Raw genomic sequence first — 56,674 nt, 5'->3', positions numbered from 1 at the left:
GCCCCGGCGGGCATCATCTTCATGACCGTCGCCTATGACGACGCCGGCCACGTGTGGGCCCTACGGGCCTTCCGGCGGCGGGCGCACGAGGACCACCCCAGCGTGGACGAGTGGTGCGTCCTCGACGCGGCGACGGGCGCCGTCCTGGCGCGTGCTCCGGTGGAGGTCGTCGGCGCCGGGCGCACACTGGCGCATCCGGACGGGAGTGTGCTGCAGACCGCCGGGGAGGTGCATCGCGGTACTTCCGGGCATCACGGACGGATGGCCGCCGGTCGGCTGACCGTCGAGGAACTCGACGGTCCCTGGGAAGGCCGCACCCTATGCGATTTGTCGCCCAGCGGCGCGGCCATGGTCAGCACGGGGGAGGCGAACGGCCACCAGGACGTCCGGGTGCATCGATACCCGGACGGTGAGGTCCTCTCGGTCTTCACCGTCGAAGACCTCGTCCGGGACGTCGGCGAGCCGGACGAACCCTACATCTCGACGGACGGGGACCCCGGCGGTGCCGGATTCATCGACGATGACCGCCTGGTGGTCACGATCGAAAGGGGCGATGACGACGTCGAGCACCCCCATGAGGTGGACTGGGAGGTCCACGTCGTCGTCGACCTGCGGACCGGCGGATCCGCGGTGCTCCCGCCGGAACTCGGCGGCGACAGCACGTCGATAGAACCGTTCGGCGACGGCACCTACCTCACGCACGGCGTGTTCGAGGAAGCCCGCCACCGATTGCCGGACGGATTCGCCGCAGGACGCACCTGACGGACCGGGGCCGACGACGGCGGGAGCCCCGGCCCGCCGGGCCTGACGACGCCCGACCGGTGGGGCGTCAGCCGGTCGGATGCACCGTCGCGCGGAGTTCGGTGTACGAGTCGAGGGCGTAGGCGCCGCCGCTGCGCCCGATGCCGCTGGCCTTGGTGCCGCCGAAGGGGAGGTCCGCCCGCCGGGCGCAGGTGTTGATGCCGACCTGCGCGGAGGCCAGCCGGGCCGCGACGCCGCGCGCCGCGTCGAGGTCGCGCGAGTAGACCTGGTCGGTCAGGCCGTAGCGCGTCGCGTTGGCGATGGCGACCGCCTCGTCGTCCGAGGACGCCGGAGTTACGCAGACGACCGGGCCGAACGCCTCCTCCTGCATGACCGTCGCCTCCGGGCCGACGTCCGTCACCAGGGTGGCGGGGTGGAAGTAGCCGTGATGCGGGACGTCCGCCGCGGTGTGGACCGTCCCCCCTTCGGCGCGGGCGCCGTCCACCAGCGCGGCGACGCGGTCCCGCTGGACCTCGCTGATCAGCGGGACGGTGGTCGTCGCGGGGTCCCGCGGGTCGCCGTGCACGAGGCCGTCCAGGGCGGTGCGAAGCCGCACGACGAGCTCGTCGTGCACCGAGGCGTCGGCGATGACGCGGGCGGGCGTCACGCAGATCTGCCCGGAGTGGACCGTCCACGCGCGGGTCGCACCGGCCACGACGGCGTCGAGGTCCGCGTCCGCCCGGACGACGAGCGCGCCCTTGCCGCCGAGTTCGAGGAGGAGCCGCTTCATGCCGGGCGCCGCCGACCGGTAGATCTCGGTGCCGACCAGCGTGCTGCCGGTGAAGCTGATCGCGCCGACCTCGGGGTGGTCGACCAGCGCGGCGCCGGGCGCGGCGCCCGCGCCCGTCACCAGGTTCACCGCCCCCGCCGGTGCGCCTTCCGCCCGCAGGGCCTCGTTGAGCGCCTCGGCGAGCGCGATGACGAGCAGCGGGTCCTGCGGGGCCGGCTTCATCACCACGGTGTTGCCGGCGAACAGGGCGGGCGCGACCTTCGCGACCATGGCGAGCAGCGGGAAGTTGTAGGGGCTGATGCAGCCGACCACGCCGACCGGCGCGCGGGTGACCGTTCCCGCGAGGCCGGCCGCCACGGGCTCCGCCGGGACGGTGAGCAGACCGGCGGACAGGGTGGACCAGTGCCGGAGCCGGGCCAGCGCCGCGCCGACCTGGGTCGCCTCGGCGACGGCCCGGCGGGCGCCCGTGTCGGCGATGGCCAGGTCGACCAGCTCGTCGCGCCGGTCTTCGAGCAGCTCCCCGGCGTGGCCGATCACCCGGCGGCGTGTCTCGACCGGGGTCGCCGCCCAGGCGTCGCGCGCCTCGGCGGCGGCGGCCGCGGCCGCGTCGGCCGCGGAGCGGCCGCCGTCGGCGACCGCGGCGATGACCCGCTCGGTGTAGGGGTCGGTGACGTCGTACGTCGTCGAACCGCTCAGCGGGTCACCGGCGATCAGGTGATGGGTGGTCGCGGTCACGAGGTGCTCCCGAATCGGAGGAAGCCGCGGTCGATGCGGCCGTTGCGGAGGTCGTCGACGAGCCGTGCGGCGCCCTCCATGGGCACGACCGCAGACACGAGCGGGGTCAGGTCGAGTTCGCCGCGGAGGACGCGTTCGGCGAGGTCGGGAAGCTTGCGGTGCGGGTCGACCGAGCCCATGCGGCAGCCGAGCAGGGACTTGTCGTGGAACAGGTCGCGCACTTCGAGGTCGAGGGTGCCGCCGGTCGGCGGCAGCCCGACCACGACGACCCGTCCGCCGCCGGCCAGTGACTTGACGGCCGCGTTGAGGACGCCGGTGTGGCCGGTGCACTCGAACGCGGCGTCCACGCCGCCGGGCGCCAGGTCGCGCACGGCCGGGGCGATCTCGGACGGGTCGCCCGAGACGATGAAGTCGGACGCCCCGCACGTACGGGCGATCCGTTCCTTCGCCGGGTTGCGGTCGACGACCACGATGCGCTCCGCGCCCGCCGACCGGGCGGCGAGGACCGCGTTCAGGCCGATCCCGCCGGCCCCGGTCACGAGCACGGACTCGCCGGGCCGGAGCCGGGCGCGGTCCTCCACGGCGCCGAACGCGGTGACCGTGGCGCACCCGAGCATGGCGGCGACCGGGTCGGAGATCTCCGCGGGCATCGCGATGACCTGCTCCCGGGCCACCACGACCCGCTCGGCGAAGGCGCCGAGCTTGACGAACTGGTGCACGACGGCGCCGCCGCGGGAGAACGGACTGGCGACGGGACGGGCGGAGGCGGGGCACAGGGTCGGCCGGCCCTCGCGGCAGTGCCGGCACTCGCCGCACCGGCGCAGAACGGTGAGCACGACCCGCTGCCCCACGGGCACGCCCGCGCCGGGGCCCGCCGCGGCGACCGTGCCGACGGCCTCGTGGCCGAGGATGGCGGGCGTGGGCTGGGGGATGCGGCCCTCCATCGGGCTGAGGTCGCTGTGGCACAGGCCGGCCATGGCGATGTCGACGGCGACCTCGCCCGGACCGGGCGGGCGGACCTCGACGGTCGGGTCGACCTGGAGACCGTCCCCGTCCCAGACCAGTGCGCGCACGTGCACCTTCCTCATCGTCGTTCTATTCAGTCGAATCGGCATCTACTGAATGAAATCTATCGTCGCGTGACCGCTGCCCACAAGGCGGCGTCGGATGCGGTCGGGCGCCAGGGCGCGCCGTCCGGGGCCGTCACGGCATCCGGGACGCGGCGCTCTCCCGTACCTCGCGGCGCAGCAGCTTCCCCGCCGCCGACCGCGGCAGCGCCGCCGTGAACGCCCAACTGCGCGGGACCTTGTAGCCGGCGATGCGGACGCGGAGCTCGGCGTCCAGCGACGCCGCGACCTCGTCGTGGGTCCCCGGGCGGTCGGCGACGACGACCGCGTGCACGCTCTCGCCCCACTTCTCGTCCGGCCGGCCGACGACGCACGCGTCCGCCACTCCCGGGAGCTCCAGCAGCGCGTGCTCGATCTCCGCGGGATAGATGTTCACGCCCCCGCTGATGATCATGTCGGCCGACCGGTCCGAGAGGTAGAGGTAGCCGTCCTCGTCGAGCCGGCCGAGGTCGCCGAGCGTGACGTGCCCGTCCAGGCGCGACGCGGCCGTCTTCTCTGGATCACCGAGGTAGACGAAGGCGAGCTGCTCGTTCCTGAAGTACACGGTGCCGACCTGGCCGACCGGCACCTCCCGGTGGTCCTCGTCCAGGATACGCAGGCTCACGTGGGGCAACGGGCGCCCGACGCTGCCGACGTGGGTGAGCCACTCCTGCGACGTGATCACGGTGGCCGCGCCCTCGGTGCCGCCGTACAGCTCGACCAGGACCGGACCGAGCCAGTCGATCATGGCCTGCTTGACGTGCGGGGGGCACGGCGCGGCGGTGTGGACGACGGACCGGATGCTCCCGACCTGGAGCGCGGCGCGCTCCTCCTCGGGCAGGGCGACGAGCTCCTGCATCATCAGCGGGACGAGGTAGAGCCACGTCACGCCGTGCTCGGCGATCGCTTCGAGGGCCCGCTCGCGGTTCCACCGTTCGAGCAGCACGACCCGGTGGCCGACGTCGAGCGCCTGGTCGGCGTAGGCGAGCGGCGAGGCGTGGTACATCGGGGCCAGCCCGAGGAACACGCCGTCCTCGTGGTCCGCGCCGTAGCGGCGGGCCCGGGCCAGGGCCGCGCCGGCGGCCTCGGCCGGGCTGATCCCGCGCAGCGGGCGCCGCACGCCCTTGGGGCGGCCGGTCGTGCCGGAGGTGTAGAGCATGCGGTTGCCGGCCGCCCGGTCGCGCGGGGGCGCCGCGGACGCCGCGGCGACGGGGCCGGCCAGCCGGGACGGGCCGCCCCGCGGCGCGACCGCGAGGACGAAGACCGCCTCGTCCGGCAGCCCGGCTTCCGCGGCGGCCTCCTCGGCGAGTCCGACGAACGGTTCGGCGGTGAAGAGGATCTTCGCCCCGGAGTCGCCCAGGATGTAGGCGATCTCCGAGGCCGTGAGATGCCAGTTGACGGGGGTGAGGTACAGCGGGAGCTGCGCCGCGCCGCGGACCAGCGCCATGAGCTGGTAGGAGTTCGGCAGCAGGCAGGCGACGGTGTCCTCGGGAGCGAGCCCGCGGCCCCAGAGGAAGTTGCCGATGCGGTGGGCGTCGTCCCGCGTCTCACCGTAGGTGATCTGCTGGCCGTCGGTGTGGACGACGGCGACCCGCGCCGGGTCGTTGTCGGCGTACTCGAAGAAGTTGCGCACCATGGGTCTCCCGCAGTGGTCTCAGTCTCGCACGAGGAGGAGGACGGAGGAGGCCGTGAACATCCCGCCGTACCCGAGGACGGCGCTCGTGCTCACCCCTGGCACCTGGGCCGCGGCCTCGTGGCGCAGCTGGCGGACGGCCTCCTGGATGGCGAACATGCCGTACATCCCGGTGTGGGTGTAGGCGAGGCCGCCTCCGTTGGTGTTGAGCGGGAGGGAGCCGCCCGGCGAGGTCTCTCCGGCGGCGACCAGCTCGGCCGCCTCGCCCGCCGCCGCCAGCCCGAGGCACTCCAGCCCGATCAGCGGCAGGTGCGCGAAGGCGTCGTACACCATGACGTGGCCGATCTCGGACCGCCCGATCCGCGCCTCCGCGAAGGCGTCGTCGGCGGCGCGCCGGGCCGCGGAGTCCCCGGCCGGGTCGGGCGCCTGGGCCACCAGGAGGGGATCGGAGCCCTCGCCCGTCCCGAGCACCCTCACGGACCGCCGGAGCTGCTCCGCCGTGGCGTGCCGGGACGCGGTGACCACCAGTCCGCCGCCGCCGTCGGTCAGCATGCAGACCATGGGGACGGTGAACGGCCACGCGAGGGCCGGCGCCGCCAGTACGTCGCCGACGGTCACCAAATCCCGCCGCCCGGCCCGCGGGACCCGGGAGGACCAGCGGCGCTGCGCGACGACGACCTGCGCCAGAGCGGTCTCGTCGAGACCGTTGTCGTGGAGGTGGCGCAAGGCGGGGAGGGTGAAACGGGTGTACGGCGGCCGGGCGCCGTACGGCTCCTCGAACTGGCCGGTCCACGACCGGGGGTCCCGCGGCCGCGGCACGGTGCCGGTGCGCGACCGGCCGGACTCGCCGTGGGTGACCAGCACCCGGGTGGCGTGCCCCGCGGCGATCGCCGCGGCGGCGTGGCGCACGTGCATGAGGAAGGAGCAGCCGCCCACGTTGGTGGAGTCGACCCAGCGAGGCGTGATCCCGAGCGCGTGGGCGACGCCGTGGGGCGAGTAGGCGCCGGCGACGCCGTCGATCTGGGCCGGTTCCAGGCCGGCGTCGGCGAGCGCCCGCAGCCCGCCTTCGACGTTCAGCCCCAGCACGGACTGGCCGGGGTTGCGGCCGAGCACGTCGGTCTCGGCGGCGCCGACGATGATCGCGTCCATCACGCTCCCTCCGGCCGGGCCGGCGCGAACACCGGAAGGTTCACGTCCTCGCGCTCGATCCAGCGGAGCTCGACGTCCATGTCGAGGGGGAGGGCCGACGGGTCGGCGGGCACGTCCACGATGCGGGTGGTCATCCGGACGCCTTCCTCAAGCTCCACGATGGCCAGGACGAAGGGGGCCTCGTCGGCGAAGGGCGGCTCGGGCCGGTGCACGATGACGTAGGAGTACAGCCGCCCGCGCCCGCTGCACGGGGTCCAGGTCAGGTCCGTCGAACCGCAGGCGCAGATCGCCCGCGGGTGCTGCGAACCGGTACCGCAGCCGTCGCAGCGGTGGTGCACCAGCTCGCGGCGCCGCGCCGCCTCCCAGTAGGGCAGCGTCTCGGGCGTCGGCCGCGGGACCGGCCTGGGCTCGCCGCTCATCCGGCCGCCCGCGGGTGCAGCGCCAGCTCGCCGCGGTCGACGACGGTACGCGCGCCGACCGAGGTCGTGTGCGCCCAGGTGTCCGGCCCGGTCCGCCAGGCGCGGACCGTGAGCCTGTCTCCCGGGACGACCGGCGCCCGGAACCGCCCGGAGTACGACGCCACCCGGCCCAGCGGGTCGGCATGACCGGCCGCGCCCAGCTCGCGGAGCAGGATCCGGGCGGCGACGCCCCAGGTGCACAGCCCGTGCAGGATCGGCCGCTCGAACCCGGCGCGCCGCGCGAACGCGGGGTCGCTGTGCAGGGGGTTGCGGTCGCCGCACAGGCGGTAGAGGAGCGCCTGGCCCGGGTCCGTCGGCGCCTCGGCGACGAGGTCGGGTTCGCGGTCGGGCACCGGGTCGCCCTCCGTGCCGCGCTCCGGCTCGCCCCAACCCTGGCCGCGCAGGAAGAGCGACGTCAGCGCGGAGAACACCGCGGAGCCCGTGGCGCGGTCCGTGCCGGCGGCCTCGATCTCCACCAGGGCGCCGGAGCCCTTGTCGGCGATGCGCGCCACGGTCGAGACGACCTCGACCTCGCCGGCGACGGGCAGCGGGCCGGGGAGCGCGACCCGCTGCGCGCCGTGGACGGTGGCGTGGGAGGGCCAGTCGCCGAGCCGGTCGCGCAGCGGCCGGCTGCCGCCGGCGAGCAGGGCGGCGTACGTCGGCAGCATCCGCTGGGCCACGCCCTCGGAGTTCTCGGTGACCAGATCGAGCTGGTCGGGGCCGGCGCCCAGCGCGAGCGAGTAGAGGAGCGCGTCGTCCGACGTCCACGCGCGGGTGTACGGCGCCGAGCGGGCGCCCACGGAGGTGCGGTCGAGCATCGGCTCAGCCCCGCATGCCGGCGTTGGGGCGGGCCGTCGCGAGGAGTCCGCGCAGCGTCGCGTCGAGTTCGGTGAGGTCCTCGCTCGGCGCGGCGGGGGTGCCGTGCTCCCAGCCCGCGGCCACCGACAGGCGCCTGCCGGAGGTCAGGAACACCCGGCCGGTCACGCCGTCGGAGCGCCGCGACGCGAGCCACTCGACCACCGCGGCGGGGAAGCCGGGGGAGCGGGACGGGTCGCCGGGGTCGCGGTCGCCGCCGAGCGCGGCGGTCATCCGCGTCGCGGCGCCCGGCGAGACGCAGTTCGCGGTGACGCCGTAGCGGCCCAGTTCGAGGGAGGCGACGATCGTCATGGCGGCGATGCCGGCCTTGGCCGCCGCGTAGTTGGCCTGGCCGGCGTTGCCGAAGAGGCCGGAGACGGAGGTCGTGTTGATCAGGCGTCCGACGCGCCCGGGACGCTCGCCGTGGCGCTCGCGCCAGTGCTTCGCGGCGTGGTGGGTGGTGGCGAAGGTGCCCTTGAGGTGCACCTGGATCACCGAGTCCCACTCGGCCTCCGTCATGCGGGCGATCGTCCGGTCGCGCAGAACTCCGGCGTTGTTGACCAGGATGTCGAGGTCGCCGAAGGTGTCGGCGGCCAGCCCGACGAGCTGCGCCGCCCCTTCCCAGGCCGAGACGTCGTGGGCGCTGGCGACGGCCCGACCGCCGGCCGCGCGGATCTCGGCGGCCACCGCGTCCGCGGGCGCCGTGCCGTCGGCCTCACCGTCGAGGGCGACCCCCAGGTCGTTCACGACGACGGCGGCGCCCGCGCGGGCGAGGCGGCGGGCGTACTCGGCGCCGAGGCCGCGACCGGCGCCGGTCACGATGGCGACCCGGCCGGAGCAGGATCCGTCGGTGGAGAGCGCAGTGGTCATCAGGGAGTGGTCCTCTCGCCGCCGTGCCGGGACGCGGCGGCAACGGAGTCGCGGGTCATGGCCGCACTCTTCCGGCCGGTCGCGACCGGTGACAAAGACCTGATCCCGGTGGCCGCGATTGCCGGAGCCTATGGGTCGGCCGCGGGTCGGCCGGGGGGACGCGGCTACCGTGGGAGCGTGGACCTGCGGCTGCTCCGGTTCTTCGTGGCGATCATCGACCACGGCGGCGTCACCCGTGCCGCGGAGGCGCTGTACGTCGCGCAGCCGTCGGTCTCGCAGGCGCTGCGGACCCTGGAGCAGCGCCTCGGGGTCAGCCTGTTCGAGCGTGTCGGGCGGGGCCTGCGGCTCACCGACGCCGGCCGTGAACTCGAGGTTCGGGCCCGGTCCGTCCTCGCCGAGGTCGAGGAGGCGCGGGTCCGGGTCGACCGGGTGGCGCGGCTCGACGCCGGACGCCTCACCGTCGCGGCGGCCTCGACCCTGGCGATCCACCCGCTCGGCCCCTGGGTGAAGCGCCTGCTGGACGCCCGGCCGGGCCTGCGGGTGCATGTCGGCGAGCCCGGTTCCGTCCCGGCGGTGCTGGCCGAGATCACGGACGGCGCGGCCGAGATCGGCCTGGTCGAGCTGCCCGTCCACAGGGCCTCGCTCCAGACGGTCGAGCTGGCGCGGGAGGAGCTGGTCATCGCGGCCGGCCCCGGCCTGGCCGAGGGACTCCCGGACCCGCTGCCGCGCTCGCTGGTCCGGGACCTGCCGTCGGGGGCGCTCGCGCGGGCGTCCGGCGGCCGGACGGCCAGCGAGCGGACCATGGCCGAGGTCCTGGGGGAGCCGCGGCTGCGCAGTGCGCAGCGCCGCCTGCTGTGGGAGCTCGTGGCCCAGGACGTCCTGGTCACCTTCGTCTCGCGCGCCGTCGCCGAGCGGCTCCTCCCGGACGCGGAGCTCAGATCCCTGGATCCGCCGGTGTTCCGCCGGGTCGGGCTGGCCCATCGTCCGGAGCGGCTGACGCCGGCGGCCCGGGCGCTGCTGGAGATCGCGTTGTCGCCGCGTACGCGGAGGCCACGAAGAGGCGGGCCACCGGCGATGTCGTCCGGGGATCCCAGGCCAGGCCGACCGTGAGGTCGGTGGCTCCGCGCAACGGGGCCAGGCGTGCTCCGGACCGCGCCGCCTCCGCAGCCCGGCGCGAACCGAGCAGCGTCGCCGCGATGCCCTCCAGCATCCAGGCGGTACGGGTCTCCTGCTGCCCGACGACCGCCCGCCGGACGAGGTGCGGGGCGCTCTCCTCGACCATCGCCGCCATGCCGGCGGACAGGACCGGACGCGGCGGCATCAGGACGAGCGGTACGTCGTGCAGCTCGGCGAGGCCGATCGGCGGCTCCCGGCCGGCGGCGGCCGGTTCCTCCCCGGAGCCCGGGGGATGGACGACGTAGACGTCGTACGCGCCGAGCGGCAACGTCGCGAGCCGGTCGCCGGCGCGCCCGGCGTCGAGCGGGAGGCGGGTCGCGACGATCTCCGCCGTGCCGGAGGCGAGGACCTCCGCGGCCTCCTGCTCCGAGCCGAGTTCCCGGACGTGCGCGACCGTCTCCGGGTTCGCCCGCAGGAACGCCGCGAGGACCTCGGCCAGCGGGCCGTTGAGCGCCGGCGGCAGGACCGCGATGTCGAGCCTCGGCGCGCTGCGGCGCGGTTCGGCGGAGACCGCGGCCTCGGCCTGCCGGGTCTCCCGCAGGATCCTGCGCGCGGGACCGAGGAGGCCGTGACCGGCCGAGGTCAGCGTCATGCCCCGGCCGGTCCGGTGGAACAGGAGCGCGCCGAGCTCCTTCTCCAGTGCGTGCACCGACTGGGAGACGGTCGACTGGGTCACGTCGAGCGCCGTCCCCGCGCCGCTGATGCTCCGCGCCTCGGCGACCGCGACGAAGTAGCGGAGCTGCTGCAGCTCGATGACCGACCTCCCTGCCCGCCTGCGCTTACCCGGCCGAAACTACAGTCCCAGCGACTTGGCGATGATGACGCGTTGGACCTCGTTGGTGCCGCCGTAGATCCGGGAGATGCGCGCGTCGGTGAACATCCGGGCGATCTCGTACTCCCGCATGAACCCGTACCCGCCGTGCAGCTGCAGGCACCGGTCGATCACCCGGTTCTGCGTCTCGGTGCAGTAGACCTTGACCGCGGACGCCTCGGCGGCGGTGAGCCGGCCCGCCTCGTGCGCGCGCATGGCCCGGTCCAGCAGGGCGCGCCCGGCGGTCACCTCCACATGGCAGGAGGCGAGCTTGAACTTCGTGTTCTGGAAGGACGACACCGGCTGACCGAACGCCGTGCGGTCCTTGACGTAGGAGAGCGTGATCCGCAGTGCCTTCTCGGCCGAGACCTGGGAGCCGAGGGCGATGCCGAGCCGCTCCTGGACCAGGTTGTGCGCGAGGTAGCGGAACGCCTGGCCCTCCTCGCCGAGGAGGTGGTCCGCGGGGACGGCGACGTCGTCGAAGAAGAGCTCGGCCGTGTCGGTGGCCTTGAGCCCGATCTTCTCCAGGTTGCGGCCCCGGCCGAAGCCCTCGCTGTCGGCGTCGACGACGAGGAGGGACAGGCCGGCCCGGCGGTCGGCGTGCTCGCTGGTGCGCGCCACGACGACCACCAGGTCGGCGTTGATGCCGCCGGTGATGAACGTCTTGCCGCCGGACAGCACCCAGTGGCCGCCTTCGAGCCGTGCCGTCGTGCGGATGCCGGCCAGGTCCGAGCCGGTGCCGGGCTCGGTCATCGCGATGGCGCCCATCCTCCGTCCCGCGGCCATGTCGGGCAGCCAGCGCCGCTTCTGCTCCTCGGTCCCCTCGCGCAGGATGTAGGGGATGACGAGGTTCATGTGCGTCGCCGCGCCGCCGAGCGAGACGCCCGCCCTGGCGCACTCCTCCGACCACACCGACGAGTAGAGGAAGCCGCCCTCCCCGCCGCCGCCGTACTCCGCCGGCACGCGGAGGCCGAGCATCCCGAGGTCCCCGAGCCTCTGGTAGAGCTCGTGCGGAACGCACCCTGCGGCCTCCCATTCGGGGAAGTGCGGGACGACCTCCTTCGCGAGGAAGGCCCGCACCGACCGCCGGAAGGCCTCGTGCTCCTCGTGGTAGATCGACTCGTGGTAGATCGACTCGTGGTGGGTCGACTCTTGCTGGGCCGACGTCGGCATCGCGTGTCTCCTTGGTTGCTCGGGCGGGGTCAGCCGCGCCAGCGGCCGGTGAAGGCGGGGCGTTCGCCCTGGGCGAGCGCCTCCCGGGCGGTCGGGGAGTCGGTCCCGATGTTGACCACCTGGGCGGTGTTCTCGGCCGCGACGGCCTCCCGGAACGACCGCTCGTGGGAGTGGTTGAGCAGTTCCTTGTCGAGCCGTACGGCGACGGGCGGGGCCGCGGCGAGGCGCAGCGCCAGGTCGTCGGTGAGCGGGCCGGCCTCGTTCGGCGGGACGAGCCAGGTCACCAGGCCGAGCCGGTGGGCCTCCCGCGCGTCGAGCGTCTCGGCCAGGTAGGCGAGCCGCTTGGCCGTCTGCAGGCCGACCACCCGGGGAAGCAGCCACGACGATCCGGTGTCGAGCGAGAGCCCGCGGCGGGAGAACGCGGTCCCGAAGTGCCCGCCCGCTCCGGTCAGCACCAGCACGCGCGCCTCCGACCGGGTCACCGCCTCCAGGTGCCCGGCCAGGACGGTCCACGCGTCCCGGTCCATCGCGTTGCGGACGGCCGGGCGGTCGATCGTGATGGTGGCCACGGAGCCCTCGAAGGCCAGCCGGACCTCGTCGCCGGGACTGCTCTCCTGCTTCACGCCGCCATTCAAGGGGGCCGTGGCGCTCGCCGGCCAAGACCTGCCGCCGAACCCGGGGGAGCGCCCTGCCTATGCGAGCACGCCTATGCGAGCACGCCTATGCGAGCATCCCGCCGATCAGGTCGATCTGGGGCAGTGCGTCCTCGAAGAGCAGGGACAGGTAGATGCCGTCGACGTGCGCCGAGAGGTCCTCCAGCCGGGCCCGGCAGTCGTCCGCGCGTCCCACGACGGCGAAGCGGTCGAGCAGGTAGTCCTCGATGTCGGGCCGGTCCGCGAACATCGTCGCGTTCGAGGTGGCTCCGGAACGGCCGTGCGAGCCGTAGTCGTAGCCCGAGTAGCGCTCGGCCAGCACGCCGGCGTACTCCTCGGGCACGTTCTTCCCCTCGAAGGTCGACGCGAAGGCGAAGTGCGAGGCGCTCACCGCGCGCGGGACGAGGCGCCGCCGAAGCCCGCGCACCTCGTCGTCGTCGCGTCCGATGGCGATCCGCACCGACGCCCAGACCTCCGGCGGAGCGGCACCGGCGCCGCGGGCGGCGTGCGCGCGGTCGCGGATCGTGCGGAGGGCGACCGGGTCGGCGCCGACGCCGGCGATGACGCCGTCGGCCACGCGCCCCGCGGTGCGCGCGGTCGCGGGACCGCTGGCCGCGACGAGCAGGAAGGGGGCGACGCCGGACGCCCGCGCGGAATCGGCCACCGAGCGCCCGAACTCCTCCAGGCCGGCCAGGGAGGCGGGCCGGAGGCCGAAGGTGCGCACGGCCGAGTCGCCTCGGCCGAACCCGAGGCGGAACCGGCCGGGGTGGGCGGAGGTCAGGGCCCGCACGGCGCTGGCGTGCACCGACCAGTGCCGGGTCACGGGGTTGGTCACACTGGTGCTCACGACCAGCGAGGACGTCGCGCCGAGCGCGTCGGTGCAGGCGGAGTAGAGCTCACCGTAGTTGGGGGAGTCGCCGATCCCGATGCCCCACAGGCCGGCCGACTCGCACCGGGCGGCCACCTCCCGGGTCAGGCCGGGGGAGAGCGGGAGCCAGTTGGCGCACAGGCGCATGGGCGTTCCTTTCCGTCGGGCCTCTCCGTCGGCCCTTCCGGTGGGTGGTCGCCCTTGACACGGCCGCGGATCGCACACATGATTCATATCAGAGGAATTAGATTCCACTGAATAGAATCAAGTGTGGTCGTGACGACGCCGGCCGTTCGTGACGATGCTGAGAGGGGCCCAATGACTGAGGCCGTGCGCTCCGAGTCGCCCCCGACGGGGGACGTTGCGCCGATCGCTGACAAGATCCGCGTCGAGGGGGTGTCCTACCGGTACCGCCGTCGCGGACGGGAGGACGTCGTCGCCCTCGACGACGTCGACCTGACCGTCGCGCGCGGCGAGTTCCTCTCGGTCGCCGGGCCGTCCGGCTGCGGGAAGTCGACGCTGCTGCGGGTGCTCGCCGGGTTGCAGAAGCCCACGGACGGAGTCGTCCGGATCCACCACGAGCACCGGGACCGGCCGCTCGTCGCCCCGGTGTTCCAGGAGTACTCGATCTTTCCCTGGCGCACGGTCGAGGCGAACGTGCGCCTGGGGCTCGACGCCGCCGGGGTGGACCGCGCCGAGGCGCGCCGCCGCTCGCAGGAGTGGATCGAGCGGGTCGGCCTCGCCGGGTTCGAGAAGGTTCTTCCGGGCAACCTGTCCGGGGGCATGAAGCAGCGCGTCGCGCTGGCGCGCGCGTTCGTCGTCGAGCCCGAGATCCTGCTGATGGACGAGCCCTTCGCGGCGCTCGACGCGCAGCTGCGCAAGGTGCTCCAGGAGGAGCTCCTCGCCATCGTCCGCGAGCACAACCACACGGTCTTCTTCGTCACCCACAACCTCGACGAGGCGATCCTCCTCTCCGACCGGATCGCCCTGATGTCGGCCCGGCCGGGACGCGTGCGCCGCATCGTCGACGTCCCGTTCGCGCGCCCGCGGACGGCGCGGCTGAGGAAGGACCCGGAGTTCGGCCGGCTGGAGGAGGACCTCTGGGCCGACCTCAAAGACGACGTCGAGACGATGGAGGAGGCCGTCCGATGACCGTGCAGATGGACCGGGGCGTCTCCCGGAACGAGGGCGGCTGGGTCGAGCGCCGGCCCGACTCCAAGCAGCGGTCGACGGCGTCCCAGGCGAGGCGCGACGGCGTCCTGCGGCTGCTGCTCGGCCTCGTGCTCCCGGTCGGCGTGCTCGCCGCCTGGGAGATCTCGGCCCGCTCGGGCTGGATCGACGCGCGCTTCTTCAGCCAGCCGAGCGCGGTGGCGGCGAAGGCGCAGGAGGACCTGGCGAGCGGACTGCTCTGGTCCGAGCTCAAGATCACCATCTTCCGGCTGCTGACCGGCTACGTCGTCGGGTCGCTGGCCGGAATCCTCATCGGCCTCCTGATGAGCCAGGTGAAGGTGCTGCGCTGGATGCTCGAACCCCTGATCCGCGCGCTCTACGTCATCCCGAAGCTGGCGCTGCTGCCGCTGTTCCTGCTCCTCTTCGGGCTCGGCGAGGTGCCGAAGCTGGTCTTCATCTCGCTCGGCACGTTCTACATCGTCGCGTTCACGACGCTGTCCGCGGCGATGATGATCCCCACCGCGTTCCACGAGGTCGCGCGGTCCTACGGCCTGTCGCCCGGCCGGCGGTTCCGCTGGGTGATCGTCCCGGCGATCACGCCGCAGATCGTCTCCAGCCTCAAACTCGCCTCGGGCATCTCCATGCTGCTGGTCATCGCCGTCGAGTTCGTCAACGCCCACGAGGGACTCGGCTACTACACCTGGCACGCCTGGCAGGTCTTCGTCCCCGACCGGATGTACGTCGGCATCGTGACCATCTCGATCGTCGGCGTCCTGTTCAGCGGACTGGTCGGGGCGCTCGGCTCCCGGATGACGCGCTGGGCGGACAGCGAGTACGCCCAGAGCCGCTGACCCGGACGGCCACCGCAAACGCACATCTCATCCACCATGCAGGCCCCGCGGGCGCTCGGCGACGAGCGCCGGCGAGGTCCTGCGCTCCCCGCAGACGGGAAAGCAGCACAGCGCATGACCACACCACGTGAGCCGAAGCCCGCCGACCCGGCCCCCGCCGCGCAGCCGACCGACGTGTCCGAGCTGCGGGAGGTCGCCCGCCAGGTCGCGGAGAAGCGATACGCCCCCCACGCCGAGCAGTGGGACCGGGACCGGACCGCCCTCACCCATGACGAGCGGCGCTACCTGGGGTCCCTCGGATGGCTGGGCATCGCCCTCCCCGAGGAGTACGGGGGCGCCGGAGGGACGTTCGCCGAAGCCCTGGCCGTGGTGGAGGAGCTGGCCAAGGTATGGCCCCCGGCGGCCTTCCAGGTCTTCGAGGCCAACGTCGGGCCGGCGCAGCACCTGGTGCGGCTCGGCACCGAGGAGCAGAAGCGGCGGTTCCTGCCCGGCGTGGTCAGCGGGGACAACGCGATGGCCATCGGCATCTCCGAGCCGGACGCCGGATCGGCCGCCACCGACATGGTCACCCGCGCGGAGATCAGAGGCGACACCGTCGTGGTGCGCGGCCTGAAGCGCTGGATCTCCAACGGCGGGGACGCCGACCGCTACCTCGTCTACTGCCGGATGGACGACACGCCGGGCGCCAAGGGCATCGGAGCCGTGATCGTCGAGGCCGACCGCGAGGGCGTCTCGTTCGGGGCCCGCGAGCGGCTGATGGGCTTCCGGGGCCTGCCGTCCGCGGACGTGATCCTCGACGACGTGCAGGTCCCGGTCGAGAACATCGTCGCCCGGCCCCCCGACGGCTTCCGCGACCTCTTCTCGATGTTCTCCATCGAACGGCTGGGCAACACCACGATGAGCCTCGCCCTGGGGCAGGCCGCGCTGGACAAGACCATCGCCTACGTCCAGGAGCGCGAGCAGTTCGGCCGGCCCATCGCGGAGTTCCAGTCGGTCCAGGTCGGCCTCGCGGACATGCTCCTGGAGGTCGAGTCGGTGCGCATGCTCCGCGACCGCGCGGTGGCCGGGCTCGACGCCGGCGCCCCGAGCACCCTGCACGTCTCGCTCGCCAAGTGCGCCGCCAACGAGATGGCCAAGCGCGTCACCGACATGGCGATGATGCTGCACGGCGCGAACGGCTACACCGAGGAGTACGGCCTGGAGCGGCTGCACAGGGACGCGCACGGCTGGGCGCTCGCCGGCGGCACCCCCAACATCCAGCGCACCCGCATCGCCTCCGAGCTGCTCGGGCGCTCCTTCGACCAGCGCCCGGCGCGCAGGGCCGCCGTCGGCGGACGGGGGGCCTGAGCCGTGGCCGAGCTTCGCGACGTCGTCATCGTCGACGGGTGCCGCACCCCGATGGGCAAGGGCAAGCCGGGGGGTGCGCTGAGCGGCCTCCACCCCGTCGAGCTCCTCGCCCAGACCCTCACCCACCTCCTCTCGCGGACGTCCATCGACCCGGGCATCGTCGGCGACGTCATCGTGGGCTGCGTCAGCCAGGCGGGAGAGCAGTCCGCGACGCCCGGCCGGATGGCCTGGCTGTCCGCGGGCCTTCCCGTCCACGTCCCGTCCACCACGGTCGAGCGCAAGTGCGGCTCGGGGCAGCAGGCGATCGAGTTCGCCGCGCAGGGCATCGCCACGGGCCTGCACGACGTCGTCATCGCCGCGGGGGTCGAGTCGATGAGCCGCGTCCCGATGGGGAGCGCCCGCATCGGGCAGGACCCCTGGGGGCCCGGGGTCGCCGAGCGCTTCCGCCTCGTCCCGCAGGGCGTCGCCGCCGAAAGGGTCGCCGAGACCTGGGGCATCACCCGCGAGGAGCAGGACCGGCTCTCCGAAGCCTCCCACCGGCGGGCGCAGGCCACGGCCGAGTCCGGCGGCTTCGACGACGAGATCGTCCCGGTCACCCTCCCCGGCGGCGCGACGGTGACCGGCGACGAGACCATCCGCCCGTCCACGACGGCCGAGGCGCTCGCCGGGCTCAAGGCCGTCTTCGAGTCCGAGGAGTACGCCGACCTCCTGCCGGGCCGCACCTGGTCGGTCACCGCGGGGAACAGCTCCCAGCTCACCGACGGCGCGGCGGCCGTGCTGCTGATGAGCGCGGAGAGGGCCGGGCGGCTCGGCCTCACCCCGCGCGCTCGGATCACCGGCTCGTCGGTCGTCGGCGACGACCCCGCGATGATGCTGACCGGCCCCATCCCGGCGACCCGGCGGATCCTGGAGCGCACCGGCCTCGGGCTCGGCGACTTCGACGCGTTCGAGGTCAACGAGGCGTTCGCCTCCGTCCCGCTCGCCTGGGCCAGGGAGTTCGGAGCCGACCTCGCCCGCCTGAACCCGCGCGGCGGCGCGATCGCGCTCGGCCACCCGCTCGGCGCGAGCGGATGCCGCATCTTCGTCACGCTCCTGAACCACCTGGAGCAGACCGGCGGCACCCGCGGCCTCCAGACCATGTGCGAGGCCGGCGGCCTCGCGAACGCGACCGTCCTCGAACGGATCATCTGACGGCGCACCGCCGCCGACGACACGAAGGGCACAACGAATGGACATCCGGGGCAAGGCGGCACTCGTCACCGGAGCGGCGTCCGGCCTGGGCCGGGCGACCGCGCGGCAGCTGGCCGCCGCCGGGGCGCACGTCGTCCTCCTCGACCTGGAGGGCGGCGACGGCGAGCGCGTCGCCGCGGACCTCGGCGGGACCGCCGAAGGGCAGGTGCGGTTCGCCGCGGCCGACGTCACCGACTCCGACCAGGTCGCCGCGGCCGTGGCGGCCGCGGCCGAACTCGGCGAGCTCCGCGCGCTCGTGCACTGCGCCGGCCACGGCGGGCCCGTCCGGGTGGTCGAGAAGGACGGCGCGCCGGGCTCCATGGAGCGGTTCCAGAGCGTGATCGAGACCAACCTGGTCGGGTCCTTCAACGTGCTGCGGCACGCGGCGGCGGCGATGGTCGCCCTCGACGACCTGCCCGACGGCGAGCGCGGCGCGTGCGTGCTCACCGCCTCGGTCGCGGCCTGGGAGGGGCAGATCGGGCAGCTGCCGTACGCCGCCTCCAAGGCCGGCGTGGTCGGCATGACCCTCGTCGCAGCCCGGGATCTGGCCCGCAACCACGTCCGCGTCAACACGATCGCACCGGGCCTGTTCGACACCCCGATCCTGTCCCGCGTGCCGGAGGAGGTCCGAGGCCGCCTGGCCGCATCGATCCCGCACCCCGCGCGCCTGGGCGACCCCGCGGACTTCGCCTCCCTGGCCGCCCACATCCTCGCCAACCCCATGCTCAACGGCGAGACGATCCGGCTCGACGGCGCGATCCGGATGGCCCCCCGATGACGCCGAACGAGTCACCGCTCCCTCCCTCTGAAAGGCGACCTTCCATGAGCATCGACGCCACGACTCCCGCAGCCGGCCCCCCGACGGGGGACGGCCTGTCAGGGCAGGAGCCGATGTTCGACGCCGCCCGCGACGTCTGGGACCCGGCCGCGCTCGACCCCGAGCCGACGTATGACGGCCTGTGGGCCGAGCTCACGCCGCGTCAGCGCGAGATCCGGGAACTGGCCCGCGAGGTGGCCGTCCGCGAGCTCCGTCCGATGGCCGCCCACTGGGACGAGACCGAGGAGTTCCCGCGCAAGACCTTCGAGGCCGTCCTGGAGACCGGCCTCGTCGGCCTCACGGTTCCGAAGCGGTACGGCGGGCAGGGCGAGAGCCTGCTCGAGGGGTGCATCGTGGTGGAGGAACTGGCCCGCGCCTGCCTGAGCACCGCGATGTCGGTCCAGCCGTTCCTGAACGGCCCGTGGCGCGCGATCAACGTGCTCGGCACCGACGAGATGAGGAACCGGCTGCTCCCCGGGGTGGCCGACGGCACGAACCACTTCGCGATCGCCATGAGCGAGCCGGCCGCCGGCAGCGCCGGCACCGACATGAGGGCCACGCTGGCTCCGGACGGCGACGGGTTCCGGTTGACCGGCACCAAGTGCTGGATCACCGGTGGCCACGTCGCCGACACCATCATCGTGTTCGCCCGCCTGGCCGGGACCTCCGGCCCCTACGGCATCGGCGCCGTGGTGCTCACCGGGCGGCCCGACGGGATGGGCGAGTTCCACATCGACCCGAAGATGGGGATCCGGGGCGTCGCCGAGTGCATGGTGCATTTCGACAACGTGCGCATCGACCCGGAGGACGTCCTGGTCATGCCCGAGGAGCGCTCCAAGAGGGGCACCGGGATCCTCGTCAACCAGTTCAACCCCGAGCGGTGCGGCAACGCCGCCATGTGCACGGGTCTCGGCCAGGCCGCGCTCGACGCGAGCATCGGCCACCTCAACGCCCGCCGCCAGTTCGGCCGCCCGCTCGCGGATTTCCAGGGACTTCAATGGAAGATCGCCGACATGGCGCTGGACGTGCACGTGTCGCGCATGCTGGTGTGGCGGGCCGCCCGCAGCGGGGACGGGGGCTTCCCGGACCAGACGGAGACCCTCCTGGCCAAGCTCCACAGCAGCGAGATGGTGCAGCGGGTCACCAACACGGCCATCGGCGTCCACGGCGCCCGCGGCTACTCGCGCCGGTGGCCGGTGGAGCGCTACTTCCGCGACGGGCGCGGCCTCGTGATGGGCGGCGGGACGCCCGAGGTGATGCGCAACGTGCTCGGCGCCCAGATGCTCGGCGTCAGCGGCAGCCAGCGGAGGAAGTGACATGGCTCTGCGGCCCCAGCTGGACCGTGCGGTCTACGGTGCCGAGCACCGGGACTTCGGCGACATGGTCGGAGCCTTCCTGTGCAACGACGTGGCGCCGCGCGTCGCCGAGTTCGAGGCGGCGGGGATGGTGGACCGGGACGTCTACCGCGCCGCCGGAAGGCTCGGCCTGGCCGGCCTGCAGATCCCGGAGGAGTACGGGGGCGGCGGCCAGGACGGCTTCCTGTTCAACTGCGTCGCGACCGAGCGGGTCGCCTACGAGCGGGTGACCCTGGGCTCCCTGCGCGTCCACACCGACGTGGTCACGCCGTACGTGCTGTCCCTCGCGACCGATGAGCAGAGGGCCCGCTGGCTCCCCGGGATGGCGAGCGGCGAGCTGATGACGTCGATCGCCATGACCGAGCCGGGCACGGGCTCCGACCTGGCCGGCATGCGCACCACGCTGCGCCGGGACGGCTCCGACTGGATCCTCAACGGTGCGAAGACCTTCATCACCGGCGGCGCGCAGTCGGACCTGGTCCTCGTGGTCGCCCGCTCCTCGTCGTCCGACGACGACCGCCGCGCCGGGCTGACGATCGTCGTGGTCGAGGCGGGCATGCCGGGCTTCACCCGCGGCGCGAAGCTCGACAAGCTCGGCCTCAAGGCGCAGGACACGACCGAGCTGTTCTTCGACGACGTGCGCGTACCCGCGGCCAACGTGCTCGGCGAGGAGGGCCGGGCGTTCGGCTACCTGTCCTCCCACCTGGCTCAGGAGCGGCTGTCCATCGCGGTCAACTCGCAGGCCCAGGCCCTCGCGGCGCTGGACCTGACCTGCGACTACGTGCGCGACAGGGAGGTGTTCGGCCGGCAGCTCGGCGGGTTCCAGAACACCAGGTTCGTCCTCGCCGACCACGCCGCGCAGATCGCGGCCGGCCAGGCACTGGTCGACCAGGCCATGGCCCGGCACGAGCGGCGCGAGCTCGCCCCGGCGGCGGCGGCCCAGGTCAAGCTGTTCTGCACCGAGCTCCACGGCCGTGTGGCCGATGCCTGCCTCCAGATGCACGGCGGCTACGGCTACGTCTGGGAGCAGGACATCTGCCGGATGTACGCCGACGCGAGGGTCGCCCGCATCTACGGCGGGACCAGCGAGGTGATGAAGGGCATCATCGCCCGGACGCTCCAGCTGACCTGACCTGACGTGACCTGACGTGGAGGAGAGCGCCACGTGAAAGCCCCTGCCGCGCCGTCCTCGGACGGCGCGGCAGGGGCTCGGTGCGTCGTGCCCGGTCAGACCTCGCGGACGACGGCCGGTCGGCCGAGGCGGGTGCTCATCGCCTCCGCCTCCTGCAGCAGGGCTGCGGCGGCCTGGCCGCTGATCTCCTCGGCCCGCGTGGTCGGGATGGACACGCCGAGGGCGCCGACGACGTGTCCGGTGGCGTCGAAGACGGGCGCGGCGCACCCCCACAGGTCGGGCCAGCGCACCCCCGGGCCGGCCGCGTAGCCGCGCCGCCGGATCTCCGCCAGCACGGCCTCGACCTGCCCGGGGTCGCGGGGGTCGCCGCTCTCGGCCTGCTCGGCGAGGGCCTGCTCGACGGCCTGCTCGTCGAGCTGCGCCAGCACTGCCTGGCCGGTGGTGACCGCGAGGAGCCGGTAGCGCTGGCCGAGGCGCACATGCGCCCGGACCGGCTTGATCGGCTCCGAGTGGGCCGCGTAGGTCACCGAGCCCTGCTCGTACACGGCGTAGACCGAGGTCTCGTCCAGCTCGGCGGTCAGCCGGTCGGTGTGCTCGCGGGAGATCGCCAAGAGGCCGACCGACGTGTTGACCGCGCAGCCGAGCCGCCAGACCAGCATCGTCCCGCGCCAGGTCCGGTCGGCCTGCTGCGCGACATAGCCCTCGTCCGCCATCAGCCGGAGGATCCGCAGCAGTGTCGGAGGCGCCAGCTCGGTCCGCTCGCTGAGCACCTTGAGCGTCTGCGGACCGTGGTCGCAGACGGCTTCGAGCACCCGCAGCGTCCGTGCGATCGAACCCTCGGCCACCGCTCGGCCTCCTGAATCTCCTGGATCTCTGGGACGGTCCCCCAAGAGCCTACCAAGGTTTTACTCAGTCGAATCGGATTGCGGAGTCACCCCGGTGAGTGCGGCCGCGACCTGCGCACGGTGGTGGGCGGCCGTGCCCAGCAGCAGGGCGCCGACGGTGCAGCGCTTGAAGTAGTGGTGCAGGTCGTGCTCCCAGGTGAAGCCGATGCCGCCGTGCAGGTGGAGGGCCCCGCCGGCGACCTCCTCGGCCGCCTCCGTCGTCCAGGCCATCGTGGTCGCGGCGACGAGGGCGCGGTCGCCGGCGCCGGTCTCCAGGGCGTCCGCCAGCTCCAGCACCATCGAACGCATGGACTCGACCTGGACCAGCATGCTCGCGCACCGGTGCTTGACGGCCTGCCTGCCGGCGATCGGCATGCCGAACTGGACCCTCTGGGCGGTGTACTCGACGGTGGTGTCGAGCAGCCAGGTCGCCAGTCCCAGCAGCGTCGCGCCGTGCAGGGCCAGCGCGAGCAGGCGCGCCTCCGCGATCACCGAGGCCAGCTCGGCGCCGCAGGCCGGCAGCGGCGTGGCGGGGCAGGCCCGGCAGACCACCCGGGCGAGCGGCTGGGTGGCGTCGAGGCTCTCCAGCGGCTCGACGGTGGCGTCGCTCGTCCGTACCAGCGCGAGCCGGCGGCCTTCCGGCGCCTCCACGGCCGCCACGACGACGTCGGCGACGTCCCCGTCCGGCACGAACGGAAGGGTGCCGTGGACCAGGCCGTCGCGGATCGAGAGCGCGGGGGCGGACCAGGTGCCGTCCTCGGCCGTCAGCCCGTAGGTGGCCAGGCCGGTGACCTCGCCGCCGGCCGGGACGACGAGGGCGTCCGCGACCGAGGCGCTCAGGAACGGCAGGGGAGCGGCGGCCCGGCCCAGGGCCTCGGCGACCAGGCACGCGGTGACCACGTCCCCCGCTCCGGCCGGTTCGAGGAGCCCGTTGGCCACCAGCTCGGACCAGAGCCCGGCGTCGAACCTCCGGGGCCCCGGCGCGCGGCGCAGCCGCTCCAGCGGGTCCCGCTTGCGCAGCAGGGCGCCGACGCTCTCGGCGAAGTCCCTCTGCTCGCTGGACGCCAGTTTCATGCGTTCCCTCCCTGGGAGCCGGTGAACTCGCGCCAGGAGACGGTCCTGCTCGGGTCCGCTCCGCGCGGCATGCCGAGGGCGCGCTCGGCGATCTGGTCGCGGAGCACCTCCGAGGTGCCGCCGGCGATGGTCTTCGGCTGCACGCGCAGGAAGGCCCAGGCGTCGTACGAGCGGGCGCGGTCGCCGGGGGCGTGGGCCACCGCGCCGAGGCCGGAGCCGCCGAGGATGCCGCGCTGGAGGCGCTTGGTGTGCTCGGCCTGCAGGACCTTGTTGTACGGCGTGCCGTTCGCCACCGGAGGCAGCCCCTCCGAACGGTGGAGGGCGTTGCGCCGGTTGTTCAGCGCGATCGCCTGGGACTCGACGTACAGGCGCACGACCGCGTCGGCCTGCACCGGGTCGGCTCCCGGCAGGCGTTCGGCGACGAGTTCGTCGACGGTGCGGCCGACGACGGAGCCGGGGGTGGCGGCGCCCGCCCCCGAACCGGCCACGCGCTCCAGCTGGAGCACCGCGCGCACGATCTCCCAGCCCTGGCCGGGTCCGCCCAGGCGGTACCGGTCGGGCACCACGACGTCGTCGAGGGTGACCTCGAAGAACTCCGCGTCGCCGGTCATCTGGAGGATCGGCCGGACCTGGACGCCTGGCGTGGAGAGGTCCACGAGGAAGCAGGTCAGCCCGGCGTGCTTGGGCACGTCGATGTCGGTGCGGGCGACCGCGAGGCCCCAGCCGGCCCGGTCGGCGCGGCTGGTCCACGTCTTGCGGCCCGTGAGGCGCCACCCGTCGCCGTCGCGGCGGGCGCGGGTCCGGACCGAGGCCAGGTCGGAACCGGCCTCCGGCTCGCTGAAGAGCTGGCACCAGAGCACCTCGTTGCGGGCGATCGGGGGGAGCAGCTCGGCGGCGACGCCGTCGTCGGCGAACCTGAGGATCGCGGGTCCGACCCAGCCCGTGCCGATGGCGCTGTCCACCGTCCCCACCCGCCAGCGGGCGAGGGTCCGGCGGACGTCGACCGCCTCGTCCGCGGGCAGCGCGCGTCCGCCCAGGCGGGCCGGCCACTCCGGGACGAGCCAGCCGTCGGCCGCGAGGGTGCGGACGAGATCGGCGGTCAGGCCGGCGTCGAGCCCGGCGAGGTAGTCGGCCAGCCCCTCGCGGTCGCCGCCGTCGACCAGCTCGCTCCAGCGCGCGGGCAGCACCCGCCGCAGCAGCTCCTCGAGCCGCGCCGCGGCGCTCATCGCACGACCCTGGCGTCCAGGGCGACGATCCGGCCGTCGACCACCCCGAGCGGGTTGCACTCGACGAGCGCGGCACCGGTGCGGCCGGCGAGGCCGGCGAGGGCGAACGCCGCCTCGGCCAGCCCCGCCGCCAGTCCGCCGTACCGTCCCGGCACGCGGCCGAACAGCTCGGCCGCGAGCCTGCGGGCGAAGTGCTCGGCTCCGAGGGCCGCCGGCATGGCGACCGTACGGTCCAGCAGCTCGACGTGGGCGCCGCCGAGGCCCGCCGACACGACCAGCCCCCACTGGGGATCGCGCCGGACGCCGGCGAACAGCTCCATCGACGTGCGGAGCTGGCGCGCCACGATGAGCGGGACACCGCTTGCGAGGAGCTCGGCGGCGGCCTCGGGAGCATTGGCCGCGGTGACGTCGAGCCGGACCCCGCCGGCGCGTGCCTTGTGGACGCCGGCCGCGACGTCGGACTTGAGGACGACCGGCCAGCCGAGATCGTCGCCGAGCGCCGTCACCTCGGCGGCCGTGGCCGCGGCGCCCCAGCCGGCCACCGCCACACCGGCGCCGGCGACGAGCCGGAGGCTCTCGGACGCGGTCGGGTCGGAGCCCAGGGAGCCGGGGGAGCCCGCGCGGCCGGGGTCGGCGGCGACCGGCCGCGGCCCGGCGGTCCCGCTCCACCTCGGCGGCGCGCAGGACGCGAGGACCCGGCACGCCGAGTCGAGGTCGGGGAGGACGACCTCGCCGCCCTCGATGCGCGGTCTGACGTCGGCCGGTTCCCGGTCGAGCACGGCCACGGCCGTGGGCGGCACGGCGCCGGCGTGCGCGCCCGCGGCGGCGGCCTGGTCCTCGCGGCCGATCACGACGACGAGATCGACCTCGCCGCTCTCGCGCAGCGTCGTGCAGACCTTCCCGAGCGTCGCGTCGTCGCCGATCGTCTGCGCGGTCACGTCGACGGGGTTGCGCGGGGAGGCGATGTCCGGCAGGTGTGCCATCAGGCGCTCCCGGAGGCCGGCGCTGAGGACCGGGACCTCGAGGCCGGCGCCGCTGAGCAGGTCGGCGGCGACGACGCCGGCTCCGCCGGAGCCCGTCACGATGCCGGCACGCCGCCCGGCCGCGCGGCCCATCAGGGAGAGGCCGAGCCCGGCGAGCACGAGCTCGCGGTCGGAGCCGGCGAGCGCGGCACCGTACGCCTCGAACAGCTCGCGGGTCACCGCGGCGTCCGCGCTCACCGCCGCGGTGTGGGAGGCGGCCGCGGTGGAGCCGGCCTCGGAGAGGCCGCCGAGCAGGCACACGACCGGCACGCCGCGGCGCTCCGCGTCGGCCAGCAGCGCCTGCAGCGCGCCGGCGTCGCGGACCCCCTCCAGGTACAGCATGAGGACGCGGGGCTCGGCCGCGTCGAGGACGCCCCGGGCCAGGGTGCAGGCGTCCAGGTGGACCTCGTTGCCGCTGCCGATGAAGCCGTCGAGGTGGAGGCCGTACCGGGCGGCCGCCGTGACGACGCGGGCGCCGAACGCGCCGCTCTGGGACACGAGGAACGCGCCGCTCCCGTGCCGGCAGTCGACGAGGCTGTCGAAGGCCTGGGCGAAGGTCAGCAGCGCGCGGTCGGGCGCGTGGTAGAGCCCGACGGTGTTCGGGCCCAGGACGACGGTGCCCCGGATGGTGGTCAGCGAGCCGCCGCCGGTCTCCTCGAAGCCGGAGGCGAACACGACCGCGAACGCGGCGCGCCCGTCGATCCGGTCGAGCACCTCCTGTGCCGCCGCGGCCGGCACGCAGAGCAGCGCGACGTCCACGTCCCGGTCGAGGCCGTCCCGCGGGCCGGGCGTCAGCACCTCGCCCCCGAACCGCGCGTCGCGCAGGTGCCGCAGGGTGCGGGCGCCGAGACCCGACTCCCGCGAGGTGCCGCCGATCACGGCGACGGTGGCGGGGGAGAGCAGGGGGCGCAGGTCGGGGACCGCCGGGCCGGGCCGGCCCGGCGCGTCCGCGCTCATCGGAGCTCCGCCGGGACGCGGGTGTGCTTGGTGGTGCCCCACTCGGGCGCGCGCTTCTGCTTGAAGGCCGCGATGCCCCGCAGGGTCTCGCCGCAGGTGCGGATCCAGGTCAGGGTGCGGCGCTCGCGGTTGTACGCCGCGACCCGGTCGGTCGACTCCAGGAACTCGTACATGAGCCGCTTGGTCGCCGTCATCGACACCGGCGCGCAGCGCTCGGCCATGTCGGCCGCGAGGCCGACGGCGACGTCGAGGACGTCCTCCGGCGCGGCGAGGTGGGTCGCCAGGCCGCGCCGCTCGAACTCGGCGCCGTCGATCGTGCGGCCGGTCAGCAGCAGGTCCATCGCGACGCCGAACCCCGCCAGCCGGGGAAGGAGCCAGGTCGAGCCGCGGTCGGGCATGATGCCGACGCGGTTGAAGGAGAAGGCCAGGCGGGCCGAGTCGGCCACGACGCGGATGTCGGCCTGCATCGCCCAGGTGAGGCTCACGCCGATCGCGTCGCCGTTGATTGCCGCGATGATCGGCGTGCTCAGGTTCCACGGCGCCTTCTCCGGCTCGGTCAGGGTCTCGACGCCGTGGGTGTTCTCGTCGCGCCAGTTCATGTCGAGGTCCGCGCCGACGCCGAAGTGCCCGCCGCGCCCGCTCACCACGATCACCGACACCTCCGGGTCGGCGTCGAAGGCGACCAGCGCCTCCTGGAGCTGGAGGGCCATCAGCGGGGTGTAGGAGTTGCGGCGGTCCGGGCGGTCCAGGAAGGCCAGGCCGACGCGGCCCCTCCGCTCGACGGTGACGTGACGTTCGGTCATGGATGCTCCGCTGTTCTGCGAGTCGCGTGCGCGGTACGGGATGTCTCGGCTTCCCACCTTCGCCGGGCGGGAGGCATATGCGCAAAGACCTCTTGTTCGCAGGTCCCATCGGTGTCTCCTATGTCCGGCTAGGGTGAGCGCCCATGGACCTCCGGACGCTGCGCTACTTCGTCGCGGTCGTCGACGAGGGCGGTATGACCCAGGCCGCGCGGGCACTCTTCGTGAGCCAGCCGTCCCTCTCCCTGGCGATGCGGCAGCTTGAGGACGAGCTGGGCGTGCGGCTCTTCGACCGGTCCGGGCGGCGCGCCGTCCCCACGGCCGACGGCGCGCGGCTGGTCTCCCTGGCGCGCCAGGTGATCGCCGAGGCCGACGGCGCCCGGGAACGGGTCCGGCAGGTCAGCGACCTGGAGGTCGGGCGGCTGGTCGTCGCGACGTCGACCACGCTCGCGGTGCATCCGCTGACCCCGCTCGTCGCGGCGCTGCGCGGGCGGCATCCCGGCCTCGAAGTCCACGTCCGGGACGCGAGCACCGCGGCCGGGATTTTCGACCGGGTGCGCTCGGGCGAGGCCGAGCTGGGCGTGGCCGACGTCCCGCCCCCGGACGCGGGATGGGGCCGGTGCGACCTCGGCGCCGAGGAGATCGTGCTGGCGGCGAGCCCCGGGTTCGCCGCGGGACTGCCGGACCCGGTCGCGCGGGCGCGCGTCGCGGGCCTCGACCTCGGCGTGGTTCCCGCCGACCTCGACTCCGCGAGCGCCGCCGCGGCGGCCGCGGCGTCGATGGCGGGCCGCGTCCGGGCCCGGTGCGCCCACCGGGCGATGCTGTGGGAACTGGTCAGGGACGGAACGGTCGCGACGTTCGTCGGCCGGGACACGGCGAACGCCGTCATGCCCTGGGCGGCACTCCGCTCCCTGGACCCGCCGCTGTGGCGGGACGTCTCCCTGATCTGGCGCGAGCAGGCGCTGTCACCGGCCGGCGCCGCCCTCGTCGAGCTCGCCCGCGGCCGCGACGAACCCCCGCGCGACCGGTGAGAGGCGGACCGGGTCGAAGACCAGCCCGACCGACTGGGTGAACGGCGGCTCCAGCGGCCGCACGTGCGCGCCGGCGGCCGCCGCGTCCGCGGCGAGCCGAGGGCCGACGATCGTGGCGCCCACCCCGGCCAGCATCAGCGAGGTCCGGGCCTCGCGCTGGTCGGCGACCACGGCGGCCGACAGGGGGGTCCGGGCCGTGGCGCGCTCCAGGGCCGAGTTGCGGCCCGCCGCGACGAGCACGGTCGGCACGGCGGACAGCTCCCGCATCGTGACCCGCTCGTCCGGGACGTCCCCGGCCCGCGGGGGGAAGGCGACCTGCCACCCCCACGAGCCGATGGGCAGCACGGTCAGCGCGTCGTCCACCGGCGGGGACACGGGCAGCCGGGTGCAGACGATCTCCACGGTGCCGCCGGTCAGGACCTCGGCCACCGCGTCCTCGCGGTCGAGGTCGCGCACCCGGATCGCGCGTCCCGGCGCGGTGCCGAGCCACGCCGAGACGAGCGAGGAGAACGGGCCGCTGACCACGGTCGACAGCGCCGCGAGCTCCAGCCGGCCGCCCCTGCCGCGTGCGGCCAGGGTCTCCCCGGCCTGCTCGCAGTCGCGCAGGATCCGGCGCGCCGGCCCGACCAGGGCGTGCCCGGCGGGCGTCGGCGACATCCCGCGGCCGACGCGGTGGAACAGCTGTGCCGCGAGCTCCTGCTCCAGGGCGCGGACCGCGGCCGACACCGTCGACTGCCGGACGCCGAGCCGCGCCGCGGCGGCCGTCGCGCTGCCGGTGTCGCGGACGCTCAGGAACGCCCGCAGCTGGTGGAGCTCCACGGCGGCAGCCTAGCGCTCAGCGGCCGGTCCAGTCGGCCGGCCGCTTCTCGGTGAAGGCGCGGGCGCCCTCCTGCGCGTCGTCCGAGGCGAACACCTCGTCGACGTACGGACGCTGGCGGGCGAACCGCTCCTCGCGGGGCCACGCGCGGGACTCGACGATGATCCGCTTGCTCGCGGCGACCGCCAGCGGCCCGTTGGCGGCGATCGTCCGGGCGAGGCCGAGCGCGGCGTCGAGCGCTCCTCCCTCGTCCGTCAGCGTGCTGACCAGGCCGAGGGCGTGCAACCGCTCGGCGCCCACCGGGTCGCCGGTCAGCGCCAGCTCCATGGCGACGACCTCGGGCAGCCGGTCCGGCAGGCGGTGCAGGCCGCCGGCCGCGGCGACCAGGCCGCGCTTCACCTCGGGGATGCCGAACCGCGCCGTCGACGCCGCCACGACCAGGTCGCAGGCGAGCACGAGCTCGAAGCCGCCGGCCAGCGCCCACCCCTCCACCGCGGCGATGAGCGGCTTGCGGGGCGGTGCCTCCGTCACGCCGCCGAAGCCGCGTCCCGGGACGCTCGGCCGCTCGCCGCGCAGGAAGCCCTTGAGGTCCATGCCCGCGCAGAAGCTGCCTCCGCTGCCGGTGATCACGGCGAGGCGCAGGTCCGGTTCGTCGTCGAGCCGGTCGAGCGCGGCGGCGATGAGCCGCGCCATGGCCTGGGTCATGGCGTTCTTCGCGTGCGGCCGGTCGAGCGTGATGACCAGCACGCCCTCCCGGTCCTCGACGAGCACCCCGGGTGCCTCGTGCGCGTCGGCCGCCGCGGGCGGGGGCGTGGTGTCGTGGGCGTCGCTCACAAGTGATCTCCTCCTGGGCGAATGCGGGCCGAACGTCGGCGCAGGTCTTGACAGACCAGTGATCGTGGTCACAGGATTGCATACAGTGGAATAAAATTCCATTGGAAGAAATGAACGATGGAACAAGGAGATGTGCCACGATGTCGCGACTTCCCGCCCGTACGGCGACCGCCGCCGCGTCCGCACTGCTGGTGCTGTCGGGGACCCTGACCGCCTGCGCCAACCCCCAGAGCGGCGACACCGGGTCGGACAAGAAGTCGGCGTCGGAGATCTGCCCGACCGCGGACACCAAGGGCACGATCAAGATCGGCATGAGCTCCCCGCTGGCCGTGTTCGCGCCGCTCCTGCTCGGGATCGAGACCGGGGCGTTCGGCAAGGCCGGCATCGACGTCGAGATCGAGAAGATCCCGAGCGCCGAATCGCTGCCGCTGGTCGCCCGCGGCCAGCTCGACGCGCAGATGACCTCGCTGAGCTCGGCCCACTTCAACACGCTGAAGGACGGGGTCGACGTCCGCTGGATCGTGCCGATGGACAAGCAGCAGAAGATCCCGGCCGGCACCCCGGTGCCCGGCTACTGGTCCCGCAAGGACGTCGTCGGCAGCGCCACCTCCCCCGACCTCTCCAAGCTCAAGGGCGCCGACGTCGCCACGCCCACCGGCGGCACCGGCGTGAGCGGCCTGATCCTCGACAACGCGCTGAAGAAGACGGGCCTGGGCATCAACGACGTCAAGCTCTCGTCGCCGCTGGTCGGCCCCGACGCCCTGAACGGACTCGCGAACGGCGCGGTCTCGGCCGCCTGGATCTCGGCTCCGCTGGAGGTCGAGGCCGCCAAGAACCCCGACCTCGTCCCGATCGCGGGCTACGAACCGGGCGTGACCGGCACCGCCATCATGGCCGGCCGGACGCTCCTCGACCGGCCCGAGGTCGCCGTCAAGTTCACCCAGGTGCTCAGCCAGGTCACCGCGAAGTACCTCGACGGCGACTACCGCAAGGACCCCGAGACGGTGCGGCTGCTCGCGGCGGCCGAGGAGGTCGACGAGTCCACGATCAAGGAATCGGCGCTCCTCGTCTTCCAGCCCGAGTTCTCGATGGACGGAACGGAGAAGTTCGCGGACGACCTGCAGGCGTTCTCCCTCAAGCGGGGCGAGCTGGAGTACGAGGAGCCGCTCGACTCCGCCGACCTCATCGACACCCGGATCACCGAAGCCGCGTCCAGCTGCGACTCCGCCGTCGGCTGAGCACGGACGCCCCACCGCCCCACGTCGGAAGCACCCCGCCCTGCGGGTGACCGGGCCGGCGCTGCCGCAGGTCGAACGGTCGCGCGAGACACGCGCAGCCGCCACCGACCGAGCGGGCAGTGCCGGCCCGGGTCTTGTTCCGGGGTGGTTCCGTAGGTTACGGTGCTGTGGCAGTCAATCGATTGAACGGAGACAACGTGACCGTGGAGCTGGCTCTCACCGGGCGCCGGATCCTGGTGACCGGCGCGGCCGGGGGCCTCGGGTGCGCGGTGCTGGAGCGCCTCGCCGCCTGCGGTGCCCGGGTCGCGGCGGCCGACCTGCGCGAGGACGAGGACGCCGCGGCGGCCGGCGGACCCGGCCGGGACGGCGCGGCCGTACCGCTGGCGGCCGACCTCGCCGACCCCGAGCAGGCCCGCGCGCTGCCCGGACGGGCGGCCGAGGCGCTCGGCGGGCTGGACGGGTTGGTCAACTGCGCGGGCGCCATGCAGACCAAGGAGCTGGCCGGGCTCACGCCGCAGGAGTGGGGGCGGATCATCGATCTCAATCTGACCTCGGTGTTCCACGTCACGCAGCGGTCCGCGGCGCTGATGGACGGCGGCGGGGCGATCGTCACGCTGGCGTCGGTCGCCGCGCGGTCGGGCCGGCCGGACGCGGCGCACTACGCGGCGTCCAAGGCGGCGCTGCTGTCGCTGACCAAGTCGGCGGCGCTGGCGTACGGCCCGGAGATCAGGGTCAACGCGGTCTGCCCGGGGGTGTTCATGACATCGATGTGGGAGGGGATCATCGCCGAGCGCGAGCGCAGGTTCGGCGCCGGCGCGGGCCGGGCGTACCTGGACCGGGTCACCGCCACGACCGCGCTCAAGCGGGACGGGCGCCCCGAGGAGCTGGCCGACGTGGTGGCGTTCCTGCTCAGCGACCTCGCCTCGTACGTGACCGGCCAGGCGATCAACGTCGACGGCGGACTGGAGATGGACTGATGCAGGGGCACTCCTTCCGGCTGCTGTCCGCGCTCTACCGCGACGACCCGATGGTGGGCATCTGGTCGCCGGAGGACACCGTCGCCGCCTGGCTGCGGGCCGAGTCCGCGCTGGCCCAGGCGCAGGCGGACGCGGGCCTGCTGACGCGGGAGGACGCCGAGGCCATCAGCGCGGCGTGCCGCCCGGACCTGATCGACATGGAGCGGCTGTGGGAGGGGGCCCGCACCGTCGGCTACCCGATCCTGCCGCTGGTTCGCCAGATCGCCGGCCGCCTGCCGCAGGGACCGGACGGGCGGGTGCACTACGGCGCCACGACCCAGGACGTCATGGACACCGCGCTGGCCCTCCAGCTCGTCCGGTCCTGCGACCGGCTGATCGAGCTGGCGGTGGCGTTCGGGGACGGGCTGGCCGCGCTGACCGGCGCGCACGCCAAGGTGGTGATGGCCGCGCGCACCCACGCGCAGCAGGCGGTCCCGACGACGTTCGGCGCCAAGACGGCGGTGTTCCTCGCGGAGGTGGCCCGCGAGGTCGCCGAGGTCCGCCGGGTGCGCTCCGAGGTGGGCGTGGTGTCGCTGTTCGGCGCGGGCGGCACCAACGCGGCCATGGGCGAGGACGGAGCACGGGTGCGCGGCGGGGTCGCGCGGCGGCTCGGGCTCGCCGACACCGAGGTCCCGTGGCATGTGGCGCGGGACCGGATCGCCCGGTTCGGCCAGGTCTGCTCGCTGCTCGCCGCCACCTGCGTGCGGTTCGCCCGGGAGGTCGTCGACCTGTCCCGGACGGAGATCGGGGAGGTCGCCGAGGAGGACGGGCACCACCGGGGCGCGTCGTCCACGATGCCGCAGAAGGTCAACCCGATCTACTCCGAGGCCGTGATCGGCTACGGCGTCTCGGCGTCCGGGACGGCCGCGCTGCTGGGACGGGCGATGGAGGCCGGGCACGAGCGCAGCGCGGGGGAGTGGCAGATCGAGTGGCTCGCGGTGCCGCAGGTCGCCGAGCACACCGCCGCCGCGGTCCGGCTGGCCGGCGAGACGGCGGGCTCGCTGCGGGTCTTCCCGGAGCGGATGCGCGCCAACGTGTCGCTCGACGGCGGCCTGCTGATGAGCGAGGCCCTGATGATGCGGCTCGCCCCGGCGCTCGGCCGCGAGCGGGCGCACGACCTGGTGTACGCGGCCGCGGCGCGGGTCCGGGCCGAGGGCGGCGACCTGGTCGCGACGTGCGTGCGCGACCTCCCCGCGGACGTGCGTGCGCGGATCGGATCGCTGCCGCTGGACCCGTCCGGCTACGTGGGCGAGGCGATGTCGGCGGCCGCGGGCGCGCTGCGCGAGTGGAAGACCGTACGCGACGAGGGAGGAGAATGATGGACACGCAGCGGCGGCTCGCCGACCTGCACGCCATGTGGCGCATCCGCGCGCTGGAGGAGAAGGTGCGCGAGCTGCGGGTCGGCGCCGAGGGCGCGATCGTGGGGTCCGTGCACCTGAGCATCGGCCAGGAGGCCGGGCCGGTGGGCGCCTGCACCGAGCTCGGGCCGGACGACGCGCTGTTCGCGACATACCGGGGGCACGGGTGGGCGCTCGCCCGCGGTGTCCCCGCCGAGGGGATCCTCGCCGAGTGTGCGGGGCGCGCCACGGGCGTCAACGGGGGCCGGGGCGGGTCGGCGTACTTCACCGCGCCCGAGCACGGCTTCCACGGCGAGAACTCGATCGTCGGGGCCGGGCTCCCGATCGCGGTGGGCGCCGCGCTGGCCGGGCGCTTCGACGGCGGCGGGCGCGTCGCGCTGACGGTCTGCGGGGACGGCGCGCTCAACCAGGGCGCGTCCCACGAGGCGCTCAACATGGCCGCCGCGTTCGCGCTGCCGGTCGTGTTCGTGTGCGAGAACAACCGCTGGTCCGAGCTGACCGCCATCGAGGAGATGGTCGGCGAGCCGGAGCTGTGGCGCCGCGCCGCCGGCTACGGCATGGCCGGCGAGCGGGTGGACGGCAACGACCCCGGCGCCGTGCGCGCCGCGGTGCGCGGCGCCGTCGCGCGGGCACGCTCCGGCGGCGGGCCGGCGCTGCTGGAGCTGATGACGCAGCGGCTCGCCGGCCACTACATCGGGGACGCCGAGCAGTACCGCGCCCCGGGCGAGCTGGACCGCGCCCGCGAGGAGGAGCCGATCGCCCGGCTGGGCAGGGAGCTGGCGGAGGCCGGCGTCCCCGCCGCCGGGATCGAGGACGCGCGGACGCGCGCCCACGCCGAGATGGAGGAGGCGGCCGCGGCGGCGCTGGCCGCGCCGCTCGCCGACCCCGAGACCGCGAAGGACCACGTCTATGCCTGAGCTCACCACGCATCAGCCCGCCGGCGAGACGCCCGTGGCCGAGACCCGGAAGCTGAAGTACGGCGAGGCGGTCAACGCCGCGCTCGCCCGGGTGCTGGCGGAGGTGCCGGAGACCCTCCTGTACGGCGAGGACGTCGGCAAGCCCGGCGGCGTCTTCGGAGTCACGCGCGGGCTGCGTCGCAGGTTCGGCGACCGCGTGTTCGACACGCCGATCAGCGAGGCCGCGATCCTCGGCAGCGCGGTCGGCGCGGCGCTGATGGGCGCCCGGCCGATCGTCGAGATCATGTGGGCCGACTTCTCGCTGGTCGCGCTGGACCAGCTCGTCAACCAGGCGGCGAACGCCCGGTACGTCTCGCGCGGCGCCGCGCCGGCGCCGATCGTCGTCCGCACCCAGCAGGGCAACGCGCCCGGCGCCTGCGCCCAGCACTCGCAGTCCCTGGAGGCGATGTTCCTGCACGTCCCGGGGCTGCGGCTGGTGATGCCGCGCACCGCGCAGGACGCCCACGACGCCGTGGTCACCGCCGTGCAAACCGACGACCCGGTGATCGTCGTGGAGAACCGGTCGCTGTACTTCGGCGACAAGACCGAGGTCGAGTTGGGCGCCGCGCCGCGGCCGATGGGCTGGTCCCACCTGCGCCGCGCGGGCCGCGACGTCACGGTCGTGAGCTGGGGCGCGGTCACCGGCCAGGCGCTCGGGGCGGCCGAGAGGCTGGCGGCGGACGGGATCGAGGCCGAGGTCGTGGAGCTGACCTGGCTGAACCCGGTCGACATGGACGCGGTGCTGACGAGCCTCGCCCGCACCCGGCGGCTCGCCGTGGTGCACGAGGCCAATGTGACCGGGGGCTTCGGCGGCGAGATCGTCGCGCGGGCGGCGGAGGCCGGGATCGGCCTGGACGCCGCGCCCGTGCGGATCGGCGCCCCGGACGTCCGGATCCCCGCGGCGCCGGTGCTGGCGGAGGCGCTGCTGCCGGCCGCGGAGCCGATCGCGGCGCGGATCGCCGAAATGGCGGCCTGACCGGGCCGCACCCGGTAGTCAATCGTTAGAACGGAGGTGCCGCGCATGGCACGAAGGCACAGGCTGGCGGCCGTTGCGGCCGCATTCACGGCGGTGGCGCTGGCGGCGGGCTGCGGCCAGGCCGGCGAGGCGGAGGATGCGGCCGGCAAGGACGACCTCACCGTCGGGGTGTCCACGCTGGGGGAGAGCTTCCCGTTCCCCGCCGCCGTCACCAAGGGGATCAAGGCCGAGGCCGCCCGGCTCGGCGTCGAGGTGATCGAGCTGGACGCGCAGGGCAAGGCGCAGAAGCAGTCCAGCGACATCCAGGACCTCATCGGCCAGCAACCGGACGGCGTGCTGCTCCTGCCCGTCGACTCCAGCGTGGCCACCGGGATGGTCGACAACCTGAAGCGCGCCGACATCCCGACCGTCGCGGCCGCGTCCCAGGTCGGCGACCCGAAGTCCCGCGAGCTCGACGACGTCTACCCGGACCTGGTCGCCCTCGCGACCCAGAACGAGTACGCCGCCGGGCGCACCGCCGGCGAGCTCGCGCTGGAGGCGCTGCCCGAGGGCGGCCCGATCGCGGTCGTCGAGGGCACGGCCGGGTTCGCGGAGACCCACCAGCGGTACCGCGACTTCGAGGCCCCCGCCAAGGAGAAGGGCGTCGAGCTGGAGGTCGTCGCCCGGCAGCCCGGCGACTGGCTGCCGGAGAAGGCCCAGTCGGCCTGCCAGAACATGCTGGCGGCCAACCCCGAGGTCACGCTGTTCTACGCCGAGAGCGACGACATGGGCGTCGGCTGCGCCAAGGCGGTGAAGGCGGCGGGTTCGGACGCGGTCGTCATCGGGGTCGGCGGCTCCAAGCTCGGCATCGACGGCGTCAAGAGCGGCGACCTGTACGGGACCGTCTGCTACAAGCCCGAGGACCTCGGCGCGCGTGCCATGAAGGTGCTGCACGAGCAGCTCACCGGCGCCAAGAAGCACGACGCCGAGTTCGTCACCTACGACACTCCGGCGATCACCAAGGACAACGTCGGCGAGTGCACGCCGCAATGGTGAGGCCCGCCGCGGCGGGCGCGGGCGCGAAGGAGGGACCGATGGGAGAGGTGTGGGCGGCCGGGGGGCCGGCCGCCGGCGAGCGCGATCCGCTGCTGCTCCTCGACGGCGTCACCAAGACGTTCCCGAACGGGACGCGCGCGCTGCGCGGCGTCTCCCTCACCGTGCGACCGGGAAGCGTGCACGGGCTCGTCGGCGCCAACGGGGCGGGCAAGTCCACCCTTGTCAAGATCATTTCGGGTGCCCATCCGCCGAGCGGCGGCGTGCTGCGCTGGGAGGGCCGGGGCCGCCGCTGGCGCGCCCCCGGCGCCGCCCGGCGGGCCGGGATCGCGACCATCCACCAGCACGTGCCGCTGGTACCCACCCTCAGCGTGATCGAGAACGTCTTCCTCGACCGGTCGGGGGCCTGGCGCATGACCCGCGGCCTGCGCGCGGAGTTCGACGCGCTCGTCGAGCGGCTCGGCTACCCGGTCGACCCGGACGCGGTGGCCGGGGACCTGCCGATCGGCGCGCGGCAGATGGTGTCGGTGCTCCAGTCGCTGGCGGCGGGCGCCCGCCTGGTCGTCATGGACGAGCCCACCGCGTCCCTGTCGGACAAGGAGCGCCGGGTCGTGTTCGACGCCGTGCGGCGGCTGTCGGCGCAGGGCACGGCGTTCCTGTACATCTCGCATTTCTTCGAGGAGATCTTCGAGCTCACCGACCACACGACCGTCATCCGCGACGGCAGGACCGTCCTCGACGAGGCCACCGACGCGATCACCGAGGGCATGCTCGCCCGCGCCGTCACCGGCCGCGAGCTGCTCGCCGTCGAGCGTGCGGGGGCCGCCGGGCCCGACGCGGACGCGCCCGTCGTCCTGCGCGTCGGCGGTCTCTCCTCGGCCGAAGGCGTGCGCGACGTCTCCTTCGAGGTCCGCGCCGGGGAGATCGTCGGCATCGCCGGCCTGCTCGGCTCGGGACGCTCGGAGCTGCTGCGCGCCGTGTTCCGCGACGACCCGTCCGCCTCCGGCACCGTCGCCGTCGGCGGTACCGAGGTGGGGGACTCGGCGAAGGCCGCCGTCGCCGCGGGCGTCGCCTACGTCCCGGAGGACCGCGCCGGCCAGGGGCTGCACGGCGGTCTGCCGCTCTGGCAGAACATCTCCCTCCCCGACATCGCCCGGCTGTCCCGCGGGCGGCTGGTCCCGCGCACCGGCGACGAGCGCGCCCGGGCGGCCCAGGCGGTCGCCGACCTCGGCATCGTGACCGCCGGCGTCGACGCCCTACCGGGCGAGCTGTCCGGCGGCAACGCCCAGAAGGTGGTGTTCGCCAAGTGGATGTACGCCGACACCCGCGTGTGGCTGCTCGACGAGCCCACCGCGGGCGTGGACGTCGGCGCGAAGGCCGACCTGCTGCGGCTGGTCCGCCGGTTCGCGGCTCAGGGCAAGGCGGTCGTCCTCGTGTGCAGCGAGTTCGAGGAGCTGCTGTCGGTCGCCACCCGGCTGCTGGTCGTCCGGGGCGGGCGGATCGTCGCCGAGCGGAGCGCGGTGCAGACCACCGAGGAGGAACTGCTCATGCTGGCCCATGGCCTGCGGGCGCGGCGGCCGGCGCCGCCGGCCGGCCCGAACGAAGAAGAAGAGGTGCCCCGTGAGCACTGAAGCCACATCCGGGCGGCGGCTGCCGCCGGCGTTGCGGCTCGGCAACGCCGGCGTCCTGTACGCCCTCGTCCTGCTGGTCCTCGTCCTGACCTTCGCCGCGCAGGCGCAGGGCAGGGTGTTCTACCTGGGACCGACGAACGTTGCGAACATCCTCGACCAGACGACGCTGATCGGCCTCATGGCGATCACCACCACGCTCGTGTTGATCAGCGGCAACTTCGACCTGTCGGTCGGCGCCGTCGCCGCGCTGGGCGCCTCGGTCTGCCTGAGCCTCGCCGGCACGATCGGATTCTGGCCCGCGCTCTTCGCCGCGCTCGCCACCGGCGCCCTCATCGGGCTCTTCAACGGCGTGGTGGTGCAGTACTTCGGCATCAACGCGTTCATCGTCACGCTGGGGACCATGACGGCGGTGCGCGGGATCGTCCTCATCGTCACCGACGGCCGTACCGTCAGCGCATCCGACGGCGCGGTCCGCGACGGGCTGCGCGCCATCGACGGCGGCTCGTGGATCACCCCGAACCTCTACCTGCTCGCGGGCCTGGCCGTCCTCGCGGTCGGCGGCTGGCGGGCCTTCCGGGCCCGGCGGTGGCGGCCCGCGCGGATACTGGTGCCGCTCCTGGCGGGGGCGGGGCTGGTCGCCGCCTCCCCGGTCGCGATCTTCACGATCGAGATCACCCAGCGCACCCTGTACCTGCTGGCGCTGGCCGCCGTGGCGGCCTGGGTGCTGCGCTACACCACGATCGGCAGGCGGCTGTACGCCAGCGGCGGCAACCCCGAGGCGGCCCGGCTGTCGGGCATCGCGGTCGACCGCTACAAGGTCGTGGCGTTCGTCCTCAACGGGACGGTCGCGTCGCTGGTCGGGGTCCTGTACGCCGCGCGGCTCGGCTCGATCAACCCCAGCGCCCTGACCGGCTTCGAGCTCACCGCGCTGGCCGCCGCGATCCTCGGCGGCACGTCGCTGTTCGGCGGGCTCGGCAGCGTCGGCAAGTCGCTGGTCGGCGCGCTCATCCTGATCACTCTGCGCAACGGGTTCAACATCCTCAACCTCGGCGCGAACTGGCAGGGCCTGGTCGAGGGTATCGTCCTGATCGTCGCCGCCGGGGTGTACACGATCTCGCTCCGGCGCGGCCGGACCCGGCGGATCAGGGAGGCCGAGCCGGCCGCCCCGGACGAAGCCGAGCCCGATCCGCCGCCCCCGCCTGAGAAACTGGCGGCCTCCGCGCACGGAGGCGCGGCCGACCGGAAGGACGGGTGAGACGGTGCTCGGCGCGGTCTGGCACTTCAGCTTCCACGTCTCCGACCTCGACCGGTCGGTCGCGTTCTACCGCGACGTCCTGGGCATGGAACTCGTGCACGTCCAAGAGCAGGACAACGCCTACACGCGGTCGCTCGTCGGCTACCCCGACGCGCGCCTTCGCGTGGCGCAACTCGCGGTCCCGGGGCGGGAGGCGCACGTCAGCACCCACGATCTGGAGCTGGTGGAGTACGTGGTCCCGCGCGGTGAGCGCCAGGACTCCGCCCGCCACCATCCCGGCGCCGCCCACCTGGCGTTCGCGGTCGACGACATCGACGCCGAGCACGACCGGCTCACCGCCCTCGGCGTCCGGTTCGTCTCGCCGCCCAACCGCATCACCGAGGGCGCCAACACCGGCGGCGCGGCCTGCTACTTCCTGGACCCCGACGACATCACGCTCGAACTCGTCCAGCCGCCGCCGCACCGCGCGCCGCCGCCGACCGGGAGGCCGCCCACGCGGGTCGCGCTGCACAGCGTCCTGCGCGAGGGGCGCGGAGACGACTACGAGCGCGAGCACGCCGCCGTCCCGGACGACCTCCTCGCCGCGCTGCGCCGGGCGGGGATACGGGACTGGACGATCTGGCGCAGCGGACGCCACCTGTTCCACCTGGTCGACGCGGACGACCTCGCGCGGGCCGGGGAGATCCTCGCCGGCGACCCCGCCGACCGGGCGTGGCAGGAGCACATGGCCGCGTTCGTCGACCGCTTCGAGCCGGGGCGGGACGAGCGGACGGGCGCGCTGGCGAAGGTGTGGACCCTGCGTGAGCAGGCGCCCGTCCCCGGAGAGGACCATCCGTGATCATCGACGCCCACCAGCACTTCTGGAATCTCGACCGGGTCGCCTACCCGTGGCTGACGCCCGACCAGGGCCCCATCCACCGGACGTTCGAGGAAGGCGACCTGCAGCCCGACATGGACGCCTGCGGCGTCGAGGGGACGGTGCTCGTCCAGGCCGCCGACTCCTACGCCGACACCGACTACATGCTGGAGGTCGCCGACCGCTGGCCGCGTGTCCGGGCGGTCGTCGGCTGGGTGCCGCTCACCCGCCCCGACGAGGCCGCGGCGGCGCTCGACCGCTACCGGCGGGACCCCCGCTACGTCGGCGTCCGGCACCTCATCCACGACGAGCCGGACCCGGACTGGCTGCTGCGGCCCGAGGTGCGGGAGGGCCTGGACGCGCTGGCCGAGCGGGAGCTGGCCTTCGACGTGGTCGCCGTCCTGCCCCGCCACCTGGAGCACGTCCCGCTCCTCGCCGAACGGCATCCGGAGCTGCGGCTGGTGATCGACCACCTCGCCAAGCCGCCGATCGCCGGACGCGGCCGCGAGCCGTGGGCCGGCCTCCTCGCTCGCGCCGCCCGCCACCCGAACGTGTACGCCAAGGTGTCGGGCCTGAACACGGCCGCCGACCCGGAGACCTGGACGGCCGCCGTCCTGCGCCCCTACGTCGAACACGCGCTGGAGCTGTTCGGCGCCGGGCGGCTGATGTTCGGCGGGGACTGGCCCATATCCGTCCTCGCCGGCGGTTACCGCAAGGTGTGGGACGAGACCGTGAAGCTTCTCGACGACCTGGCGATCCCCCCGGGGGACCGGGCCCGTCTCCTCGGCGGGACCGCCGCCGACTTCTACCGCATCCCCGACCCCGTCTGACTGGAGCCGCCCCATGCTCGACCTGTTCGTCCCGATCGCCGACGAGACCCGGATCTCGGTGCCGGCCGGCCACCGCCGGCCGATCGCCGTCGCCGGTGCGGGCGCGATCGTCGACGTCGCGCACCTGCCCGCCTACCGCTCGCACGACCTGCCCGTCCGCGGTATCTATGACCTCGACCGGGGCCGTGCGGAGGAGGTCGCCGCCCGGCACGGCGTCCCCCGCGTCTACGACTCCCTCGACGACCTGCTCAAGGACGAGGACGTCGAGGTGGTCGACGTCGCCGTCGTCCCGCACGCGCAGCCGGGGATCGCCCGCGCCGCGCTGGAGGCGGGCAAGCACGTGCTGTGCCAGAAGCCGCTCGCCCCCGATCTCGCCGAGGCCCGGCGGCTCGCCGGGCTCGCGGAGGAGCGGGACCGGCGGCTGGCGGTCAACCAGCAGCTCCGCTGGGACGAGGGGATCGCCGCGGCCCGCGCCATGGTCCGCGCCGGCTGGATCGGGACGCCCACCGCGATGTCGTTCACCGTCGACGTCGACACCGACTGGAGCGGCTGGTCATGGCTCGTCCGCTCCGAGCGGCTCGAGATCATGTACCACTCGATCCACTACCTCGACGCGGTCCGCAGCATCCTGGGCGACCCGGTCCGCGTCTTCTGCGCCGCGTCCCGCACCCCGGGGCAGAAGGAGGCGGGCGAGTCCCGCACGATGAGCACCCTGCTGTTCGAGGGCGGCGCGCGGGCGATCCTGCACGTCAACCACGAGAACCGCACCGGCGACCCCCGCGCCGAGTTCCGGATCGACGGCGACGAGGGGGCGATACGCGGCACGCTCGGGCTGCTGTACGACTACCCGCACGGCCGTCCCGACACCCTGGAGGTGTCCAGCTCCGCGGCGCCCACCGACGGATGGACCGCCTACCCCGTGACCGAGCGCTGGATACCCGGCGCCTTCGCCGGCCCCATGGCCGGGCTGCTCCGCTGGATCGCCGAGGACGAGCCGTCTCCCACCGCGGCGCGTGAGAATCTCGGTACGTTGGGACTTGTCGAGGCTCTGTACGAATCCATCAACAGCGGTGAGGCGCAGGCATTGTGACCCAGTCGACCGGGGGAGGTCGTCCGCGCACCCGCCGGGTGACGCTCGCCGACGTCGCGCGCAGGGCGGGCGTTGACAAGGCCGTCGTGTCGCGCGTCGTCAACGACGATCCGCTGCTGAACATCCGCCCCGAGACGCGGGCCCGGGTGACGGCGGCGCTCAAGGAGCTCGACTACCGGCCGAACGTGGCGGCGCGCAGCCTGCGCACGGCGCGGGCCGGGACCATCGGGCTGTTCATCCCCGACTTCGCCAACCCGGTCTACGCCGAGATCATCACCGGTGCGGAGACCGCGGCCGCGGAGCGCGGCTGCGCCCTGATGGTCGGTTCGTCCACCGCCGGAGGCGGCGGCGCGCAGAGCTACCTCGACCTGCTCGGCCAGGGCCGCGTCGACGGGCTGCTGCTGGCCGGGGGGACGATCGCCGACGAGGAGCAGGCCACGCTGGCCGACCGCGGCCTACCGTGGCTGTTCGTCAACCGCCGCGGCCCCGAGGCGGGACGGCACGTCATCCTCGACGACGTCCTCGGAGCCCGGATGGCCGTCGACCACCTGCTCGACCTCGGTCATCGCCGCATCGCCCACGTCGGCGGGCCTGCAGGGGCCGACACCGCGCACCGCCGCCGCGACGGCTACGCGACCGCGCTGCGCCGGGTCGGCGTCGAGGAGGATCCGCGGCTCGTCGTCCAGGGCAGCTACGGACCCGAGGGCGGCGCGCAGGCCGCACGCCGCCTCCTCGACGACCCCGAGCCGCCGACCGCGCTCTTCGTCGCCAACGTCACCTCCGCGATCGGGGTGCTCAGCGCTCTGCGCGCCCGCGGCATCACGGTGCCGGGGGAGATGTCGGTGATCGCGGTGCACGACCTGCCGCTGGCCGAGCACCTCATCCCGCCGCTGACCACGGTGCGGATGCCGCTGCGCGCACTCGGCGCCCGCGCGACCAGGCTGCTGCTGTCGGTACCGGCCGACCATCCCGTCGAGGAGATCGTGCGCGAGCCGATCGAGCTGGTCGTCAGGCAATCCACCGCCAGGCCCGGCTAGAAGCCGGAGACGCCGGGCCGGACCGGAAGAAGCGAACCCGCAGAACGGCCCCGCAGAACAAGGCCGCGGTGCCCGGTCCGGGCACCGCGGCCTCTTCCGCGTCTACGGCGCGGTCATTCGACGCCGAGAGCGCGCTCGCCGAGCCGCCGGACGTCGGTCCCCGGCTTTCCGTCGACGCCCTGGAACCGGAATGACGGGTAGGGGCGGTCGGCCCGTTCGAGCACGTAGGAGCGTCCCTCCCGGACCTGGAACCCGATCACCGCGCCGCCGGTCGGCCCGGCGACCGGCCGGCCCCGCCCGGTCTCGCCGTCGACGACCCGGATCCGCTGACCCGGCCAGGGGTTGGCGACCTTGAGCGCGCCGTCGCTCCCGGCCTCGATCCCGACGAGGTTCGGCTCGCCGTCGCGCACCTCGGTGCTGACCCGGTGGCCGCCCTCGACCTGCACGGACCCGGCGGCGTTCCAGCCCTCCGGCCACGCGGACGCGATCCGGACGACGCCCTCGTACGACTGGACGAGCGACTCCTGCAGCGACGACCCGACCACGGCGTTCCAGCCGTTGTAGTAGTTCGTCATCTCCGCCGGGTCGTCGCCGATGCTGTGCGAACCGAACCCGTTCGGGAAGATCTGGAAGTCCCCGGTGCCCTTGACGAGCAGGCTCCGCATCTCCCCGCCCAGCCCGAGCCGGGCGGCGAGCAGCGCGTCCTCCGCCCACTCCCGCGTGTTCACGAACACCCGGTTGCGGAACGTCGCCTGCATGAGTCCGGAGTCCCGGCCGTAGAGGCCCCAGGGGAACAGCGGCTCGGTGTCGGGGTTCTGCGTGTTGCGCGCCTCCTCATCCGTGGCGGACCAGGCGATCACCCGCTCGCCGTTGCGGGTGACGGTGCGGAAGTCCGGGATCTTCGCCAGGGCGGCGCGCAGCTCACGCGCCAGACCCCGGTCGCCCCGCCGGTCCGCCTGCTTCGCGATCATCGGGAAGATCACCCGCATGGCGGCGAGGTCGGGGGCGGGGTCGGTGGCGTCCCACTGGGTCTCCATGGCGTTCACGTTGTGGAGATGCAGCTTCCCGTCGTCGCCCTCCTCAAGGATCGACAGGTAGAAGCGCGCCACGTCCCGCATCAGCGGGTACGCCCTGTTCAGGATGCTGCGGTCCCCGGTGTAGCGGTACTGGAGCCACAGATTGTGGACGACCTCCGGGCCGGTCGTGACGATGCGGTTCAGCCAGTCCGGCGGTCGCTCGCTGTCGCACGCCTCCGCCGTGCCGTCGTACCGCAGGAACTCGGCCACGCAGACGCCCTCGGAGCCCTTCCAGTGCGCCCGCGTCCACTCCCGCATCTCCTCCAGCCGGTCGAGGTACAGCCGGAAGTACGGCTCGTTGAACTCCTCGGTGTCCGCGCCGAAGTTGGTGTAGACGGGCTGACGCAGGTTGAAGTGCCACCAGTGGTCGGCCGACCAGTGCACCTCGTCCCGCCACGGCGAGAACATGTTGATCACGCCGCCGTGGCTGCTCGGCACCGCCGAGCGCATCGTCGCGGCCGTCATGTAGAGCTGCTGCGCGCGCAGGTGCTCCATGTACTCGCCGACGCCGTCGCGCGAGGTGATCCGCATGGGCGCCGCGCCGTCCCAGAACCGGTGCCACCAGGCCCGGTGCTCGCGGTCGCCGCCGAAGGCGTCCCGGAGCGCCTTCGCAGCGGCCCTGCCGAGGTCGCCGCCGGTGTAGGCCGGGACGCCGGTGACGATGCGGAAGCGGCCGTCGCGCCGCGGCTTGAAGCTCAGCCGCACCGTCCTGTCGTCGACCACCTTCGCGGTGACGTCGCGTCCGTCGGCGGTCAGCGCCGCGACGGCGCCGGTGAGGCTGCCCGACTCCTCGTCCTCGAACGTCTCGGCCAGCGCCGCGACGCCGCCGCGCGCGTGGGCCGTCGGCGACCGTCCCTCCCACAGCCGCAGGTCGGCGGTCTGCACCCGGTCCGGGTCGGCGCCGGTCACCTCCAGGACGAACTGGTCGCGGCCGGCCCGCACGTAGCCGCGCGCGGACATCCCGCCCCCCTCCTGGGCCAGGTCGCCCTCGTACAGCCGCAGCCGTCCCCGGTAGTCGGACGCCTGCATCAGCGGACGGAGCCCGGGGACGGTCAGCTGCCCGGCCGACTTCAGGTCGGGGAAGGTGTCGGCGCGGTTGAACTGCGCCATGAACCCGTTCTCCGCCCACATGGCCGCGCCCAGGGTCCCGTTCCCGACCGGCATGCTCTGGTACGCCTGCCACGCCGGGCTCTTCAGCACGAAGTCCGACCTGGACACGACTCCGGCCGTGTCGACCTGAAGCGCTCCGTTCCGCCATGCCGTGGTCTGCCGGGCCGCGGGCGCGTCCGCGGCCGCCGGGACGCTCGTCGCCACGAGCACCCCGGCCGCGAGCACCGCCAGCGCGGCCTTCCGGCTCCGCCTCATTTTCCCGGTCCTGTCAACGGTCCTCGTCCTGTCACCGGACCTCCTGAGTCAATCGATTGACTAAATTTTCCCATGAGACTCCCGGTTCGACAAGATCCAGATCACCGTCCCCGTGAGGTTTCGCCCCCGCGCGGTGTCACGCCTTCCGCGTGGCGGCCGGATGCCGGTGAACACCGGCAGCAGCGCGGTGCCCGCGAGGTAGCGCCTCGACCTGGCCCGCGAGAGTTCCAGAGCCCGGCTCACCGGTGGCGACCGGCCCCCGCTTCCGTCGGACCGCGGGGGCCGGTGCGCGGGTCAGAACGTCAGGTCCCGGCGGCGGAAGGAGGCCAGGCCGGCGGCGGTCAGGGCGGCGGCGCCCGCGGCCAGCGCGGCCAGCGGCAGCAGGGTCAGGTCGGACGACGGCAGCGCCGGCGTGTGGGTGAACGGCGACAGGTTCGAGGCCCACTGCGGGAGCTCCAGGATCGGGCCGACCTGCCCGATGAGCAGGCACCCGGCCAGCGCCGTCCAGGAGATCGCCACCGACCACTTCGGGAGCAGTCCGATCGCCGCGACGACGAACCCGGCCAGCGCCAGCGTCGCGGGCAGCTGCACCATGGACGCCCCGAGCAGCGCGGGCACCCTGTCGAGGGAGCCGGCCGCGGCCGCGAACGCCAGGCCGCAGGCCAGGCCGTTCACGGCGAGCACGGCGGCGGTGCCGAGCATCGCGCACGCGACGTGCGCGGCCATCCAGCGCGGCCGGCTCACCGCCGTGGCCAGCACTCCCTCCAGCGGGCCGGTCTCCTCGGCCCGCATGCGCAGCAGCGCCTGGACGGTGTATCCGGCGACGACCACGCCGGTGAGGCTCGCCATCGCGGCGAAGTAGGCGTCCACCAGGTCGCCCGATCCGCCGAGCCGGCCGATCACCTCGGTCAGGTCGTCGCTGGTGCCCAGCAGTTCCTCGGCCTGGTCGCCGACCGCGCCCAGCATCCCGCCCACCACCAGCATCCCGGCCGCCCAGCCGTACAGGACGCCGCGCTGCAGCCGCCAGGCCAGCCCCAGCGGGCTGAGCAGACCGCGCGGGGCGGTGGCCGGGCCGCGGCTCACCGGCAGCATCCCGGTGCCCACGTCGCGGTGGTCGGTGAGCCGGTACGCGGTCACGGCCAGCGCCGCCACCAGCGCGGCGTGCAGGAGGAGCGGCCAGAGCCGGTCGGCGGCGTACGGCTCGGTGCGCTGCGCCCAGCCGAGCGGTGAGAGCCAGGACGGCCACAGGCTGGTCACCCGCAGGCCGCCGGGCTCGGCCGACGCGAGGCCGTCGCCGGCGCCGCGCAGCAGGAAGGCCAGCCCGAGGACGGCCGCGGCGATGCCGTTGGCGGTCCGCGCGCTCTCGGTGACCTGCGCGGTCACGGCGGCGACGCCCGCGAAGGCGGCGCCGGTCGCGCCGATCGCGGCGCCCAGGAGCAGCGAGCCGGCGGCGGGCAGCCCGCCGGCGGCCAGCACGGCGGCCGTCAGCACCGCCAGCAGCGCGTTGGCGCCGAGCGTGACCAGCAGCGCGGCCGTCAGCACCGCGTGCCGTCCGACGATCATCGAGCCGATCATCTCGGCCCGTCCGGTCTCCTCGTTCTGCCGGGTGTGCCGCACCACCATCAGGATGCTCATCAGCCCGGTGAGGATGGCGAGGAGGGAGAAGGTCTCGGCGACGATGATGCCGCCCTGGCCCGGTTCCGGGACGACGCCGTTGAAGACCCGGGAGACCGCGCTGGAGGCGTTCGAGCGGGCGTAGGCGGCCTGCTCCTCCTCGGTCTGGTAGAGGCCGGAGATGCTGGAGGCCACCGCTCCCGTGACGGCGGACAGGCCGAGCAGCCACAGCGGCGTCTGCACACGGTCGCGGCGCAGCGCCAGGCGCGCCAGGCGGAGGGTGCCGGTGAACGTCGTCATCGGACGCTCTCCACCGTGGCCGGGTCCTGGTCGTCGTAGTGCCGCATGAACAGCTCTTCGAGCGTGGGCGGATGGCTGGTGAGGTCCCACACGCCGTGCTCGGCGAGATACCGGTGGACGTCCGCCAGCGCGCCGGTCTCCACCTCGAAGGTCGCCCTGGTCCCGTCGCCGTCCTCGACGCGCAGGTCGTGCACGCCTTCGAAGCGGTCCAGCTCGGTGAGCGGCAGCGCGGTCAGCACGGACACCGTCGTCCGGGTCAGGTGGCGCAGCTCGGCCAGCGTGCCGGACTCGACCGTGCGACCGTCGCGGATGATGGACACGCCGTCGCACAGCTTCTCCACCTCGGCGAGGATGTGGCTGGAGAGCAGCACGGTGTGGCCGCGCCCCTTCACCTCGGCCACGCACTCCTGGAACACCGACTCCATCAGCGGGTCCAGACCGGACGTGGGCTCGTCCAGGATGTACAGCTCCACGTCGGACGAGAACGCCGCCACCAGCGCCACCTTCTGCCGGTTGCCCTTGGAGTAGGTGCGGCACTTCTTGGTCGGGTCGAGCTGGAAGCGCCGGACGAGCTCGTCGCGGCGGGCGTGGTCGAGCCCGCCGCGCAGGGAGCCGAACAGGTCGATCGCCTCCCCGCCGGACAGGTTGCCCCACAGGTTGACGTCGCCCGGGACGTAGGCCAGCCGGCGGTGCAGTTCGACCGCGTCCCGCCACGGGTCGCCGCCGAGCATGCTCACCTCGCCGGAGTCGCGGCGCAGCAGGCCCAGCAGCACCCGGATGGTGGTCGACTTCCCCGCGCCGTTCGGGCCCAGGAAGCCGTGGACCTCGCCCGTGCGGACGGTGAGATCCAGCTTGTCGAGCGCCCGCACGTCGCCGAAGCTCTTGGTCAGTTCGCTTACACGGATCGCGTCGGACATGCGCGATGGGGTCCTCTCTCTGTCGTGACCGGCCGTCCCGCCCGTGGACGTCGCTGTCCTGACCGCCGGTCAGTTACCGATGGTAGACGGTCGCCCACGCGCCCGGCCAATCCGGTTACGTTGAAACGGTGAACGACAAGAAGTCGCCGGACACGCGGGGGCGGATCCTGGAGACCGCGCTGGACCTGTTCTCCGAACGCGGCTACCAGGGCAGCTCGATGCGGGAGATCGCCGACCGGCTGGACATCACCAAGGCCACCGTCTTCTACCACTTCCCGTCCAAGGCCGTCCTGCTGGCGACGCTGTGCGAGCCGCTGTCGGAGGACCTGGAGGACGTGCTCGCCCGCGCGCGGCCCGCCGACGACCTGGTGCGGTTCCGGCGCGAGCTGATCGAGGGCACGCTCGACGTCTACATCCGCAACCGCAAGGTCCTTTACGTGCTCATACAGGACCTGACGATGCTGGCGCAGGACGGTACGTTCCGGCGTCTCATCTCCCTGATGGAGCGGATCCACGGCGCTTTCGCCGGCCCGTCTCCGGACATCAGCGTCCGGATCCGCGCGGTGCAGATCTTCGCGATGCTCGGCGACCCGGTCTTCCTCTGCCGCGACGTGCCGGTCGCCCGGCTGCGCGCGGAGATCCTGGCCGGGGTGTGGGCCCTGCTCGACGAGCCCACCACGGCCGGACTGGTCACGCGGGAGGAGGCGGACCTGGGCCCGCGCATCCCTCCGCCCGCCAGGCGGCGGGCCGGCCGGCCCAGCGTGATGAGCGAGGAGAAGGCAGAACTCGCCCGGCGCATGTACGCGGAGGGCGTCCACGGCGTCGCCGAGATCGCCGAACGGCTGGGCGTCTCCCGCGCCACGGTCTACCGCCACCTGGGCGAACGCGCCGGATCCCGGTGATTGTGAGTCAATTTTGAGACGGTATCGCGACAATTTCTGAGACGCCGCCGTCGCCCGGCGGTCCGACGCCTGGCCGCTCGGGAAATTTGGACGCGGCTATTGCGGGGCGCCCGGCGCGCCCAATAAGGTGGACAAGTGTCCAGTCAGCTGACCAGTCGCGCTCCGCGTGGGTGACCGGCCGGGTCGCCGGCCTCGCCCGGATGACCTGCGTGACCGGCGTCGTCCCCTCTGAGGAGCACCCCCGAGGAGCACCATGGCCATCCGCGTCCTTCATGTCGCGACCGGGAACGTCGGGCGCATCGCCTTGGCGCAGTTGATCGAGGATCCTCGGTTCGAGCTGGTGGGGCTGGTCGTGTCGAGCCCCGAGAAGGTCGGGCGGGACGCCGGTGAGCTCGCCGGGCTCGGCGTGGCGACGGGTGTGGCGGCCACCGATGATCTGGACGCGGCGCTGGCCGCGCGGCCGGAGTGCACGGTCTACTGCGCGCTCGCCGAGACCCGGTTGTTCGAGGCGCTCGACGACGTCCGGAAGGTTCTCGCCTCGGGCAGCAACGTCGTCGCCTCCTCGCCGGTGCCGCTGATGTACCCGTGGGGCGTGCTGCCGGACCGCATGATCGAGCCGGTCGAGGACGCCTGCCGGGAGGGCGGGGTGAGCCTCTTCGCCACCGGCGTGGACCCCGGGTGGGTCAACGACCTGCTGCCCTTCGCGATCGCGAGCACATGCCAGCGGGTGGAGCAGGTGCGCTGCTCGGAGATCGCGGATTACGCGACCTACGACGGCAGCGAGGTCGTGTTCGGCTTCATGGGGTTCGGCCGGCCGGTGGGGGACCTGCCGACGATGTTCAAGCCGGGGATCCTGGCGGCGTCCTGGGGCGTCAGCCTCCGGATGCTGGCCCGGGGCTTCGGGTTCGAGCTCGACGAGATCACCGAGTGGTTCGAGCAGGAGCCCGCGCCGGAGGCGTTCGACGTGGCGGCCGGGCACGTCCCCGCCGGGGGAGTGGCGGCCATGCGGTTCCAGATCCGCGGTGTGGTGGGCGGCGAGGACGTCCTCGTCATCGACCACACGACCCGGCTGCGCGATGACCTGCGTCCCGACTGGCCCCGCCCGGCGCAGGACGGCGGCTCCTACCGGGTCGAGATCGTCGGGGAGCCGTCCTACCGGGTGGACGTCTGCCCGAGCAGCGCCAAGGGGGACCACAACTACGCGGCGATCGCGGCCGGGGCCGGGCGCATCGTCAACGCGATCCCCGACGTCGTCGCGGCGCCGCCGGGGCTCCGGACGCCGCTCGACCTGCCGTTCAACACCGCCCGCGGCGTGTTCGCGCGGGCACTGGCCGGCCGACCGGCACTGGCCGACTGAGAGGACACCGGCGATGGGACGTGTGGACGGGAAGGTCGCGCTGATCAGCGGGGGAGCGCGCGGCATCGGAGCGGCCAGTGCGCGTGCGCTGGCCGCCGAGGGCGCCAAGGTCGTGATCGGCGACATCCTCGACGACGCCGGCGAGGCCGTCGCGGACGAGCTGGGCGACGCGGGCCGCTACGTGCACCTCGACGTGACGCGCGCCGAGGACTGGACGGCCGCCGTCCAGACCACCGTCGCCGAGTTCGGCTCCCTGAACGTGCTCTTCAACAACGCGGGGATCGCCAACGGCGCGTCCATCAACCGGTTCACGCTGGAGAAGTGGCAGCGGATCATCGACGTCAACCTCACCGGCCCGTTCCTCGGCATCCGCGCGGCCACCGACGCGCTGATCGAGGCCGGAGGCGGCGCGATCATCAACAACTCGTCCATCGAGGGCCTTCGCGGCACCTCCTGGGCGCACGGCTACGTGGCCTCGAAATGGGGCCTGCGCGGCCTGACCAAGTCGGTCGCCGTCGAACTCGCCCCGCACGGTATCCGGGTCAACTCGCTGCACCCCGGCCTGATCCGCACCCCGATCACCGAAGGCATCCCGGACGACATGGTCCCGATCCCGCTCGGACGCCCCGGGCAGCCCGAGGACGTCGCCTCCTTCGTGGTGTTCCTCGCCGGCGACGAGTCGTCCTTCGCCACCGGATCCGAGTTCGTCATCGACGGGGGCACCGTCAGCCAGATTCCGCACAAGAGCTGACCGCTCACGGCATTGAGGCAAGGATCGATGGACGCACACTCCGCCCCGGGACTCGCCGTCCCCGAGGTGATACCGGCTTCGGACCTCGCCGGAGGCGCCGAGCGGTTCGACGTGGTCGTGGTGGGCTTCGGGATCGCCGGAGGCTGTGCCGCGCTGGAGGCCGCGCGGTCGGGGGCCCGGGTGCTGCTCCTGGAGCGCGCCGCCGTCCACGGCGGGACGTCGAGCATGTCGGGCGGCCACTTCTACCTCGGCGGGGGAACCGCGGTCCAGGTGGCCACCGGCCACGACGACACGGTCGAGGCGATGGTGCGCTACCTGATGGCGAGCACCAAGGACCCCGACGAGGAGAAGATCCGGGCGTACTGCGAGGGCTCGGTCGAGCAGTTCCAGTGGCTGGAGGCGCTGGGGTTCGAGTTCGAGCGGTCCTACTTCCCCGGCAAGGCGGTGATCCAGCCCGGCACCGAGGGCCTGATGTTCACCGGGAACGAGAAGGTGTGGCCGTTCCGTGACGAGGTCCGGCCCGCGCCGAGGGGGCACAAGGTGCCCGTGCCCGGCGACACGGAAGGCACCAAGGTGGTGATGGACCTGCTGCGGGACCGGATCGAGGAGGCCGGGGTCGAGGTCCGCTACGAGACGGGCGCGACCAATCTGGTGGCCGCCGAGGACGGGACGGTCGCCGGCGTCGCGTGGCGGCGATTCGACCGGACCGGCGTCGTCGGCGCCGCCGGGGTGGTGATCGCCGCCGGCGGGTTCGTGATGAACGCGGACATGGTCGCCGCCTACACGCCCGCCCTCGGCGGGAAGCTGTTCACGCTCGGCGGCAGCTACGACGACGGGCTCGGAATCCGGCTGGGCCAGTCGGCCGGCGCCGCGCTGGAGCATATGGGCGAGCCCTTCATCACCGCGCCGTTCTACCCGCCGTCGTCGCTGGTGAAGGGCCTGATCGTCAACGACCGCGGCGAGCGGTTCGTGGCCGAGGACGGCTACCACGCGCGCACGTCGTACTTCGTCCTCCGGCAGCCGGGCGCGACGGCGTACCTGATCGCCGACAGCGCCCACATGGGGGAGCAGCGGATGCCGCTCGTGCCGCTGAAGGACGGTTACGAGACGATCGAGGAGATGGAGGCGGGCCTCAAGCTGCCCCGCGGCTCGCTCGCCCCGACGATGGCGCGCTACAACGAGCACGCCGCGCGCGGTGAGGACCCCGACTTCCACAAGCACCCCGACTGGCTGGCCCCGCAGACCGAGGGCCCCTGGGGCGTCTACGACCTGAGCCTCGGCACCGCCCTCTACGCCGGCTTCACGCTCGGCGGCATGGCCACCACGGTCGAGGGCGAGGTGCGGCGCGCCGACGGGTCCGTCGTCCCCGGGCTCTACGCGGCCGGAGCCTGCGCGTCCAACATCGCCCAGGACGGCGCCGGCTACTGCTCGGGGACCCAGCTCGGCGAGGGCTCGTTCTTCGGCCGCAGGGCCGGCCGGGCGGCCGCGGCGCGAGCGCGCCGCACATCGCGCTAGGAGCGGCCCAACCGCGTCACGCTCTCATTCGAGCACGAGCTCCACGGGGATGTTGCCGCGGGTGGCGTTGGAGTACGGGCAGACCTGGTGGGCGCGTTCCACCAGGTCGCGGCCGTTCTCCAGGTCGTCGGGCAGTTCGACCCGCAGGACGACGGTGAGTCCGAAGCCCTCCTTGCCGGTGTTCTTGCCGATGCCGACCTCGGCGGTCACCGAGACGTCGCGGACGTCCTGGCCGCTCCTGCGGGCCACGCCGCCGAGGGCGCTCGCGAAGCAGGCCGCGTAGCCGGCGGCGAAGAGCTGCTCGGGGTTGGTGCCGTCGCCGCTGCCGCCCATCTCCCGCGGCGGGGCGAGCGGCAGGTCGATGCGGCCGTCGGAGCTGACCGCGCGGCCGTCGCGCCCGTTGGCGGTGGCCACCGCGGTGTACTTGACGTCCATATGTCTCCTCCTGGTGATGGGTTCCTCAAGGATGGGGCTCGGGGTCGGTCGCGGGTTCAGTGGCCCAGGCGGGTCGACAGTCCGCGTGCGGCGGAGGTGACCTCCTCGATGATCTCCAGGAGGCGGCGGCCGCGGAATCCGGCGTTGACGCCGCCGAGGCTCAGCGTGGCGACGACGTCGTCCTGGGCGTCCCGGACGGGTGCGGCGACGGCGCCGACGCCGTAGAGGTAGTCTTCCTCGCTGATCGCGTAGCCGTCGCGGACCACGCCGTCGAGGCGCTCGCCTATCTCCCGGATGTCGGTGAGGGTGTGGGAGGTGTACGGGTCGAGGTCGCGGCCGAGCCACCGTTCGCGCAGCTCGTCGGAGTAGGCCAGCAGGACGACCGGTCCGGCCGCGGTGTGGTAGGGCAGGACCGTCCCGACTCCCACCGTGTTGACGCTGACCGGGTTGTTGCCCTGCCTGAGGTCGACGCAGATGGCGCCCTCCAGGCCGGGGATCATGAGGTAGGCGGTGTCGCCGAACCGGTCGGCGAGATGGCGCAGGAACGGCTCGGCCTCGTTGCGGAGGCTGAGGTCCGCGAGGGCGACCGCGCCCACCCGGAACGGCCGCATGGTGAGCCGGTAGGTGGCGCCGTCCCCCCGGGCCAGCCACCCCGCCCGGATCAGCGTCGCGGCCAGGCGGTGGACGGTGGTCTTGTTCATCCCCGTGGCCGACGTCAGATCGGTCAGGGTGAGGGACGGGTTCTCCCTGGTGAAGCACTCCATGAGCTGGCATGCCTTGAGGACCGAGCCCACGAGGTTCTTGGGGTCGATGTCCTCCTGGTCGTCGGGGTTCATCACCTCGGGCCCCTAGCGGAAACGCCGTGTTTCGTAATCCGGTACATGTTCCGGATCCTATCCGGCGCTCGCGACGGCGTGGGACGCGGCGGCGTAGGCGTAGGTGTAGTTGCGCGCGTTGGCGAGACCGGTGACGTAGCCCCGGAGCTCCTTGGTGGCGGCGGCGTTGCCGGTGGCGTACAGCCCCGCCACCGCGACGCCGTCGCGGCGCAGCACCCGCCCGTCGCCGTCGATCCACAGCCCGAGCGTGCCCATGCCGAATCCGACGATCGACAGGGGGAGAGCGTAGTACGGCGGAGTGGTGAGCGGCCCCAGGTTCGGGTTGGGCGCGTGGTCCGGGTCGCCGTAGGCCCGGCGGATGAACGGCAGGGTGCCGCGGCCGAAGTCGACGTCCTCGCCGCGCGCCGCGTGCTCGTTGAACCGGTCCAGGGTCGAGCGGAGTCCGCCCGGGTCGATGCCGGCGGCCTCGGCGAGTTCCCGCGGGGAGCCGCCCCGGATGACCTCGTCCGGCCAGGGATCACCGGGGCCGTAGGGGCCGAGCCGGTAACGGCGGCGGAACTCGTCGTCGGCGACGAACCAGCAGGGGTGGTTGGCCCAGCGTTTGCGGCGCCCGTCGTAGCGGCGCAGCGCACCGATCAGCGCCCCGTAGTAGCTCTCGTCGCCGAAGCGCTCCCCGTCGCGGTTCACGATCATCGAGTGCGGCAGGCCGAGGTGCTCCAGCAGCGGCCGGTGCAGGGGGACGTCTCCGCCCGGGTGGACCTCGCCGGGAAAGCGGAATCCGACGCTGAAGAACGGGTCCGCACCGCGCACGGTGGCCGCGCCCGCCCGCTGCGCCAGGAGCAGGCCGTCGCCGTCCACCACGGGCGGGGCCGACTCCACGAGCGCGGGGACGTCCTCCAGCTCGGCCGCGTCCGCCGCGCCGCCGTAGCCGCCCGCCGCGATGACGACCCCGCGCCGGGCCTGGACGGTGACGCGGCCGTCCGGCCCCTCGAGGACGGCGCCGGCGACGGCGTCGCCGTCCATCACCAGGTCGACGGCGCGGTGGTCGAGCAGGCAGGGGACGCCGCGCTCGGTCAGCGCCGCCCGGACGAAGGCTCCCGAGAGGCCGGAGCCGTGGGTGAGGAGGTCGCGTTCCGCGCCCTCCTCGCGGAGCCGCTCCAGTTTCCCGCGGTCGAGCGCGTGCGCGTACAGGTCGTTCCGGGACACGCCCGTCTCGTAGTACGGGCTGGGGCGGAGCCGGTCCCGCCAGGCTCCGAGGGACTCGCCTGGGACGACGCATTCCAGCAGCCGTCCCTCCTCGGTCGAGCCGGGCGCCGGGTGGTAGAGGTCGGGGCAGCCGCGGATCACCTCGAAGGGGATCCCCGCCTCGCCGTAGTAGCGGGTCGCCTCCACCGCGCGGCGGAGGTAGGCGCGGCGGGCCTCCCGGTCGACCGGACGGCCCTCGCCCTGCACGTGGTCGAGGTAGCTCTCGGTCGCGCTCAGCGAGTCGCCCGCCTGACCGCCGCCGTCGTCGTCGGCGCCGACCCAGACGAAGCCGCCGCTGTAGGCGGCGACGCCGCCGACCATGCCGGACCGTTCGGCGACCAGGACGTCGGCGCCGAGGTCGTGCGCCCGCACGGCCGCGGCGAGGCCGCCGAGGCCGCCTCCGACGCAGAGCACGTCGACGACCGGATCGACGGCGGGATCGACAGCCGGGTCGGCGGCGCGGTCCATGGGTCAACCCTCCTGCTTTGAAAGATGTTCCGGAATGTGGAACACCGCTGAGCTCGCCTCCGGTTCGGTGGCATCCAGGCCGGCAACCTGTTGACCAGCAACTCTGTCAGAATGATTCGCCGATGTGAACCCATTGACAGTCGAACGACTCAAATCTACGGTGAACGCGGAATCTATTCCGCAATCCGGAAAGGTGTTCTCGATGACGGCGACGCGTCTGCGTGAACTGATGGCCGGCGACGTGGTGTTCGCCCCCGGAGTCTGGGACGGGCTGACCGCGCGGCTGGCCGAGCAGGCCGGCTTCCCGGCCCTGTGCGCGTCGGGCTTCGCGATCTCCGCGTCGCTCGGCCTGCCGGACGCGGAGCTGTACACGATGTCGGAGAACCTCGACGCGGTCCGCCGGATCACCGAGGCGAGCGATCTCCCGGTGATCGCCGACATCGACACCGGCTACGGCAACGCCGTCAACGCCGCCCGCACCGCCCGCCGTTTCGCCGACGCGGGCGCGGCCGCGGTGTTCATGGAGGACCAGGAGTCCCCCAAGCGCTGCCCCATCTGCGTCGGCGACCCGGTCCCGGTGATCAGTACCGAAGAGGCCGCGGGGAAGATCCGGGCGGTGCGGGACGCGGTCGGCGAGCGCCTCGTCGTGATCGCCCGCACCGACACCACCGGCCGGGAGGCGCTGGAGCGCGCGGAGGCCTACACCGCCGCCGGCGCCGAGATGATCATGCCGGTCACCAAGACCTTCGCCTCTCCGGAGGAGTGGGCGGAGTGCGGCGAGCGGGCCGGCGTCCCGCTGATGGCCACCCTCACCGCGTCCACCTGGGTCGAGCGCGACTTCACGCCCGAGGTGCTGCGCGAGGTCGGCGTCCGGCTCGCGCTGCTGCCCACCCAGATCCTGCTCTCGGCGACCGGCGCCATGCGGGAGACGCTGCGGCGGCTGGAGTCCGGCGAGCCGCCGGCGCGGGTCAGCGCCGACGCGCTGCCGCACCACGACTTCGTCGACCTGATCGGGTTCGCCGAGGTGGAGCGGGCGCAGGCGAAGTACCTGCC

50 protein-coding genes and 1 pseudogene (1 of these 51 cut by a window edge) are annotated in these 56,674 nt (G+C 73.8%); 27 read left to right on the top strand and 24 right to left on the bottom strand.

Going from position 1 to position 56,674, the window contains the following annotated elements; all coding sequences use genetic code 11:
* On the top strand, window positions 1-762 hold the 3' portion of the coding sequence (locus tag E1281_RS01415) for a hypothetical protein (protein WP_131875257.1). It extends 264 nt beyond the left edge of the window; the window shows 762 of its 1,026 coding nt (coding positions 265-1,026); the start codon falls outside the window, past its left edge; its stop codon occupies window positions 760-762.
* Window positions 763-829: 67 nt separating this feature from the next.
* Here E1281_RS01415 and E1281_RS01410 read toward each other — a convergent pair whose 3' ends face one another.
* From E1281_RS01410 to E1281_RS01380, 7 genes are all read right to left on the bottom strand, one after another.
* Window positions 830-2,266, bottom strand: a complete 1,437-nt coding sequence (locus E1281_RS01410; protein ID WP_165958743.1) for an aldehyde dehydrogenase family protein — start codon at window positions 2,264-2,266, stop codon at window positions 830-832.
* The gene (locus E1281_RS01405; RefSeq protein ID WP_207943035.1) at window positions 2,263-3,339 is read right to left on the bottom strand and encodes a zinc-binding dehydrogenase; all 1,077 of its coding nucleotides are present in this window, start codon (window positions 3,337-3,339) and stop codon (window positions 2,263-2,265) included. Before E1281_RS01405 ends, E1281_RS01410 begins: the two co-directional genes overlap by 4 nt.
* A gap of 130 nt (window positions 3,340-3,469) precedes the next feature.
* On the bottom strand, window positions 3,470-5,008 hold the full coding sequence (locus E1281_RS01400) for an AMP-binding protein (RefSeq protein WP_131875254.1): 1,539 nt from the start codon (window positions 5,006-5,008) through the stop codon (window positions 3,470-3,472).
* Window positions 5,009-5,026: 18 nt separating this feature from the next.
* Window positions 5,027-6,154 (bottom strand): thiolase, encoded by a 1,128-nt coding sequence (locus E1281_RS01395; protein ID WP_131875253.1) that lies wholly within the window; start codon window positions 6,152-6,154, stop codon window positions 5,027-5,029.
* Window positions 6,154-6,573: a Zn-ribbon domain-containing OB-fold protein gene (locus E1281_RS01390; RefSeq protein WP_131875252.1), complete on the bottom strand. Its 420-nt coding sequence runs from the start codon at window positions 6,571-6,573 to the stop codon at window positions 6,154-6,156. The genes E1281_RS01395 and E1281_RS01390 overlap by 1 nt, the downstream gene beginning before the upstream one ends.
* Complete coding sequence (locus tag E1281_RS01385) at window positions 6,570-7,430, bottom strand: MaoC family dehydratase (protein WP_131875251.1); 861 nt, start codon at window positions 7,428-7,430, stop codon at window positions 6,570-6,572. Before E1281_RS01385 ends, E1281_RS01390 begins: the two co-directional genes overlap by 4 nt.
* 4 nt (window positions 7,431-7,434) lie before the next feature.
* The gene (locus E1281_RS01380) at window positions 7,435-8,337 is read right to left on the bottom strand and encodes an SDR family NAD(P)-dependent oxidoreductase (RefSeq protein WP_131875250.1); all 903 of its coding nucleotides are present in this window, start codon (window positions 8,335-8,337) and stop codon (window positions 7,435-7,437) included.
* Between the two features lie 57 nt (window positions 8,338-8,394).
* Between E1281_RS01380 and E1281_RS01375 the strand changes: the two are divergent.
* Window positions 8,395-9,306 (top strand): annotated as a pseudogene (locus E1281_RS01375) (LysR family transcriptional regulator); the annotation flags it as partial.
* Here E1281_RS01375 and E1281_RS41645 read toward each other — a convergent pair.
* From E1281_RS41645 to E1281_RS01355, 4 genes are all read right to left on the bottom strand, one after another.
* Window positions 9,272-10,261 (bottom strand): LysR family transcriptional regulator, encoded by a 990-nt coding sequence (locus E1281_RS41645; RefSeq protein WP_279433574.1) that lies wholly within the window; start codon window positions 10,259-10,261, stop codon window positions 9,272-9,274. The pseudogene E1281_RS01375 and the gene E1281_RS41645 sit on opposite strands and share 35 nt — an antisense overlap.
* 45 nt (window positions 10,262-10,306) lie before the next feature.
* Entirely contained in the window at window positions 10,307-11,497 is a 1,191-nt protein-coding gene (locus E1281_RS01365) for an acyl-CoA dehydrogenase family protein (RefSeq protein ID WP_131875247.1), read from the bottom strand.
* Between the two features lie 29 nt (window positions 11,498-11,526).
* Entirely contained in the window at window positions 11,527-12,120 is a 594-nt protein-coding gene (locus E1281_RS01360) for an enoyl-CoA hydratase-related protein (protein WP_207943034.1), read from the bottom strand.
* Between the two features lie 97 nt (window positions 12,121-12,217).
* Window positions 12,218-13,165 carry an LLM class flavin-dependent oxidoreductase gene (locus E1281_RS01355; RefSeq protein WP_165958740.1) on the bottom strand — a complete coding sequence of 316 codons (948 nt, stop codon included), beginning with the start codon at window positions 13,163-13,165 and terminating at the stop codon, window positions 12,218-12,220.
* Between the two features lie 171 nt (window positions 13,166-13,336).
* Here E1281_RS01355 and E1281_RS01350 point away from each other — a divergent pair, with 171 nt between their 5' ends.
* The 7 genes from E1281_RS01350 (at window position 13,337) to E1281_RS01320 (ending at window position 20,920) form a co-directional block, all read left to right on the top strand.
* Complete coding sequence (locus tag E1281_RS01350; protein ID WP_131875245.1) at window positions 13,337-14,170, top strand: ABC transporter ATP-binding protein; 834 nt, start codon at window positions 13,337-13,339, stop codon at window positions 14,168-14,170.
* On the top strand, window positions 14,167-15,039 hold the full coding sequence (locus tag E1281_RS01345; RefSeq protein ID WP_131875244.1) for an ABC transporter permease: 873 nt from the start codon (window positions 14,167-14,169) through the stop codon (window positions 15,037-15,039). Before E1281_RS01350 ends, E1281_RS01345 begins: the two co-directional genes overlap by 4 nt.
* 114 nt (window positions 15,040-15,153) lie before the next feature.
* Complete coding sequence (locus E1281_RS01340; RefSeq protein ID WP_131875243.1) at window positions 15,154-16,386, top strand: acyl-CoA dehydrogenase family protein; 1,233 nt, start codon at window positions 15,154-15,156, stop codon at window positions 16,384-16,386.
* 3 nt (window positions 16,387-16,389) lie between these two features.
* On the top strand, window positions 16,390-17,577 hold the full coding sequence (locus tag E1281_RS01335; protein ID WP_279433573.1) for a thiolase family protein: 1,188 nt from the start codon (window positions 16,390-16,392) through the stop codon (window positions 17,575-17,577).
* 37 nt (window positions 17,578-17,614) lie between these two features.
* Window positions 17,615-18,394: an SDR family NAD(P)-dependent oxidoreductase gene (locus tag E1281_RS01330; RefSeq protein WP_131875242.1), complete on the top strand. Its 780-nt coding sequence runs from the start codon at window positions 17,615-17,617 to the stop codon at window positions 18,392-18,394.
* 44 nt (window positions 18,395-18,438) lie between these two features.
* Window positions 18,439-19,749, top strand: coding sequence for an acyl-CoA dehydrogenase family protein (locus tag E1281_RS01325; RefSeq protein ID WP_165958739.1), 1,311 nt, complete (start codon window positions 18,439-18,441; stop codon window positions 19,747-19,749).
* 1 nt (window position 19,750) lies between these two features.
* Window positions 19,751-20,920: an acyl-CoA dehydrogenase family protein gene (locus E1281_RS01320; RefSeq protein WP_131875240.1), complete on the top strand. Its 1,170-nt coding sequence runs from the start codon at window positions 19,751-19,753 to the stop codon at window positions 20,918-20,920.
* A gap of 95 nt (window positions 20,921-21,015) precedes the next feature.
* Here the strand turns inward: E1281_RS01320 and E1281_RS01315 are convergent, their stop codons facing one another.
* The 5 genes from E1281_RS01315 to E1281_RS01295 are packed head-to-tail and all read right to left on the bottom strand — an operon-like array spanning window position 21,016 to window position 26,886.
* Window positions 21,016-21,765, bottom strand: a complete 750-nt coding sequence (locus E1281_RS01315; RefSeq protein ID WP_165958738.1) for an IclR family transcriptional regulator — start codon at window positions 21,763-21,765, stop codon at window positions 21,016-21,018.
* Between the two features lie 60 nt (window positions 21,766-21,825).
* A complete protein-coding gene (locus E1281_RS01310; protein WP_131875238.1) occupies window positions 21,826-22,878 on the bottom strand; it encodes an acyl-CoA dehydrogenase family protein in 1,053 nt (350 codons plus the stop codon).
* Window positions 22,875-24,104: an acyl-CoA dehydrogenase family protein gene (locus E1281_RS01305; protein ID WP_131875237.1), complete on the bottom strand. Its 1,230-nt coding sequence runs from the start codon at window positions 24,102-24,104 to the stop codon at window positions 22,875-22,877. The genes E1281_RS01310 and E1281_RS01305 overlap by 4 nt, the downstream gene beginning before the upstream one ends.
* A complete protein-coding gene (locus E1281_RS01300; protein WP_131875236.1) occupies window positions 24,101-26,083 on the bottom strand; it encodes an acetate--CoA ligase family protein in 1,983 nt (660 codons plus the stop codon). Before E1281_RS01300 ends, E1281_RS01305 begins: the two co-directional genes overlap by 4 nt.
* Entirely contained in the window at window positions 26,080-26,886 is an 807-nt protein-coding gene (locus E1281_RS01295; RefSeq protein WP_131875235.1) for an enoyl-CoA hydratase/isomerase family protein, read from the bottom strand. The genes E1281_RS01300 and E1281_RS01295 overlap by 4 nt, the downstream gene beginning before the upstream one ends.
* Before the next feature lie 143 nt (window positions 26,887-27,029).
* On the opposite strand from E1281_RS01295, the gene E1281_RS01290 reads away from it, so the two are divergent.
* Window positions 27,030-27,914 (top strand): LysR family transcriptional regulator, encoded by an 885-nt coding sequence (locus E1281_RS01290; protein WP_131875234.1) that lies wholly within the window; start codon window positions 27,030-27,032, stop codon window positions 27,912-27,914.
* Here the strand turns inward: E1281_RS01290 and E1281_RS01285 are convergent.
* Together E1281_RS01285 and E1281_RS01280 are read right to left on the bottom strand one after the other, a co-directional pair.
* Complete coding sequence (locus E1281_RS01285; RefSeq protein WP_131875233.1) at window positions 27,849-28,733, bottom strand: LysR family transcriptional regulator; 885 nt, start codon at window positions 28,731-28,733, stop codon at window positions 27,849-27,851. The genes E1281_RS01290 and E1281_RS01285 overlap by 66 nt on opposite strands.
* A gap of 16 nt (window positions 28,734-28,749) precedes the next feature.
* Window positions 28,750-29,502 carry a crotonase/enoyl-CoA hydratase family protein gene (locus E1281_RS01280; RefSeq protein ID WP_243716457.1) on the bottom strand — a complete coding sequence of 251 codons (753 nt, stop codon included), beginning with the start codon at window positions 29,500-29,502 and terminating at the stop codon, window positions 28,750-28,752.
* A 203-nt stretch (window positions 29,503-29,705) separates the two neighbouring features.
* On the opposite strand from E1281_RS01280, the gene E1281_RS01275 reads away from it, so the two are divergent.
* The 12 genes from E1281_RS01275 (at window position 29,706) to E1281_RS01220 (ending at window position 42,840) form a co-directional block, all read left to right on the top strand.
* A complete protein-coding gene (locus tag E1281_RS01275) occupies window positions 29,706-30,803 on the top strand; it encodes an ABC transporter substrate-binding protein (RefSeq protein ID WP_165958737.1) in 1,098 nt (365 codons plus the stop codon).
* A gap of 197 nt (window positions 30,804-31,000) precedes the next feature.
* Window positions 31,001-31,780, top strand: a complete 780-nt coding sequence (locus tag E1281_RS01270) for an SDR family NAD(P)-dependent oxidoreductase (RefSeq protein ID WP_165958736.1) — start codon at window positions 31,001-31,003, stop codon at window positions 31,778-31,780.
* Window positions 31,780-33,138, top strand: coding sequence for an adenylosuccinate lyase family protein (locus E1281_RS01265; protein WP_207943033.1), 1,359 nt, complete (start codon window positions 31,780-31,782; stop codon window positions 33,136-33,138). Before E1281_RS01270 ends, E1281_RS01265 begins: the two co-directional genes overlap by 1 nt.
* The gene (locus E1281_RS01260; protein WP_131875229.1) at window positions 33,135-34,094 is read left to right on the top strand and encodes a thiamine pyrophosphate-dependent dehydrogenase E1 component subunit alpha; all 960 of its coding nucleotides are present in this window, start codon (window positions 33,135-33,137) and stop codon (window positions 34,092-34,094) included. The genes E1281_RS01265 and E1281_RS01260 overlap by 4 nt, the downstream gene beginning before the upstream one ends.
* Window positions 34,087-35,109, top strand: a complete 1,023-nt coding sequence (locus tag E1281_RS01255) for a transketolase C-terminal domain-containing protein (RefSeq protein WP_243716453.1) — start codon at window positions 34,087-34,089, stop codon at window positions 35,107-35,109. The genes E1281_RS01260 and E1281_RS01255 overlap by 8 nt, the downstream gene beginning before the upstream one ends.
* Window positions 35,110-35,154: 45 nt before the next feature.
* Window positions 35,155-36,144, top strand: a complete 990-nt coding sequence (locus E1281_RS01250; protein ID WP_131875228.1) for a sugar ABC transporter substrate-binding protein — start codon at window positions 35,155-35,157, stop codon at window positions 36,142-36,144.
* A 38-nt stretch (window positions 36,145-36,182) separates the two neighbouring features.
* The gene (locus tag E1281_RS01245; protein WP_131875227.1) at window positions 36,183-37,772 is read left to right on the top strand and encodes a sugar ABC transporter ATP-binding protein; all 1,590 of its coding nucleotides are present in this window, start codon (window positions 36,183-36,185) and stop codon (window positions 37,770-37,772) included.
* Window positions 37,762-39,027 (top strand): ABC transporter permease, encoded by a 1,266-nt coding sequence (locus E1281_RS01240; RefSeq protein ID WP_207943032.1) that lies wholly within the window; start codon window positions 37,762-37,764, stop codon window positions 39,025-39,027. Before E1281_RS01245 ends, E1281_RS01240 begins: the two co-directional genes overlap by 11 nt.
* 4 nt (window positions 39,028-39,031) lie before the next feature.
* Window positions 39,032-39,865 carry a VOC family protein gene (locus E1281_RS39890; protein ID WP_165958735.1) on the top strand — a complete coding sequence of 278 codons (834 nt, stop codon included), beginning with the start codon at window positions 39,032-39,034 and terminating at the stop codon, window positions 39,863-39,865.
* The gene (locus E1281_RS01230; protein ID WP_131875225.1) at window positions 39,862-40,713 is read left to right on the top strand and encodes an amidohydrolase family protein; all 852 of its coding nucleotides are present in this window, start codon (window positions 39,862-39,864) and stop codon (window positions 40,711-40,713) included. Before E1281_RS39890 ends, E1281_RS01230 begins: the two co-directional genes overlap by 4 nt.
* Before the next feature lie 13 nt (window positions 40,714-40,726).
* Complete coding sequence (locus tag E1281_RS01225; RefSeq protein WP_131875224.1) at window positions 40,727-41,803, top strand: Gfo/Idh/MocA family oxidoreductase; 1,077 nt, start codon at window positions 40,727-40,729, stop codon at window positions 41,801-41,803.
* A complete protein-coding gene (locus E1281_RS01220; protein WP_131875223.1) occupies window positions 41,800-42,840 on the top strand; it encodes a LacI family DNA-binding transcriptional regulator in 1,041 nt (346 codons plus the stop codon). Before E1281_RS01225 ends, E1281_RS01220 begins: the two co-directional genes overlap by 4 nt.
* A 113-nt stretch (window positions 42,841-42,953) precedes the next feature.
* Here the strand turns inward: E1281_RS01220 and E1281_RS01215 are convergent, their stop codons facing one another.
* From E1281_RS01215 to E1281_RS01205, 3 genes are all read right to left on the bottom strand, one after another.
* Window positions 42,954-45,281: a hypothetical protein gene (locus E1281_RS01215; RefSeq protein ID WP_131875222.1), complete on the bottom strand. Its 2,328-nt coding sequence runs from the start codon at window positions 45,279-45,281 to the stop codon at window positions 42,954-42,956.
* A gap of 294 nt (window positions 45,282-45,575) precedes the next feature.
* Window positions 45,576-47,195 (bottom strand): anibiotic ABC transporter, encoded by a 1,620-nt coding sequence (locus E1281_RS01210; protein WP_131875221.1) that lies wholly within the window; start codon window positions 47,193-47,195, stop codon window positions 45,576-45,578.
* Complete coding sequence (locus E1281_RS01205) at window positions 47,192-48,112, bottom strand: ABC transporter ATP-binding protein (protein ID WP_131875220.1); 921 nt, start codon at window positions 48,110-48,112, stop codon at window positions 47,192-47,194. The genes E1281_RS01210 and E1281_RS01205 overlap by 4 nt, the downstream gene beginning before the upstream one ends.
* 128 nt (window positions 48,113-48,240) lie before the next feature.
* Between E1281_RS01205 and E1281_RS01200 the strand changes: the two genes are divergently transcribed.
* From E1281_RS01200 to E1281_RS01185, 4 genes are all read left to right on the top strand, one after another.
* On the top strand, window positions 48,241-49,014 hold the full coding sequence (locus tag E1281_RS01200; protein WP_131875219.1) for a TetR family transcriptional regulator: 774 nt from the start codon (window positions 48,241-48,243) through the stop codon (window positions 49,012-49,014).
* A 253-nt stretch (window positions 49,015-49,267) separates the two neighbouring features.
* Window positions 49,268-50,371, top strand: a complete 1,104-nt coding sequence (locus E1281_RS01195) for a diacylglycerol kinase (RefSeq protein WP_131875218.1) — start codon at window positions 49,268-49,270, stop codon at window positions 50,369-50,371.
* 13 nt (window positions 50,372-50,384) lie between these two features.
* Window positions 50,385-51,122, top strand: coding sequence for a glucose 1-dehydrogenase (locus E1281_RS01190; RefSeq protein ID WP_131875217.1), 738 nt, complete (start codon window positions 50,385-50,387; stop codon window positions 51,120-51,122).
* 27 nt (window positions 51,123-51,149) lie between these two features.
* Entirely contained in the window at window positions 51,150-52,637 is a 1,488-nt protein-coding gene (locus E1281_RS01185; protein ID WP_131875216.1) for an FAD-binding protein, read from the top strand.
* Between the two features lie 24 nt (window positions 52,638-52,661).
* Here E1281_RS01185 and E1281_RS01180 read toward each other — a convergent pair whose 3' ends face one another.
* From E1281_RS01180 to E1281_RS01170, 3 genes are read right to left on the bottom strand one after another with little or no spacing between them, the layout of a single operon-like run.
* Window positions 52,662-53,072, bottom strand: a complete 411-nt coding sequence (locus tag E1281_RS01180) for an organic hydroperoxide resistance protein (RefSeq protein WP_131875215.1) — start codon at window positions 53,070-53,072, stop codon at window positions 52,662-52,664.
* A 56-nt stretch (window positions 53,073-53,128) separates the two neighbouring features.
* Complete coding sequence (locus E1281_RS01175; RefSeq protein ID WP_131875214.1) at window positions 53,129-53,908, bottom strand: IclR family transcriptional regulator; 780 nt, start codon at window positions 53,906-53,908, stop codon at window positions 53,129-53,131.
* A 57-nt stretch (window positions 53,909-53,965) separates the two neighbouring features.
* Window positions 53,966-55,621 carry an FAD-dependent oxidoreductase gene (locus E1281_RS01170; protein ID WP_131875213.1) on the bottom strand — a complete coding sequence of 552 codons (1,656 nt, stop codon included), beginning with the start codon at window positions 55,619-55,621 and terminating at the stop codon, window positions 53,966-53,968.
* A 202-nt stretch (window positions 55,622-55,823) separates the two neighbouring features.
* Between E1281_RS01170 and E1281_RS01165 the strand changes: the two genes are divergently transcribed.
* A partial coding sequence (locus tag E1281_RS01165; protein WP_131875212.1) for an isocitrate lyase/PEP mutase family protein occupies window positions 55,824-56,674 on the top strand: 851 nt, incomplete at its 3' end.

Origin of the sequence: Actinomadura sp. KC345 (assembly GCF_004348515.1) — a bacterium.
GTDB lineage: Bacteria > Actinomycetota > Actinomycetes > Streptosporangiales > Streptosporangiaceae > Spirillospora.
This window is presented reverse-complemented; position numbering and strand designations above follow the sequence as displayed.

What these genes read in the sequence shown, in the direction of transcription:
- E1281_RS01260 (WP_131875229.1), top strand. Translation starts at nt 33,135, where the DNA reads ATGATGGACACGCAGCGGCGGCTCGCCGACCTGCACGCCATGTGGCGC.
- E1281_RS01215 (WP_131875222.1), bottom strand. Translation starts at nt 45,281, where the DNA reads ATGAGGCGGAGCCGGAAGGCCGCGCTGGCGGTGCTCGCGGCCGGGGTG.
- E1281_RS01255 (WP_243716453.1), top strand. Translation starts at nt 34,087, where the DNA reads ATGCCTGAGCTCACCACGCATCAGCCCGCCGGCGAGACGCCCGTGGCC.
- E1281_RS01400 (WP_131875254.1), bottom strand. Translation starts at nt 5,008, where the DNA reads ATGGTGCGCAACTTCTTCGAGTACGCCGACAACGACCCGGCGCGGGTC.
- E1281_RS01250 (WP_131875228.1), top strand. Translation starts at nt 35,155, where the DNA reads ATGGCACGAAGGCACAGGCTGGCGGCCGTTGCGGCCGCATTCACGGCG.
- E1281_RS01185 (WP_131875216.1), top strand. Translation starts at nt 51,150, where the DNA reads ATGGACGCACACTCCGCCCCGGGACTCGCCGTCCCCGAGGTGATACCG.
- E1281_RS01180 (WP_131875215.1), bottom strand. Translation starts at nt 53,072, where the DNA reads ATGGACGTCAAGTACACCGCGGTGGCCACCGCCAACGGGCGCGACGGC.
- E1281_RS01295 (WP_131875235.1), bottom strand. Translation starts at nt 26,886, where the DNA reads ATGACCGAACGTCACGTCACCGTCGAGCGGAGGGGCCGCGTCGGCCTG.
- E1281_RS01365 (WP_131875247.1), bottom strand. Translation starts at nt 11,497, where the DNA reads ATGCCGACGTCGGCCCAGCAAGAGTCGACCCACCACGAGTCGATCTAC.
- E1281_RS01305 (WP_131875237.1), bottom strand. Translation starts at nt 24,104, where the DNA reads ATGAGCGCCGCGGCGCGGCTCGAGGAGCTGCTGCGGCGGGTGCTGCCC.
- E1281_RS01345 (WP_131875244.1), top strand. Translation starts at nt 14,167, where the DNA reads ATGACCGTGCAGATGGACCGGGGCGTCTCCCGGAACGAGGGCGGCTGG.
- E1281_RS01225 (WP_131875224.1), top strand. Translation starts at nt 40,727, where the DNA reads ATGCTCGACCTGTTCGTCCCGATCGCCGACGAGACCCGGATCTCGGTG.
- E1281_RS01245 (WP_131875227.1), top strand. Translation starts at nt 36,183, where the DNA reads ATGGGAGAGGTGTGGGCGGCCGGGGGGCCGGCCGCCGGCGAGCGCGAT.
- E1281_RS01175 (WP_131875214.1), bottom strand. Translation starts at nt 53,908, where the DNA reads ATGAACCCCGACGACCAGGAGGACATCGACCCCAAGAACCTCGTGGGC.
- E1281_RS01350 (WP_131875245.1), top strand. Translation starts at nt 13,337, where the DNA reads ATGACTGAGGCCGTGCGCTCCGAGTCGCCCCCGACGGGGGACGTTGCG.
- E1281_RS01330 (WP_131875242.1), top strand. Translation starts at nt 17,615, where the DNA reads ATGGACATCCGGGGCAAGGCGGCACTCGTCACCGGAGCGGCGTCCGGC.
- E1281_RS01195 (WP_131875218.1), top strand. Translation starts at nt 49,268, where the DNA reads ATGGCCATCCGCGTCCTTCATGTCGCGACCGGGAACGTCGGGCGCATC.
- E1281_RS01275 (WP_165958737.1), top strand. Translation starts at nt 29,706, where the DNA reads ATGTCGCGACTTCCCGCCCGTACGGCGACCGCCGCCGCGTCCGCACTG.
- E1281_RS01170 (WP_131875213.1), bottom strand. Translation starts at nt 55,621, where the DNA reads ATGGACCGCGCCGCCGACCCGGCTGTCGATCCCGCCGTCGATCCGGTC.
- E1281_RS01290 (WP_131875234.1), top strand. Translation starts at nt 27,030, where the DNA reads ATGGACCTCCGGACGCTGCGCTACTTCGTCGCGGTCGTCGACGAGGGC.
- E1281_RS01355 (WP_165958740.1), bottom strand. Translation starts at nt 13,165, where the DNA reads ATGCGCCTGTGCGCCAACTGGCTCCCGCTCTCCCCCGGCCTGACCCGG.
- E1281_RS01380 (WP_131875250.1), bottom strand. Translation starts at nt 8,337, where the DNA reads ATGACCACTGCGCTCTCCACCGACGGATCCTGCTCCGGCCGGGTCGCC.
- E1281_RS01310 (WP_131875238.1), bottom strand. Translation starts at nt 22,878, where the DNA reads ATGAAACTGGCGTCCAGCGAGCAGAGGGACTTCGCCGAGAGCGTCGGC.
- E1281_RS01300 (WP_131875236.1), bottom strand. Translation starts at nt 26,083, where the DNA reads ATGAGCGCGGACGCGCCGGGCCGGCCCGGCCCGGCGGTCCCCGACCTG.
- E1281_RS01340 (WP_131875243.1), top strand. Translation starts at nt 15,154, where the DNA reads ATGACCACACCACGTGAGCCGAAGCCCGCCGACCCGGCCCCCGCCGCG.
- E1281_RS01320 (WP_131875240.1), top strand. Translation starts at nt 19,751, where the DNA reads ATGGCTCTGCGGCCCCAGCTGGACCGTGCGGTCTACGGTGCCGAGCAC.
- E1281_RS01395 (WP_131875253.1), bottom strand. Translation starts at nt 6,154, where the DNA reads ATGGACGCGATCATCGTCGGCGCCGCCGAGACCGACGTGCTCGGCCGC.
- E1281_RS01325 (WP_165958739.1), top strand. Translation starts at nt 18,439, where the DNA reads ATGAGCATCGACGCCACGACTCCCGCAGCCGGCCCCCCGACGGGGGAC.
- E1281_RS01205 (WP_131875220.1), bottom strand. Translation starts at nt 48,112, where the DNA reads ATGTCCGACGCGATCCGTGTAAGCGAACTGACCAAGAGCTTCGGCGAC.
- E1281_RS01390 (WP_131875252.1), bottom strand. Translation starts at nt 6,573, where the DNA reads ATGAGCGGCGAGCCCAGGCCGGTCCCGCGGCCGACGCCCGAGACGCTG.
- E1281_RS01210 (WP_131875221.1), bottom strand. Translation starts at nt 47,195, where the DNA reads ATGACGACGTTCACCGGCACCCTCCGCCTGGCGCGCCTGGCGCTGCGC.
- E1281_RS01190 (WP_131875217.1), top strand. Translation starts at nt 50,385, where the DNA reads ATGGGACGTGTGGACGGGAAGGTCGCGCTGATCAGCGGGGGAGCGCGC.
- E1281_RS01385 (WP_131875251.1), bottom strand. Translation starts at nt 7,430, where the DNA reads ATGCTCGACCGCACCTCCGTGGGCGCCCGCTCGGCGCCGTACACCCGC.
- E1281_RS01265 (WP_207943033.1), top strand. Translation starts at nt 31,780, where the DNA reads ATGCAGGGGCACTCCTTCCGGCTGCTGTCCGCGCTCTACCGCGACGAC.